Origin of the sequence: Paenibacillus qinlingensis, assembly GCF_031455095.1 — a bacterium.
Classification (GTDB): domain Bacteria; phylum Bacillota; class Bacilli; order Paenibacillales; family NBRC-103111; genus Paenibacillus_E; species Paenibacillus_E qinlingensis_A.
Genome location: NZ_JAVDSB010000030.1, coordinates 1 through 40974, shown reverse-complemented (window position 1 = coordinate 40974; position 40974 = coordinate 1). Strand labels below are relative to the sequence as shown.

General features: G+C 40.0%; 66 protein-coding genes. 61 read left to right on the top strand and 5 right to left on the bottom strand.

Annotated features, from left to right (window positions below):
• Positions 1 to 26 precede the first annotated feature (26 nt).
• Entirely contained in the window at positions 27 to 1493 is a 1467-nt protein-coding gene (locus J2736_RS33270; RefSeq protein WP_310502815.1) for a recombinase family protein, read from the bottom strand.
• A gap of 33 nt (positions 1494 to 1526) precedes the next feature.
• The gene (locus tag J2736_RS33265; RefSeq protein WP_310502814.1) at positions 1527 to 1874 is read right to left on the bottom strand and encodes a helix-turn-helix domain-containing protein; all 348 of its coding nucleotides are present in this window, start codon (positions 1872 to 1874) and stop codon (positions 1527 to 1529) included.
• A 76-nt stretch (positions 1875 to 1950) separates the two neighbouring features.
• Between J2736_RS33265 and J2736_RS33260 the strand changes: the two genes are divergently transcribed.
• The 4 genes from J2736_RS33260 to J2736_RS34360 all read left to right on the top strand — a co-directional run bounded on the left by J2736_RS33260 (position 1951) and on the right by J2736_RS34360 (position 4162).
• A complete protein-coding gene (locus J2736_RS33260; protein ID WP_310502813.1) occupies positions 1951 to 2154 on the top strand; it encodes a helix-turn-helix transcriptional regulator in 204 nt (67 codons plus the stop codon).
• A gap of 224 nt (positions 2155 to 2378) precedes the next feature.
• Positions 2379 to 3161, top strand: coding sequence for an ORF6C domain-containing protein (locus tag J2736_RS33255; RefSeq protein ID WP_310502812.1), 783 nt, complete (start codon positions 2379 to 2381; stop codon positions 3159 to 3161).
• Position 3162: 1 nt separating this feature from the next.
• Positions 3163 to 3801: a hypothetical protein gene (locus J2736_RS33250; RefSeq protein WP_310502811.1), complete on the top strand. Its 639-nt coding sequence runs from the start codon at positions 3163 to 3165 to the stop codon at positions 3799 to 3801.
• A 43-nt stretch (positions 3802 to 3844) separates the two neighbouring features.
• A complete protein-coding gene (locus tag J2736_RS34360; RefSeq protein ID WP_397342191.1) occupies positions 3845 to 4162 on the top strand; it encodes a LytTR family DNA-binding domain-containing protein in 318 nt (105 codons plus the stop codon).
• A 323-nt stretch (positions 4163 to 4485) separates the two neighbouring features.
• Here J2736_RS34360 and J2736_RS33245 read toward each other — a convergent pair whose 3' ends face one another.
• Complete coding sequence (locus J2736_RS33245; protein ID WP_310502810.1) at positions 4486 to 4920, bottom strand: helix-turn-helix domain-containing protein; 435 nt, start codon at positions 4918 to 4920, stop codon at positions 4486 to 4488.
• A 147-nt stretch (positions 4921 to 5067) separates the two neighbouring features.
• Here J2736_RS33245 and J2736_RS33240 point away from each other — a divergent pair, with 147 nt between their 5' ends.
• The 13 genes from J2736_RS33240 (at position 5068) to J2736_RS33180 (ending at position 9698) form a co-directional block, all read left to right on the top strand.
• The gene (locus J2736_RS33240) at positions 5068 to 5265 is read left to right on the top strand and encodes a helix-turn-helix transcriptional regulator (protein ID WP_310502809.1); all 198 of its coding nucleotides are present in this window, start codon (positions 5068 to 5070) and stop codon (positions 5263 to 5265) included.
• 31 nt (positions 5266 to 5296) lie between these two features.
• Entirely contained in the window at positions 5297 to 5458 is a 162-nt protein-coding gene (locus J2736_RS33235) for a hypothetical protein (RefSeq protein ID WP_310502808.1), read from the top strand.
• Positions 5459 to 5735: 277 nt separating this feature from the next.
• A complete protein-coding gene (locus J2736_RS33230; RefSeq protein ID WP_310502807.1) occupies positions 5736 to 5942 on the top strand; it encodes a hypothetical protein in 207 nt (68 codons plus the stop codon).
• Entirely contained in the window at positions 5939 to 6094 is a 156-nt protein-coding gene (locus J2736_RS33225) for a hypothetical protein (RefSeq protein ID WP_310502806.1), read from the top strand. The genes J2736_RS33230 and J2736_RS33225 overlap by 4 nt, the downstream gene beginning before the upstream one ends.
• On the top strand, positions 6091 to 6300 hold the full coding sequence (locus J2736_RS33220) for a hypothetical protein (RefSeq protein ID WP_310502805.1): 210 nt from the start codon (positions 6091 to 6093) through the stop codon (positions 6298 to 6300). Before J2736_RS33225 ends, J2736_RS33220 begins: the two co-directional genes overlap by 4 nt.
• 138 nt (positions 6301 to 6438) lie before the next feature.
• Entirely contained in the window at positions 6439 to 6618 is a 180-nt protein-coding gene (locus J2736_RS33215; RefSeq protein WP_310502804.1) for a hypothetical protein, read from the top strand.
• Between the two features lie 384 nt (positions 6619 to 7002).
• Positions 7003 to 7731, top strand: coding sequence for a hypothetical protein (locus J2736_RS33210; RefSeq protein WP_310502803.1), 729 nt, complete (start codon positions 7003 to 7005; stop codon positions 7729 to 7731).
• A 239-nt stretch (positions 7732 to 7970) separates the two neighbouring features.
• The gene (locus tag J2736_RS33205) at positions 7971 to 8141 is read left to right on the top strand and encodes a hypothetical protein (protein ID WP_310502802.1); all 171 of its coding nucleotides are present in this window, start codon (positions 7971 to 7973) and stop codon (positions 8139 to 8141) included.
• A 23-nt stretch (positions 8142 to 8164) separates the two neighbouring features.
• The gene (locus J2736_RS33200) at positions 8165 to 8320 is read left to right on the top strand and encodes a hypothetical protein (RefSeq protein WP_310502801.1); all 156 of its coding nucleotides are present in this window, start codon (positions 8165 to 8167) and stop codon (positions 8318 to 8320) included.
• A 19-nt stretch (positions 8321 to 8339) separates the two neighbouring features.
• On the top strand, positions 8340 to 8516 hold the full coding sequence (locus J2736_RS33195; RefSeq protein ID WP_310502800.1) for a hypothetical protein: 177 nt from the start codon (positions 8340 to 8342) through the stop codon (positions 8514 to 8516).
• Between the two features lie 148 nt (positions 8517 to 8664).
• Positions 8665 to 8793 (top strand): hypothetical protein, encoded by a 129-nt coding sequence (locus tag J2736_RS33190; protein WP_310502799.1) that lies wholly within the window; start codon positions 8665 to 8667, stop codon positions 8791 to 8793.
• 194 nt (positions 8794 to 8987) lie between these two features.
• Positions 8988 to 9125: a hypothetical protein gene (locus J2736_RS33185; RefSeq protein ID WP_310502798.1), complete on the top strand. Its 138-nt coding sequence runs from the start codon at positions 8988 to 8990 to the stop codon at positions 9123 to 9125.
• 111 nt (positions 9126 to 9236) lie between these two features.
• Positions 9237 to 9698, top strand: a complete 462-nt coding sequence (locus J2736_RS33180; protein ID WP_310502797.1) for a YopX family protein — start codon at positions 9237 to 9239, stop codon at positions 9696 to 9698.
• A 159-nt stretch (positions 9699 to 9857) separates the two neighbouring features.
• Here J2736_RS33180 and J2736_RS33175 read toward each other — a convergent pair whose 3' ends face one another.
• Positions 9858 to 10082, bottom strand: coding sequence for a helix-turn-helix domain-containing protein (locus J2736_RS33175; protein ID WP_310502796.1), 225 nt, complete (start codon positions 10080 to 10082; stop codon positions 9858 to 9860).
• Positions 10083 to 10216: 134 nt separating this feature from the next.
• Between J2736_RS33175 and J2736_RS33170 the strand changes: the two genes are divergently transcribed.
• The 44 genes from J2736_RS33170 (at position 10217) to J2736_RS34380 (ending at position 40481) form a co-directional block, all read left to right on the top strand.
• On the top strand, positions 10217 to 10378 hold the full coding sequence (locus tag J2736_RS33170; protein ID WP_310502795.1) for a toxin-antitoxin system HicB family antitoxin: 162 nt from the start codon (positions 10217 to 10219) through the stop codon (positions 10376 to 10378).
• Entirely contained in the window at positions 10378 to 11136 is a 759-nt protein-coding gene (locus tag J2736_RS33165; protein WP_310502794.1) for a DUF4373 domain-containing protein, read from the top strand. Before J2736_RS33170 ends, J2736_RS33165 begins: the two co-directional genes overlap by 1 nt.
• A complete protein-coding gene (locus tag J2736_RS33160) occupies positions 11133 to 12449 on the top strand; it encodes a replicative DNA helicase (protein WP_310502793.1) in 1317 nt (438 codons plus the stop codon). The genes J2736_RS33165 and J2736_RS33160 overlap by 4 nt, the downstream gene beginning before the upstream one ends.
• Before the next feature lie 128 nt (positions 12450 to 12577).
• Entirely contained in the window at positions 12578 to 12760 is a 183-nt protein-coding gene (locus J2736_RS33155; RefSeq protein ID WP_310502792.1) for a hypothetical protein, read from the top strand.
• Between the two features lie 77 nt (positions 12761 to 12837).
• Positions 12838 to 13011: a hypothetical protein gene (locus tag J2736_RS33150; protein WP_310502791.1), complete on the top strand. Its 174-nt coding sequence runs from the start codon at positions 12838 to 12840 to the stop codon at positions 13009 to 13011.
• A 229-nt stretch (positions 13012 to 13240) separates the two neighbouring features.
• Positions 13241 to 13459, top strand: a complete 219-nt coding sequence (locus J2736_RS33145; RefSeq protein WP_310502790.1) for a nucleoside triphosphate pyrophosphohydrolase family protein — start codon at positions 13241 to 13243, stop codon at positions 13457 to 13459.
• Positions 13456 to 13578, top strand: a complete 123-nt coding sequence (locus J2736_RS33140) for a hypothetical protein (RefSeq protein WP_310502789.1) — start codon at positions 13456 to 13458, stop codon at positions 13576 to 13578. Before J2736_RS33145 ends, J2736_RS33140 begins: the two co-directional genes overlap by 4 nt.
• Entirely contained in the window at positions 13575 to 13994 is a 420-nt protein-coding gene (locus tag J2736_RS33135) for a RusA family crossover junction endodeoxyribonuclease (RefSeq protein WP_310502788.1), read from the top strand. Before J2736_RS33140 ends, J2736_RS33135 begins: the two co-directional genes overlap by 4 nt.
• An 85-nt stretch (positions 13995 to 14079) precedes the next feature.
• Positions 14080 to 14274 carry a hypothetical protein gene (locus J2736_RS33130; RefSeq protein ID WP_310502787.1) on the top strand — a complete coding sequence of 65 codons (195 nt, stop codon included), beginning with the start codon at positions 14080 to 14082 and terminating at the stop codon, positions 14272 to 14274.
• Positions 14275 to 14466: 192 nt separating this feature from the next.
• Entirely contained in the window at positions 14467 to 14613 is a 147-nt protein-coding gene (locus J2736_RS33125; protein ID WP_310502786.1) for a hypothetical protein, read from the top strand.
• A 94-nt stretch (positions 14614 to 14707) separates the two neighbouring features.
• Positions 14708 to 15652 carry a hypothetical protein gene (locus J2736_RS33120; protein ID WP_310502785.1) on the top strand — a complete coding sequence of 315 codons (945 nt, stop codon included), beginning with the start codon at positions 14708 to 14710 and terminating at the stop codon, positions 15650 to 15652.
• Between the two features lie 229 nt (positions 15653 to 15881).
• Positions 15882 to 16373, top strand: coding sequence for a sigma factor-like helix-turn-helix DNA-binding protein (locus J2736_RS33115; RefSeq protein WP_310502784.1), 492 nt, complete (start codon positions 15882 to 15884; stop codon positions 16371 to 16373).
• 358 nt (positions 16374 to 16731) lie between these two features.
• Positions 16732 to 17130, top strand: coding sequence for a hypothetical protein (locus J2736_RS33110; RefSeq protein ID WP_310502783.1), 399 nt, complete (start codon positions 16732 to 16734; stop codon positions 17128 to 17130).
• Positions 17118 to 18524, top strand: a complete 1407-nt coding sequence (locus J2736_RS33105) for a phage terminase large subunit (RefSeq protein WP_310502782.1) — start codon at positions 17118 to 17120, stop codon at positions 18522 to 18524. Before J2736_RS33110 ends, J2736_RS33105 begins: the two co-directional genes overlap by 13 nt.
• 6 nt (positions 18525 to 18530) lie before the next feature.
• Positions 18531 to 18764 carry a hypothetical protein gene (locus tag J2736_RS33100; RefSeq protein WP_310502781.1) on the top strand — a complete coding sequence of 78 codons (234 nt, stop codon included), beginning with the start codon at positions 18531 to 18533 and terminating at the stop codon, positions 18762 to 18764.
• A 12-nt stretch (positions 18765 to 18776) separates the two neighbouring features.
• Positions 18777 to 19388, top strand: a complete 612-nt coding sequence (locus J2736_RS33095) for a hypothetical protein (protein WP_310502780.1) — start codon at positions 18777 to 18779, stop codon at positions 19386 to 19388.
• Positions 19385 to 19759 (top strand): hypothetical protein, encoded by a 375-nt coding sequence (locus J2736_RS33090; protein WP_310502779.1) that lies wholly within the window; start codon positions 19385 to 19387, stop codon positions 19757 to 19759. The genes J2736_RS33095 and J2736_RS33090 overlap by 4 nt, the downstream gene beginning before the upstream one ends.
• 270 nt (positions 19760 to 20029) lie before the next feature.
• On the top strand, positions 20030 to 21889 hold the full coding sequence (locus J2736_RS33085) for a portal protein (RefSeq protein ID WP_310502778.1): 1860 nt from the start codon (positions 20030 to 20032) through the stop codon (positions 21887 to 21889).
• 11 nt (positions 21890 to 21900) lie between these two features.
• Positions 21901 to 22179, top strand: coding sequence for a hypothetical protein (locus J2736_RS33080; protein ID WP_310502777.1), 279 nt, complete (start codon positions 21901 to 21903; stop codon positions 22177 to 22179).
• Positions 22180 to 22193: 14 nt separating this feature from the next.
• Positions 22194 to 22430, top strand: coding sequence for a hypothetical protein (locus J2736_RS33075; RefSeq protein WP_310502776.1), 237 nt, complete (start codon positions 22194 to 22196; stop codon positions 22428 to 22430).
• Between the two features lie 285 nt (positions 22431 to 22715).
• Positions 22716 to 23606 (top strand): hypothetical protein, encoded by an 891-nt coding sequence (locus J2736_RS33070; protein WP_310502775.1) that lies wholly within the window; start codon positions 22716 to 22718, stop codon positions 23604 to 23606.
• 6 nt (positions 23607 to 23612) lie between these two features.
• Positions 23613 to 24053, top strand: a complete 441-nt coding sequence (locus J2736_RS33065; protein WP_310502774.1) for a hypothetical protein — start codon at positions 23613 to 23615, stop codon at positions 24051 to 24053.
• 21 nt (positions 24054 to 24074) lie between these two features.
• Positions 24075 to 24524, top strand: a complete 450-nt coding sequence (locus tag J2736_RS33060) for a hypothetical protein (protein ID WP_310502773.1) — start codon at positions 24075 to 24077, stop codon at positions 24522 to 24524.
• A gap of 13 nt (positions 24525 to 24537) precedes the next feature.
• Entirely contained in the window at positions 24538 to 25434 is an 897-nt protein-coding gene (locus J2736_RS33055) for a Mu-like prophage major head subunit gpT family protein (protein WP_310502772.1), read from the top strand.
• Positions 25435 to 25457: 23 nt separating this feature from the next.
• Complete coding sequence (locus J2736_RS33050; RefSeq protein ID WP_310502771.1) at positions 25458 to 25685, top strand: hypothetical protein; 228 nt, start codon at positions 25458 to 25460, stop codon at positions 25683 to 25685.
• 56 nt (positions 25686 to 25741) lie between these two features.
• Complete coding sequence (locus J2736_RS33045; protein WP_310502770.1) at positions 25742 to 25906, top strand: hypothetical protein; 165 nt, start codon at positions 25742 to 25744, stop codon at positions 25904 to 25906.
• Between the two features lie 6 nt (positions 25907 to 25912).
• Positions 25913 to 26158 (top strand): spike base protein, RCAP_Rcc01079 family, encoded by a 246-nt coding sequence (locus J2736_RS33040; RefSeq protein ID WP_310502769.1) that lies wholly within the window; start codon positions 25913 to 25915, stop codon positions 26156 to 26158.
• A gap of 10 nt (positions 26159 to 26168) precedes the next feature.
• Positions 26169 to 26411, top strand: a complete 243-nt coding sequence (locus J2736_RS33035; protein WP_310502768.1) for a spike base protein, RCAP_Rcc01079 family — start codon at positions 26169 to 26171, stop codon at positions 26409 to 26411.
• Between the two features lie 8 nt (positions 26412 to 26419).
• Positions 26420 to 27943 carry a glycosyl hydrolase family 28-related protein gene (locus J2736_RS33030; protein WP_310502767.1) on the top strand — a complete coding sequence of 508 codons (1524 nt, stop codon included), beginning with the start codon at positions 26420 to 26422 and terminating at the stop codon, positions 27941 to 27943.
• 34 nt (positions 27944 to 27977) lie between these two features.
• Entirely contained in the window at positions 27978 to 28664 is a 687-nt protein-coding gene (locus tag J2736_RS33025; protein ID WP_310502766.1) for a phage adaptor protein, read from the top strand.
• A gap of 105 nt (positions 28665 to 28769) precedes the next feature.
• On the top strand, positions 28770 to 29423 hold the full coding sequence (locus J2736_RS33020) for an AP2 domain-containing protein (RefSeq protein WP_310502765.1): 654 nt from the start codon (positions 28770 to 28772) through the stop codon (positions 29421 to 29423).
• 181 nt (positions 29424 to 29604) lie between these two features.
• The gene (locus J2736_RS33015) at positions 29605 to 30885 is read left to right on the top strand and encodes a hypothetical protein (protein ID WP_310502764.1); all 1281 of its coding nucleotides are present in this window, start codon (positions 29605 to 29607) and stop codon (positions 30883 to 30885) included.
• A 10-nt stretch (positions 30886 to 30895) separates the two neighbouring features.
• On the top strand, positions 30896 to 31564 hold the full coding sequence (locus tag J2736_RS33010) for a hypothetical protein (RefSeq protein ID WP_310502763.1): 669 nt from the start codon (positions 30896 to 30898) through the stop codon (positions 31562 to 31564).
• A 53-nt stretch (positions 31565 to 31617) separates the two neighbouring features.
• A complete protein-coding gene (locus J2736_RS33005; protein ID WP_310502762.1) occupies positions 31618 to 32115 on the top strand; it encodes a stalk domain-containing protein in 498 nt (165 codons plus the stop codon).
• Positions 32116 to 32197: 82 nt separating this feature from the next.
• On the top strand, positions 32198 to 32332 hold the full coding sequence (locus J2736_RS33000; protein ID WP_310502761.1) for a hypothetical protein: 135 nt from the start codon (positions 32198 to 32200) through the stop codon (positions 32330 to 32332).
• Positions 32333 to 32461: 129 nt separating this feature from the next.
• Positions 32462 to 32749 (top strand): hypothetical protein, encoded by a 288-nt coding sequence (locus J2736_RS32995; RefSeq protein WP_310502760.1) that lies wholly within the window; start codon positions 32462 to 32464, stop codon positions 32747 to 32749.
• On the top strand, positions 32746 to 33522 hold the full coding sequence (locus tag J2736_RS32990) for an HNH endonuclease (RefSeq protein ID WP_310502759.1): 777 nt from the start codon (positions 32746 to 32748) through the stop codon (positions 33520 to 33522). The genes J2736_RS32995 and J2736_RS32990 overlap by 4 nt, the downstream gene beginning before the upstream one ends.
• Before the next feature lie 56 nt (positions 33523 to 33578).
• Complete coding sequence (locus J2736_RS32985; protein ID WP_310502758.1) at positions 33579 to 34919, top strand: hypothetical protein; 1341 nt, start codon at positions 33579 to 33581, stop codon at positions 34917 to 34919.
• 11 nt (positions 34920 to 34930) lie between these two features.
• Positions 34931 to 38626, top strand: a complete 3696-nt coding sequence (locus J2736_RS32980) for a hypothetical protein (protein WP_310502757.1) — start codon at positions 34931 to 34933, stop codon at positions 38624 to 38626.
• Between the two features lie 35 nt (positions 38627 to 38661).
• Positions 38662 to 38853: a hypothetical protein gene (locus tag J2736_RS32975; protein WP_310502756.1), complete on the top strand. Its 192-nt coding sequence runs from the start codon at positions 38662 to 38664 to the stop codon at positions 38851 to 38853.
• A gap of 5 nt (positions 38854 to 38858) precedes the next feature.
• Positions 38859 to 39098 carry a hypothetical protein gene (locus J2736_RS32970; RefSeq protein ID WP_310502755.1) on the top strand — a complete coding sequence of 80 codons (240 nt, stop codon included), beginning with the start codon at positions 38859 to 38861 and terminating at the stop codon, positions 39096 to 39098.
• Positions 39055 to 39816, top strand: coding sequence for a peptidoglycan recognition protein family protein (locus tag J2736_RS32965; protein ID WP_310502754.1), 762 nt, complete (start codon positions 39055 to 39057; stop codon positions 39814 to 39816). Before J2736_RS32970 ends, J2736_RS32965 begins: the two co-directional genes overlap by 44 nt.
• Positions 39817 to 39889: 73 nt before the next feature.
• Entirely contained in the window at positions 39890 to 40108 is a 219-nt protein-coding gene (locus J2736_RS32960; protein WP_310502753.1) for a helix-turn-helix transcriptional regulator, read from the top strand.
• A gap of 106 nt (positions 40109 to 40214) precedes the next feature.
• Positions 40215 to 40481, top strand: a complete 267-nt coding sequence (locus tag J2736_RS34380) for a DUF7667 family protein (RefSeq protein ID WP_463675863.1) — start codon at positions 40215 to 40217, stop codon at positions 40479 to 40481.
• Positions 40482 to 40689: 208 nt separating this feature from the next.
• Here the strand turns inward: J2736_RS34380 and J2736_RS32955 are convergent, their stop codons facing one another.
• The gene (locus J2736_RS32955; RefSeq protein WP_310502752.1) at positions 40690 to 40884 is read right to left on the bottom strand and encodes a hypothetical protein; all 195 of its coding nucleotides are present in this window, start codon (positions 40882 to 40884) and stop codon (positions 40690 to 40692) included.
• Between the last annotated feature and the right edge of the window lie 90 nt (positions 40885 to 40974).

Genomic DNA, 40974 nt, shown 5'->3' with positions numbered 1-40974 from the left:
GAAGCGGATGTTGGAAAAATACCTTATTATTCATTCAACTCATAAGCGAGTATCTTCCACACATTGTTGATCTTTCCGATTACGATCCGGTTGAACATCATCGCTAAACTCCTCTTCCTTTCAACGTTGCTCATGTTATCCCACTCATTACGGATATGAAGCAACCTATCTACGATTTCCTTACGATTTCCCTTACTGACATTCTTCTCAGGTAGCTGATCCAGTTCCTTCTGCAGCTGAGCTAATTGTGCCTGATCACCATCAATCAGCATGCTATACTCATCATAGGACATTTTATTGTCACCCATAGCTTTAGCCCATTTCATTCTACGTTCTTTACTGTCGGCCATCTTCTTCGTTATACGCTTACGTTCTTTCTCCACATCAATTTTAGTTGGTTCAATCACCTTATCCACATCTAAACTGGCATCTGATATTACGTCTATACGGGCCATCAGAAGTTTAACGAGCTTTGATTCTGTTATTTCAGAAGCTTCACAATTCATACTAGCTCGACCTTTACCATTGCAACGATATCCATGGTAGATCGTTTCCTTGTACTTGCTCATCTTGCCATTGTAAGACCTACCACATATGGCGCATTTGACGATTGTTGAGAAAGGGAAGTCATAGGGTGATGTGCTCATAAATCCGTCTCTAACGCGTTCCTTGATCTTCTGTACCTGTTCAAATGTTTCAATATCAACAATAGCTTCGTGCATGTCTCTGACGATTATACGTTTCTCTTCTGGATCATCTGCTTTCTTCCAATGAGCAGCACCAGTATAGGTTAAATTTCCTAGTACAGAATCAATCATCTTCTCAGACCATTGTACGCCAGTTTTAGATGTTATACCGCGACTGTTCAGATTCCTAGCTATTTTGTTACGTCCCCATCCTTCTATTCGCCACGCGTACATTTGACGCACTACAGTGGCTTCCTCTTCCTTCAAAATTAACTTTAGGTTGTCTCCATTCTCATAACCATACGGCGCGTTAGGATTGCTCCTAAGACCTTTAGCGGCACGTTTGGACAATCCCTTATAAATCTCTTCACGAAGGTTGTCTAGGTAAATCTCAGCGAATATTCCCGTCATGTAAATGAATATCTTACCCATTGTTGACTTGGTGTCAATTTGTTCAGAATATCCATTGATAATCAACCGTATGTCCAGCTTATTTATGAGATCGATGAGGAAGTATAAGTCACCCATATTACGCGTGAGCCTGTCCAGCTTATGAATGATAAGCGCGTCGAACTTGTGATCTTTCATATCCTTGATAAGCTTTTGTACACCAGGACGATCTAAGTTACCCCCACTTTCACCTGGATCTGTGTACAACTCATGGAATACCCAACCACGTTTTCCAATCTCCTGCATGAGTAAATCTTCTTGTGCTTCGAGGGAGAAACCTTCGATCTGGCGATCACTCGAGACCCTAGTATATACAGCTGCTCTAATTTCTTTGATTAGCTTGTGTTCTTTTGCCATAGTTCCTCCTTATAAAGAAAAGCCCCGGAGGGCCTATTTGTTTTCGTTGATTTTTAGATTTTCATTAAATAATTCAGTAGCTTCTTTATCACCTTTAAGAATAATATCAAGTATTGTTTTTTCAAGTGTATGTAGTCTACGTTCAAACTCTGATTCAGCTGTTTTTCTGGTGTCTTCAGCATCAGTGAGACCTAGTAGGTAGTCAGTATTTACTTTGAGGATTGTAGCTATTTTAGCTAGTGTCTCTAAATTAGGTTCACCTTTATTTTTTTCAAATTGATTGTAATACTGCTGTGAAACTCCAATTTCTTCAGACAACTCCTTTTGAGTCATCCCTTTTTTGTTTCTGGCTAATTTTAGACGTTCGGAAAAAATCTCCAAATAAAATACCTCCATGTATTGACTAAATAAACTATTAGCGATATTATACTGTTATAAGCGATAAGGAGGTGAGGGCATGAGAACAAAAAGTAAAGTAGCATATCTAAGAAGAGTGAGATTTTTAACTCAAAAAGAAGTAGCGGCAGAGTTAGAAATGTCGCAGCAATACTACTGTAAGCTGGAAAAGAATCCTGATGACTTTTCTTTAGGACTAGCTAAAAAATTGAAAATTATATTAGGTGTTGATCACATTGATGATCTTGTTGGTGATGTCATTTAACAACTATTTGTTTATTTTACACTTAAGGGTTTTAAAAGACAAGGAGGAAAGAAATGAGTACTCCAGGTAAAATGCAAAAAATCACCATTATGCAAACTTGGCGGGATGCATGGTGATTTTGAAACAAGGCAATGGCCTATTTAGTCATAATTATAACACAAAATGTGACTTGAATAAATCTGTTGCCTCTGATAATTACAAACAAATTTGAGGAGGATTTATAAATGGATATTAAAAACAGTGATTTGTTGATGGAGAGTAAAACATTGCGTGAATCAGTTATCGACCGCGTTGAAGTTCTAGATAAAGTTAAAAAATTAGAATTGTTACCTGATGATGTTAACTTAACAGTTGAAATGGGAGCAAGCTATTACGAAGTAGGTATTGAAGCGATTAAGAGCTTGATAAAAGATAACAGGAAAGAGCTAGAAGTAGATGGTCTAAGAACAATAAAAGGAGAGGAACTAAAGTCCTTGAAGGACCTTAGTTTAATCCCTAAAAATACACCTCACCTTATTACTTTCCCACGTAGAGCATTGTTGAGAATTGGTATGATGCTTCAAGGAAGCGTTATTGCTAAAGAAGTTAGATCTATGTTATTGAACAAGGAAGAAGAAGTTAGAACAACAACCGACTACACTTCTCTAAGTCCTCAACTTCAATTTATGATTCAAATGGAACAACGACATAACGCACTTGAAACTAGGTTATTAAATTCAGAAAATCAAAACAATGAATTAAAACAGTCAGTGACGCATTTGTCTCTTGTTGTTGATAATGAAATATTCGTTAATGACCACCAAAAAGCTGATATTCAAAATGCTGTATTCAGTCGTGTAGGTAAATTGACATCAATGGGTTATGAAACTCATTTCCAGTCTCTATTCCGGGCATTAAAGGTTCATTTCAATGTACCCAAATACGACAAGATTAAAAGAGTAGACTTCGACCGTGCTATTGAATTTATTAGTGGTTGGTTCCCAAAATTAAAAGAAGGGTCAAACTAATATGAATTATATTGAAGAACGTGCAAGAGAAATACAAAAAGATCAAGGTGGAAAGATTTTTTCATTCCCTGTTCATGAAGAAGACCCTTACTCTAAATATGCAATAGTAATAGACACTGGTGAAAATTTGATGGTATACCCTAACTCAGTGACAATTGAAGAAGCAGCAGCTTGTATTAAAAGCATGTTAGAAGCACTTAAAGATCAAGGTTTGGATCATGATTACAACCGACTTGTGCGTATGGTTTCGTATGATGCGCAGTTTAACTCCCCTAATGTCACTATGAGAAAATTAAGGAAAGATGAAAAAAATTTCATGAGTTCAGGAGTCCCACTAATGAAGGAAGGTGAGGACTTTTATAAAAGGGACGATGGAGAAGAAGGTTTATATATTAATGCTCGTGGTCTTATAAAATTCAGTTATTTAGAAATGCTGGATAAAAACAAAAATGGTGATAGATTCATGAGAAAATATTATGAATTACTATCATCAAAGAGGTACGGAAAGACAGCTTCAGCAATACAACAAGAAGTTAGAAGAATGGACAGATTATCTGGTATACGTTGGATCGAGAAAACGTATAAAGGTTACATAAAAAATGATAATGATGTTCTCGATATTATGAAGTCTATGATATAAATTTATTGGCCGTCTTTGTGGCGGCCTTCTTTATGGAGGAAACATGTACGTAATAGGACACGACAACGCAGTCTACGACATTGATGAAGCGGACATAATCTGCATAGAAGTACAAAGACCGACAGTCATCTACAGAACACTACACGGGACGTTTAGACGTCCCAGAACGGTCAAGGAGCATGTGCAGATCTATGGTCCACTGGGATTCATGCAGATCGACAAGAATAAAGTCACAAACCTGAAGATAATAGAGAAATACAGTAACGGTGAGGTCCATTATACGAACGGGTTAACGTATCCTATATCGCGCCGGAGAGTCAATGAGGTGCGTAAATACCTACTAAAAAATAGTCCTAAGTGACCGTTCATGTTACGCCATTGGTATCATATTATTCGCAAAATACGACAACATATTATTAAATTTCAGTGTATGATTAATATTAGATAAAAGCGGTTACATAGATAATCTACTTTATTATGAATGGCCATTTCTTGGCAGTTTATTGGCAGTTGAAATGCATTGAAAGCGAACATAAGTTCTGTTATATTTAGTACAAGCAGTCCGCTACGGACAAACGGAGGGATCATTCATGGAAAATGATCAGCAACAAAAAAAACCAGTCATAGACTGGCAACAGGTCTTCATATGTAATGGGTGGGACACAGAAATATTAAACGCTATCATTAATTCTGATTCTTTAGAAAACGAGTATAAGATAGAAGAGCTCTGACTTTGTCAGGGCTTATTTTTTTATCTCCACTGCTATGTATAAATTTATCCATAATTTCTTCATCCGTGTATGTATCAACGAGTTCAAAAATTGTAGTAACATCAAACGTTTCAGCTTGGCTTATATGTGTACTTCTTTCGTAAGATCCTTCTGCAAATTTTGGTTGTATGTATCCTGCCAATATCATTAATTCATCATAAGAATAGTTATAAGCTTTTGATAATGCCGATAGAGTTTCTGGTGTAGGGTTAACTGGAGAACCTGATCGTGGATCTATACCTTTCTCAACTATACTTAGATAGTTATGACTCAATCCAGCTCGTGCTGCCACCTCTCTCAAAGATTTATCACCTCGTAATCTCCTTAATAAATTTCCTAACTCACTCATTAAAATTCCAACTCCTATTCTGCTTTGTAATACGTTGTTATTACTAATGTACACCTTGTAGTACAAATGTAAAACAAAATACTTTGTAATTCATACTTGACTTATATGTAATTCGTGTGTTACATTCTTATCAAGGAGGTGTAACACATGGAGAACAAGCTAAGAGACACAAGAATCAAACGTGGGATGTCGATTTCTGAACTAGCAAGACGTTCAAATACAACTCGACAAACCATTTATGCTATTGAGAAAAGCGAAGTTAAGAACATCTCAGGTTACTTGATGTTTGCTCTCGCTGATGCACTAGAGTGCAATGAGAGAGAAATTTTTTTAAACAATATGTAACACATGAATTACTAAATAAGGAGGCTAACCAATGAGCATACGCCAATACATCAACCCCAAGCTCCAAAACGGCAAACTCATCTATCTAGAAGACGACGCAGACCGAATCACAGTAAAGCTAACAGAGACTATGTTAAACAAGTATGAAGAGTCACTGTTACGTAAGGAAGATAACAAGACGGAAGCTAGTTAGGCACTAATTCGTATCATCATACCACATTATTAATGACATTAACCAAATTTTAGCAAATAGGAGTGCTTATGATCGAACTAGCGATAGAAGAGATACTCCAGCAACTAGGAATCGACATAAGCAAATTCATACAGGAGGAACTACACATTGATCGACATCAAAGCACTACAGGACAAAATCCTGATCCTACAACATGACTTACAGGTAACACGACAGGGTTACTACAGACTTGCAAATGAGAACGCACAACTAAAACAGAAACTGGAGGATATGCACAATGAAAACCTTGTTGGAGCTTGCAGAATTGGAGATTGACGCGCTAGAACACGCGATACGGAACGAGAGTGACATGAACGACTATATATGTGACTTCCCTAAGTACACGTCTAAGGATCTATTGTACGTACTCACATCACTTGTAAAAGAGAATAAAGCGCTTAAAGCTAAGCAGCTGAGAGTAATTAAAAGGAGTGTGGCTGTATGACAAGAGAACAAGCAATCACCTACTTTAAAACTCAATCCTACGCCATTGAACTACTAGTAAAAGAGCTAGAAGGAGATAAGAAAGTAACGGTCGAGTGGATGATTGACCTAGTTGGAGTTAACGACATTCTGAAGGAAGTGGATGCCCTGTGAGTAGTTTCATCAAAGTAATGGTAGCAAGCGGAACAAAAATTAGAGTTAATATAAACCACATTATCTATTACGAACCATATCAAAAGGATGCATATAGCACAAAATATACTCGGATATACATTACAGCTAGTAGTGATGACTGTATTGAAACAGCAACTAACATTGCTGAAATTGACAAGATGATAGAGATGGCGGTTAAAAAATGACCCTATACGATGTGAACTTTATTAAGCACTTTTACCGAACTGAACCGGATGAAGAACTTCACAACAAACTAGTATTCACAGAGAGCAAATGGGAAAGAGAAGCAATCGAGTTGGAGCTAAAAAGGAGGTGTGAAGAGAATGGCAACAGTAACGAAATGTTGTAATGCAAATGTTGTACGTCATCACGGTAGGGAATATCCAGACGGTAATGTTTTCTACATCAGTACATCTTGGGATGCTTGTGAATTATGTCATGATGAGTGGCCGGAGACGATCGAGGAAGAGGAGGAAGAAATTCATGCTTACGCTGCCTACTGATGAGGAATACCGCTGGTTAGCAAGTCAATGGTACATGAATCGTAGGCAGAGAATATTGCTTATGTCTAACTCTAGAGGCAGAAAAAGAAAAAGGATCTTCCAAGGCAATGGAAGACCGACAAACGTTAACGATGATCTTATTATTTTACCACAATGCGAGGTAAATCGCTATGGAAACTAAATATAGGTTCGTAATAAAGCATAAGGAAACACAAAAATACTTTGCGGATACACCTGACTTCAGCACTAGAAAGCTGTTTGAAGCTAAGAGATTCTACGATGAATTGCACTACAATTTATGGCTTGCTACAAGCCCTTATGCAGTAGATAGAGATGATTACGAATTTATACAGATAGAGCAGACCATACAGGAGGTGACACCTCATGAGTGAAAATATGGATTTGTACGAGAAGGTCCGTAGAGTACCTGAAAATGCATTGAAACCTATCGTTGGTGGTCGTTTAAAGGGTATGTCAGATATAAACCCAATGTGGCGTATCAAGATGTTAACAGAGATGTTTGGTATATGTGGAATTGGCTGGCGAATTGAAATTGTTGACCAACGAATTGAGCGTGGATCCGGTGAAGAAATCGTATGTTTTGTAGACATTAACTTGTATATAAAGTCTGATGGTGAGTGGTCTTATCCAATACCTGGTATGGGTGGCAGCTCGTTTGTTACACAAGAACAAAGAGGTCCCTATACGAGTGACGAGTGTTTCAAAATGGCCTATACAGATGCAATAAGTGTAGCGTGTAAATCTCTTGGCTTTGCAGCTGATGTTTACTTCGAAAAAGATAGAACGAAGTACACGGATAAACAAGATACCAAAGCTCCTACAAAGCCTGTAGAGACACCAAAAGAACAAGAACAACCAAACACACCACAACCAGTTAAAATCGTCTCAGACGGAGGTCAGAACACGCATAAATTGATCTCAGAAGGTCAGGTAAAGCTAGTCGGAACGTTAAAGTCTCGTAAAAAGATTTCAGAGGAAGATTTCAGACGAATTCTAGCAGAACACAGCAACGGTAATACAGAAACGAAGAAACTTACAATGACTCAGGCTATCGCCTTGATTAACTTTTTAACTGCTTACGAAGTCGCGTAAACGTGAGACCTTCGGGTCTCCGTAATGTGAAGAAACATGATAGGAGCGTAAAAAGTATGGTACAGATTGAACACACTCGATGTGTCTGTGATCACTGCGACAAGCTGGGACCAGGGATCATTATCTCAGCAACTTTCAGAGAACATCAAAATGACAGCATACAACTTTGTTTGGAACACGCGAATTGGATAGGCAGTGTGTTAACTGAAGGTCAATCGAAATAAACGGGAGGGTTACATATGCCAACATGCGTTAAATGTGGTTACTGGGATGAAACAGATGCGGAGTTTGATAGCACTCGTACGATCTGCGAAGGATGCATGGAACAACCAAAACCTAGGGAGTTAGATCCTGTAGAACCTGACTGGGAAGAAGATGACTACGGGAATTTTAGACCGGTCTTTAAGTAACAAAATGAATAGGAGGTGTTCATATGAAATGTCCTGAGTGTGGCGGTGTAACCCATCGTCATCCCAAATATGTAGATTCATGTGGTAATCCAACAGACGCCTCATATTGGTCTTATTGCGTGGATTGTGATTGGGATGATTACGCAATTGTTTTTGAATTAACGGAAGAAACAAAATGAATAGGGAGCGTGCCTAAGGATGGATGAAAAATTGTTGAATGTTAAACTTGATAATTTTGATTTGAAAAGAATCAAAGAGGTATTTGCTTCAAGAGGTAACAATCCAGATGAAATATCAGAACTAGAAGTATGGTCCATTATTAGTGATGCGCTTATTGAATATAAAATTAGGCATGTTCCTAAGGTATCAAAATGAATAGGGTGAGTTCATGAAAAAATGGTTTTGCCGACATAACTGGCATACAGTCAAACCGCCAGATTGGAAGTATCCATTTTGGGTGGAATACTGCATCAAGTGCGAACGGATACGTAAGGCAACATATTGAATAGGAAGTGTTCATGAGATGGAATTATCCTATAACGCTTGGGTGAAGATGCAAATTGACAAGAATCCAAATTTCATGCAGAAGCCGATGTTGAAACGATGGAACATGTGGTTGGACTATTTACGGAGTATTGAAGAATCAAAATGAATAGGAAGTGTTCATGGAATGAAGAAAGTCAGAATGGACGTTTACGAGTGTGATAATTGCAAGCCGTTGTTTTGTGTTGAGTTAGGCGAACCATTCGAGTGTTGCCCTTATTGCGGACATGAATCCACAACGTATTTAAACACAATCGAAATAGATGCTAAAGAATCACAATGAATAGGGAGCGTGCATTGGAAATGGAAATCGAAGATAAAAAAGTATGTGAATACTGTAATGGTGACGGCGGTATAACAGCAGAGAATTTTGGTCATGTATTTAGCTTTGAGTGTCCTCATTGTAAAGGCACAGGCGAAGAAACCGAAGTATCAAAATGAATATTGAAGTACATGGGAGAAAAAACATGCTCAAAAAGCACATAGAATGCCTATACGCAGTGTGTTACTGGAAAGTGAGAACGGTGTGGATGAAGTTTAGGAGGATGGGGAATGCGTCAGATTAAGTTTCGAGCGTGGGATATCAATGATAAAAAATGGCATACACGAGTTCTTGTAGGCACTAATTGTGGTCATGCCATATATGACGAAGAACGGGGACAGTGGTTTGAATTTGATGAGTTTTGCGGAACTGTAGTGCAATTTACTGGCCTACAAGATCGCAACGGTAAGGATATATACGATGAAGATATTTTGAAGTTCGAATACCCCGTTGAAATCATGGACAATGGCTGTCACTCCATAGATGGTGAAACGATAATCATGCGAGTTGCCTTTATTCAGGGGTGTTGGATCGCTAAAGGTAAAGCTGTAAATTACGAATTTCTGTTGCCACTAGGTGAAATTAACTTATATGAGTTATTCGAAATAAAAGCATATGGCAAGTATCCAGTGAAAATTAGTGTAATTGGTAACACTTTTGAAAATATTGAGCTACTGGAGGCCACCCCATGATATCCAAGCAGAAGCTACTACAGTGGATTGAGGATAAGAGGCACTCTTTTACAGGTCCATATGATACGAAAGACGATGAAATGTACTGTAAAGGCGCTAAGAGAGTTTTGGCCAGATTAGAACAAGTTATTGAGCTAGGGGAGTTTGAAGAAGAGGGATCTAATCCTTCTTCTCCTTCAACTGCTTCTCATACACCAGCAGATCACCAACAGTGCAGTTGAAATAATCGCACAACTTCTCAATAGTTTCATAATCGATACGCACATTAGTACCATCGTACAACCTAGCCAAAGCCGGTGCACTAACACCGGTTTCTCTAGATAATTTGTTTAAACTTCTAATTTTCTTCTCAGCCATTAGTAAGGCCAAGTTACTTTTTATCATAATCATCACCTATTTTTATCATAACCACAATTACCAATTAGTAAATACTATCGGTACAATCATAACGGTAACGTTACAAAAATAACGATAGTGTGATATAATAAAAGCATGATATCAGATAAGGAGGTATTCACATGACAACAAAACCATTCTTGCTCCGTTTGGAACCTGATATGCATAAGGCGCTGAAAGTGTATTGCGCTGAAAAAGGTGAATCCATGCAGGACTTTATCATGAAAGCTATTCAGGATAAGGCTAAACAAAAAGTATTTACCCCAGAACGATCGGCGGTGTAATGGTGGCTAAAGATATATTCTACTTTTCCCATGATTCCAATGCTAGAAGAGATCCCAAAATCGTTGCAATGAGGGGCGTTTATGGGAGTTTAGGATACGCCTGGTATTTTATGTTCATCGAGATGATGAGAGAAGCTGATGGATACAGGTTAGAAATGAAAAGTAAATACGCTTTTAATGCGTATGCATCAGAATTTCAATGCGAACGCATTACGATCGAAGAATTTGTGCATGATTGTGTTGAAGAATTTAACTTGTTCTCATCGGATGGAACCTATTTTTGGAGCGAATCATTGATGAAAAGGATGGATAAGGTGCATGAAAAGTCTGAAAAAGCTAAAAAATCAGCTGCTGTAAGGTGGAAAAAAAGCGATCGCATTGCGAACGCATCGAAAAGTGATGCTATAAATAAAAGTAAAGTAAATGAAATAAAAGATAATTTATTATCACTTATTAATCAGAGTGAAATTAAATACGAAAAAGATGAACAGCTCGAAATCATACTATCTTTTGTAAATGTAATGGATGTTGAAGTTATTGAAGATGTTATAAACCGATCCAAAGGCAATCACATTAACTACGTAAAGAAAGCGCTTAGGAATCGAATGAATGAAGGTAACACCAAAAAGGAAAGTATTAAGCCGGCTTTCGTATCTCATTCAGAAAAAGAAGCTGTAATCCAACAACGACTAGCAGAAGAACGGAAAGAAGCAATACCACAGTCATTTAAACCAGAGTTTGAGGAAGTGAGCGCATGAACGAGGCAATCATTGATCAGGAACAATTTACAGATGTTGAAGCAGAGCAGATGACGATCGGTGCATTACTAAAGTCACCAGATACAATGGACATCGTATCGTCAATCCTCTCTGAAGCAGATTTCTCATATCCGCAGCACATCACCATATTTGGAGTTGCAAAGGAACTATACGAAACTAATAACTTTTCCATTCATACCGTTAAAACATGGTTGAAAGATCGTAGCCTATTGGAGTCGGCCGGCGGCGTGGAGTATATCAATCAGCTGAGGCTGTCAGTTCCGACTATGGCCCTTGTAGAGTATTACGCGAATAAGGTCCGGGACATAGCGATTAAAAGGCGTGGAATGCAATTATCCTATGACATTCAAGATATTACCGTTAACCAAGATTTCTCGAACATACAGGAATATGTGTCCGCGGTTGCTAGCAAGTTCAATTCACTGGACATGACGAAAAAAGGACAGCTCATTAAGATTAACGATGTCGTGGTCAAGCAGATAAAGAAGAAGGTTAGCGGCGTAGTCATCAAGTCTCCAAAACTAGGGTTGCATGACATTGACCAATGGATGAACGGAATTGGCCGTAACCGGTTGATTGTAATTGCCGGCCGTCCAGGTACAGGTAAGACAGCACTAGCACTAAAGGCAGCAAGAAGCATAGCAAAGCAAGAATTCGGACCGGTAGCATTTTTCTCAATGGAGATGGAGAAGGAAGAGTTGGTCGATCGGATTCTATCGGATGTATGTGGGATCCCATTCACACAAGTTCAAAGAGGTGAGCTTGACCTACGAGAAAAAGACATTCTTTTGAAATCAGAAGGTGTAATGACAGATGTGAGTCTGTTTATCGATGACACTCCGCGTATGGATATGGGGTATATCTCAGCACAGTGTCGGAAGATGAAACGTGAACACGGTGGACTTGGTGCGATCGTAATTGATTACCTGGGACTTATTGAACTTCACCAGAAGAAAAACGAAAGCAAGTCGGATGCAATCGGTAGAGTGACAAAAGAATCGAAAAATCTTGCTAAAGAGATTGGATGTTCTGTAATCCTACTTTCCCAAATGAACCGTGAGATTGAAAAACGTGGAGTTAAACGGCCGGTACTATCGGATCTACGGGAATCAGGAAACATTGAACAGGATGCAGATATGGTTATCTTCTTACACCGAGATGATGAAAAGTCATCAGCAGCAATGGCACATGTAGACTTAATCGTTGCGAAAGGACGGCAAACTGGACTAGCGGACTTTGAACTAGCGTTCTACGGCATGGTTCAGCGTATGACGATGATGGTGAGAGCGTGAATGAAGATGAACTCGAACAGTTTGACTACCACAACGAGCAATACCATCTAATCTTAGAAGGCGCGTACTTGATGGATCAAATAGACGAGTGGTCATATCACATGCTTAGAAGGATAGACATTGAAAATATGAATGACCAAGAGGAGGCATATAACACAATGATTGGATGCATAGAGAAAAATAATTTAATGGACCGGATAATCAAAGGTGCTGAATTGATCGAACTTGAGAAGGACCCAGCGATTAAACGAAGATACATTGACGTATACGAGTCTTTGATACATGAACTTGAACGACTTAAATCAGCTTAAAACTAATGTTTTACTAGCTCCGCAGGATAGACATATCTTAAATTGGCTGAATATTCGGAATATGGGAGGTCATTAATGTGGTTCATTTTTATAACATGGCTATCAATGAAAACATTGAACTTGATGAACGGTATGTGGCTGTAAGGAAAATGCAGCAACTTAGGAAAGTGGAAAAGTTCACGCAGGAGAGACTTAAGAAGAAACGTGACTACCAAAAAGAGTATAAGCGGAGAACACAAATCGAAGCGTGAGGTGAGTCCATATGACAAGGAGTGAAATCACTAAATCATTAGAGGACCGTAGAGTAAAACTAGGTTTAACAAAGCAGGAACTAGCTTATAGGTGCCAGATTGATATTTCAAACATCAGCAAGATTACTACACATCCCAAGACAAAGGGATATCACGTAGACACGTTAATCTCGATTCTTGATGTTCTTGGTATGGAGCTAACAGTAAAGATAAAGGGTGATAACTAGTGATGATTCGGGACATGATCGCACAGGAACGTAAGAGGCAGGATAAGCTGCATCCTAACTTTCCGAAGGAATTACGTTTGGCAATTCTGGTTGAGGAAGTCGGAGAAATAAGCACAGCATTGCAGAACGGTGATATTGAAAATCTAAAGACTGAGTTGACACAAACAGCAGCTACCGCAATTCGTTGGTTGGAACACATCAAGAAGGAGGAGTCAACATGATGACTATATATCACCGTGGGAAGTTACTATCACGTGCATGGGACTACGAGGATCTACGTGAGAAGTTAGAAAAGTATCGTTGTTGGTTCACTCCACTGGAAGTGAGGTACGATCGATGATCGAATTCATAGTGTATGGTGAGCCAGTGGCCCAAGGTCGTCCAAGAGCTGGTAAGACAAAAAGTGGTGACGTGGTTATGTACGATCCTGGTAAGTCTAAGAATTATAAAAAGTATGTGAGTGCAGTAGCAAGTCAGTACAAGCCAAGAGAATTAATAGAGTCACCTGTATCACTGACTGTGAAAGTATATCGACCAATTCCTAAAAGTTTCAGCAAGGCAGATAAATATAAAGCCCTACAAGGCGTTTTAAGGCCTAAGAGTAAGCCTGACCTATCAAACTATATCAAAGGGGTAGAAGATGCCTTAGAAGGGATTCTAGTAAGGAATGACAGCCAAGTAGTGGACTATGGTGAGAGTGGAAAGTGGTATTCGGATGATCCGAGGATTGAAATAGTGTTGGAGGTAGTTGTATGAGAGATGATCTCGATGCAGCTAGAGGGATTTTCAACGGGGTGTGCATAGGGTTGATGATGTGGTTGGTCATTTGGGAGGTGGCGTTATGGATCCGATAGCTGTTGTCACATGGTTTGATGGGAAAGGTAAGGAACGCGTGAATAGGTGTATAACTCACTATGATATGGAGCAGCTGATTACGAGATTAAGAGAAGGTGAACGTGTATATTTCATCTCGATGATGAGTCTAGTACATCCATTGCCCGTTAAACGAGTTAGAAGGCGTCGTGTAGCGATTTAAATAGTTTTGACGATAATATGTTTGTTCTTAAATTTAAATGTCTGATAGAGGCGTATATAAGCTAAAGAGATGAATGAGAGGTGAAAGATATTCCGAGAATCAACATGGATAAGAAAAGGATAGAGAGAACTAAACCAAAGATGTATGAGTGGTTGAGAACACGTAAGAGAAAATTGAAAAGGTGTGATGACCATGAACCTAGCAAAGTTGGCAAAGATACAAGACTTTGACCAGCGTAAAAAGATCATGATGTTGCTGCATAAGTTTGAGCGAGAGGATGATAAAAATAGGATTGTGGATCGGTATATAAAAGAGGTAGAAAAATGGCGAAAAACGTAGGAAATTCGAGTAAAATGGAACTTATTCACTATCTTATATAGGCGAAATATGGTACAATTATAGGTAGAATATAACAAAAATTCGGAGGTTTTTTATGTCATTAACGTCGGAACAACAACAAGATTTGAAACAGGAATTGGATTTCACAAGAGAGCGTATGAGCACACTAGAAGTTGATTCAGAAGCATATAACGTACTAGCACAACGGGCCGATGAAATCATTTATTCACTGCAATCTGGTGACTTTGAAGAACGGATTAAGAAGCAGGAAGAAACGGTACAGGCGATTAAGTTGCCACATGACTTTAGTGAGTTATTCGATGATCACCGGGCAAACGATATCATCATTGAGTTGATTAAGCAGTTCCAACGTCAGGCTTATGCCGATCATAACGAGGAAATTGTGAATATCATCTCTGCACATAAGCAGGATCAAGAAGCGACAAAACAACAGATTACTGAACTGCAAGATAAAATTGCTGTGGATGCGCAGGACCTATACAATTGCCACCAAACTATCTTCCAACTGAATTTTGAGCTAGAAGATGTTAAAACTAAACGTGATGCAGCTGTAGAGGCCAAAGAAGAGGCAGAGCAATTGTTGCATGAGAAGCAGCTACACCTAGATAAATTGCAAAATGAGATTGCAAACGGTGCTAAAGAAGCTGCCAAACCAGTAGAAATTACGTTGACTGATCGTTTGTCAGAACTTGTAGAGCAAAGTAAGAGCGCGAAGATTAAATCATCGTTAGAATTAGCGTTAGAACGTACAGCTCCAGTGCGTGGAACTGTTGAAATCACTAAGCCAGTTGGTAGCCAGTTTCGCCCTGAAACCTCTCTTGATGGGGTTGTGGAAGTTCCTGACTTAGGCTTGCAGTTTCCCGTTATACCCAAAGCAGAAGTACCAACCGTATCAGTACCAGGGGATATCGGACAACCTGAGATTGAAGAGGATAGCAGAGTCACGAAGGAGTATCTTGAAGCGAGACTTGCACAGTTCGCTCAGGAAAATGGGTTGGTAGTTAAAATAGCGTCCTAATCGGGCGCTTTTCCATAGGAGAGTGCAGTATGGATCACAGACATGAGTACAGTGAGCAAGATGGTAAATGGGTGTGTGAGTGTGGAAAGTTAATTCCTGATGATCTCCTAAATGAACCAAACATACGGTTCAATGAATTGGTGGAGATAATTAGAAAAAACGGGAGCAAGAGCGGGTTCACAATTAAAACTGGAGTATTAGATTTCACTGAACATAGGGAGGGATAACCGTGGAAATAGAATGGCTAGGACATGCAGACATTGAAACGTACTACACTTCCAAATACAGTTTGCTTGAACTACTGCCTAACATTGTAGAAGAAAATCACAAAGCTCATGTAAGGGCTATGGTGAGGGATTGTGAGTATATCATTGAGTGGCTTGAAACTGGACGTAGACCGGGTAACAAACGCGGTGTGGAGCGTCTAGCAGCGTATCAACGGGAGATACCAAGTGAGCTGATGGAACGATATGCGAATCCACCTAAGCCAGTGGAGTTTCATGATGATAACAAGTATTACCATCTCGAGTACGTGCTGACACTTCTTACTGAGCGTGAACGTGAGTGTTACGAAATGCGTATCGGTGGAATGTGGAATGAACATGATATTGCGAGGAACCTTGGTATCACTAGAGGTGCCGTGCAGACTTTCATTCGGAGAGCTGAAGCAAAAGTTAAGAAGCATAAGAATAAGCCAATACCATTGAGCCTAGTGATCTAGGTTCTTTTTTTATGTCAATATATGCATACATTACTCTATATATTGTGTAAAACATGCAAATCGTATTCATTTCGCCACTATAAGTGTAAGGTAATATGAGTACTAAGTAGGATTGCGTATGAATTGTTTGTTTTGCAATATCGAGACAGAAGAGAAGATTGAGAAGGATAATATAGTCATTATTGCACATAGTGAATGTTTGAAAGATCGTAAGAAACAGTTAAGGACTAGGGATTATGTGAAGTGCTTGCTGTATGAGAATGAACTACGTAGGTTAGGGTAATGTGAATTTGGTATCCCTCCTCTTGAGGCCTGGCTAATAGCTGGGCTTCTTTTTAATTATAAGGTGGTGAATGACATGGGAAGAGGTCCGACAATCTCTGATGAATTGAAAGAGCAGATAAAAACTGCTTTAGCTTCGAACACTAATGTGCGCGAAATAGCTAGACAATTCAAGGTTGCGCCGTCTTCTGTCATGAAGATTCGTGATGAAAAGCCAGATGAATTCGAACAGTTACGAACAGATAAAAGACAGGAAATGATCGACAAAATTTGGGAAACATTACAGGATGCAGCTGAGCTAGGACACTCAATGATACGAGATGCTAAGTTAGGTAAACGTGAGATACCACTAAATCAGATATCCACGTACTACGGTACTCTATACGATAAACGTGCTCTTATGCTTGGTGAATCCACGGCTAACACAACTACGACAGTTAAGTTAGAAGGTGATCTTGATCTATGGTCCAACTAACACTGAAAGGTCATCCGAACGATAGGCAGAAGGAATTCTTCTTATCTACCACACGCCACATTGGATATGGTGGAGCTCGTGGTGGTGGTAAGTCATGGGCCATGCGTAGGAAGTTCGTATTGCTTGCATTGAAGTATCCAGGACTTAGGCTGCTTTTGCTACGTCGTACACTGCCAGAACTACGTGAGAACCACGTATTGCCTCTCCTAAGCGAGCTAAAGGGATTGGCTAAGTATAAGGATGATGATAAGTCATTCACATTCCCTAATGGGTCGCGTATGAAGCTAGGGTATTGCGACACTGATCGTGACGTGTACCAGTATCAAGGCCAAGAGTATGATGTGATAGGACTTGAAGAGGCTACTCACTTTACTGAGTTCATGAGAGATTTCTTTGAGACTTCTAACCGTTCTACGCGTACAGACTTCAAACCTAGGATGTACTATACTTCAAATCCTGGTGGTATAGGTCATGCATGGTTCAAGAGGTTGTTTATAGATCGTGAGTACAGAGGTAAAGAGAAAACTGATAACTATACATTTATACCAGCTAAGGTATATGACAATCACGCACTTATGAATAGTAATCCTGAATATGTTGATACCCTAGAAAGCCTTCCTGATGATCAGAGAGAGGCTTTTTTACATGGGAATTGGGATGTGTTTGCTGGACAGTATTTCCGTGATTGGCGTAGAGATACACATACAGTTGAACCATTCGCAATACCAAGTCATTGGTTAAGGTTCGTAAGTATTGACTATGGTTTCAATGATCCATGTGCTATTTACTGGCACGCTGTCAATGACAGAAGGATCTACACATATAGAGAAATGTATGTTACGCAAATGAATGCTTCAGACATAGCAAAGAAGATCAAGGAACTATCAGGCAGGGAAACTATTGAGTACACAGTTGCAAGTCCCGATATGTGGCATAAACGAGGTACGGCGTACAGTAAGGACGGGGAAGTAAAAGGGGAGTCTATTGCTGAAATATTCATGGACAATGATGTGTGGTTAGAACGAGCTGACAATGATCGTTTGCTTGGATGGACACGCATGAGAGAGTACATGAAGATACAGCCAGATGGACAGCCGCTATGGGTGATATTCAACACATGTTCGAACCTTATACGTACGTTACCTCAGTTGATTCATGATGATAAACGTGTGGAAGATGTGTCAGATGGGTTAGAGGATCACGCCGCTGAATCATGCAGATACGGTTTAATGAGTCGTCCTGCAGCTGTACAAGGTATATCGGCACCACAACCACCGACGACATCAAAGTCAGTTGATTCACCTTTCTCAAAGAATGACAATGGCATATGGGTTCATGAGAGTGAAGTTGTAAGGGATGACGATGATGACTGGTTTAAAAAAGCCGGGTGGTGATGTGGTGTGGCTAGACTCGTACTCAAGTTTCAGTGTACTGATGGGTTAATGGTACTTGTACGCTCAACTGAGATATACGCCATATGGGAAGATCCTGACGATGGATTCACAGTTATCACACTAAGTAATGGACAGAACTACTTGGTTACTGCATCACTAGACACAGTAGAGAGTTCCATTAAGCGCATCACCATCAAGTACAGTCCAGAAGATCCATTAATGATTATACCGTTTGTGTAGGGTGGTGTAGGAATGGCTGGAGAGTTCTTCAAGAATGGGCAGATCAGTGTGCGAGTGAAGCTAGTTGATCCTGACTTCAGTGGACCAGTACCTATTGAGGTAGATGGAACACTTACCATTGACCAGATAACAGGTGTTGTGCATATCGAGGTAGACAATCCGATAGACATTGCGTCTATACCAAACCTGACAGTTGTAGGCATGCCAAACTTGACTATATCTGCACTACCGAATCTTAACATTGCCAGCATGCCTAGTATCACCATAGCGGACATAGTTAACCTGAACATAGATAGCTTACCAGTACTTACAGGTACGTTTACAGTGAGTACGGCAGTAACAGGGCTAACGTATACGATGAATCAAGTTAATGTGTCCAACGTGTCTGTGTCCGTATTGGCAGCTAATGCTAATCGCAAGCAACTTGTCTTGCGTAATCAACACTTGAGTGGGGATGTTTACTTCTTCTTTGGTACACCAGCCACATTGACGAATGGCATGTTGTTGCAGAATGGTGAATCATTCAAGCAACCTGATGCTGATGGATTTGTGTACAAGGGTGCTATAACAGCAATAAGTGCAAATGCTACTGCTAAACCATTGCTTTACATGGAGGGCGTATGATTAATCAGCCTCAGCAGGTCAGCAATGTGATGAGTAACTTTGCAGGTACTGTGTCAGGTAGGCCAAGGAAGATATATGCAGGTACAGCAGTGACAGATGGTGCAGGGATAGCAACCTTCTACGTGACACAAGACGGTACATCCACTGGCGTACCATTCATGAGCACGATAGAGGGTTTCTGGTCATCTACACTTAGTACTGCAGGCGTTGTAAACGTAGCAGACGTAATCAACTATGATATAGGATCGAACTTCGTTAGAGCGCGTTCTAGGCAGTTTAACGGGGCGTTAGTAATACTAGGACTATCCGTACTAGCAGTACCAACATTCGCAACAGGAGTAACAATATCATTCTTGGTATGGGGAGATTAGCATGTTAAATGCACTCATAAGTATTACATTATGTGCCGGGCTATTCGCTGCGGCTTTTTATGCTGCTCACTACGTTGTTCAGTTACGCCATATGCGTGATAACTTACAACATGATGTAGCAGAGTCGAAGATTGTCATACAGGCCATGGAAGACCGTATAGAACAGTTAGAGTTTGAACGTGATGATAGGTTGACTAAGTTCGAACATAAAGTGAGTGAACCATCATCCACTACAGGATGGAATGCATTCGAGGTTAGGAGGTGAGATGATTGGCAGATAAATCCGTTGACGTGATTGAGGAAGCTAGCGAGATAAAGGAAAGTGGACCGTATCAGACTGGTGATGAGTGGGAACTGGCCCAACGGGTACAAACACTATTCCGTGCAGCATTCGATGCTAAGAATCAGTTAGGACTCGTTGATCTGTGGAGATCATGTGATGATTATAAGCATAATAGGCAGAATCCAAAGCAGAGTGAAGAACATCCAGGTAGTGTAACGAACATTATCCATCCTAACATCGAAAGCCAGATTGCTGATTTAGTGGACAAGCCTTACTCCGTGGCAGTTAAGGGATGGGAGCCATCAGATGATATGTTTGCAGAACAGACAGCTAACTTGATGGACTTCATTATGTTTAGGAATCGTATGAAGCAGAAGTTAAACTTGGCTGAACATGACCGTTTAGAGCTTGGTACCGCGATTATTAAAGTGTGGTTTGATGATGATGAACTAGAAGGACGAGGATTGCCAAGGTTTGAGCCTGTTAGCCCGGCTAACTTCTTTCCAGATCCTAAGCTTCCGTCAGGACATCTCATACAAGAATCTGAGTTCCTTATACATGCAGTACCTAAGCCATTATCGTGGTTTCGTGAGCGATTCAAAGAGCGTGGTAAGTACGTAACAAGAGAAGTAGAGGTACCATATAATCCAGAAGCTACATTCACGGATGCCATGACGGATGAAGTGGAAACAGTAACGAGTGAAAAAGCATTACTGCTTGAGTGTTACATGAAAGATAGAGACGGGAAAATGTATTGTGTGTCTGTGGCTAATAGTATCGTACTAGAGGATAGTCGGAAGGTATTGAAGGGCAAGAAACTTCAACGCCGTAACCACTATCCTTTTGTTATGATCCCTTGTTACCCGCAGCGCGGTACAGCTTGGGGCATGGGTGATGTAGAACTACTAATGCCTACACAGGACTTGATCAATGAGTTAGACGATCAGGTACGTATGAATGCTCGTATGATGGGTAATCCGCAAGTAGTAATTGGAATGGGTGCAGGACGTGGCTTTGACTTCCGTAAATGGACGAATAAAGCAGGTCTCAGAGTTCCTATGCGTGACCAGAACGCGTTTAAGGTTGTGGAAGGTAGACAAGTATCACCTGATGTAATAAACAGGCGAGAGAAGGCATTCCAAGAGGCTGACTTGATCAGTGGTAGACCAGATGTGAACCGAGGACAGCAACCAGGAGCAGTAACAGCTGCATCTGCAATCTTGGCCTTACAACAAGCAGGTCAAAAGGGTGTTGTGCATAAGGCTGAGATGTTCAAAGAAGGTTGGTCCGATGTGCTAGAGCTACTCTTTGATGAGGTTTTAGAACATTGGGATGAGGAAATGTGGATTCGCGTAGATGGTGATAAGCCTGATTGGAAGTTTGTTAATCCTAAGCAGTTACGTGCAGTGCCTAGAATGATTCCAAATGCATTGTTTGGCATATTACCTGAGCAAGAAGCTATGGTAAATCTGCAGGATGAGACAGGAAAAGAGATTACAAGGGATGCACAGTTTGATTTGCGTCTTGATATGGGTAATGGATTCCCGAATGATAAGGCGTTCGCTTTCCAAATGTTCTTGGATATCTCGAAGATTTCCTATCCTGATGGTCCATTGATTGGTAGGGATGAAATGAGAGACTTCCTACGTAACAATGTGGGTATTCCACTGAAAGAAAATAACAGTAGGGGACAGCAAGAAATGTTGCAACAACAGATGATGATGGGTCAACCACCACCACAACCCGGTATGCAGCCTGAAATGTCTGCTCCACCACCTATGCAACCAGCAATGGTAGATCCAATGAACCAACAAGTACAAGCAATGAGTAATATGATGCCGAGTTAGAGGTGAAATGTATGGCACATCGTGAGATGACAGTCGATGAAGAACAGTTTTACACGCATGCACTAACGAATCACAAGTCAGATAGTGCTGTAGTAGCGTTTCTAAAGAACCAAGCGAAGTCAGGACAGGACTTACAACGACAAGCAGGTCATCTTCCTGTAACAGTCTGTTGCGAGGTTGTAGGCCTGTATCATAACAATGGTGTAATGTGCTGTAACTGTGGCAGATGGTCGCCTAGAGCGGCGTCCTATAAGCTGAAGGATCACATTAAGAGTGGGTTATACCGCTAAAAGGAGGTGATAACATGCCAACAAAAGGTAAAAGTGTAGGTCCTGGTGGTAGATCAACGCCGATGAAGTCATATCCTTACAAGTCTCATGGTCCAGGTGGTCCAGCTAACAGTAATGTGAGTACAACAACTAACCGTGGTTATGAGAAAGGTCGCACAGAGGGTTTGCGTACGAACTACAAACAAACTGCTAATGGTGCTAATAGCATGGCTGGTAGAAGCAATAGCCCTTTCAATTCCAGCACAACCTAACTGAGACCGAAAGGTCTCTTTTTCATTTGATGAAGAGCGTAGGAGGTGGTCTATTATGGCTGTTACCTTTACATTATTCGCAGGTGGAACTATAGACATAAGTGTTAATGATATCTACGACATTATCCGCAATGCTACTTTTTCAGTGCTTACAACACGTAGTCACGGGTCGTTCGCGATCGTTTTATCATAGATTCATCTGAACAGCAGATTGACGCGAGGGAATAGACCTTGATGGGCATGACAATTAGTGGGATGCCACCACTTACAATAGGAGGATTTACGATGACAAGAGACGAGTATCAAGCAGCAAAAGCCGCAGGACAAACGGGCATGATTCCACAAGAGACGGATGCCGCGCCTCAACAAGAACAACAAGTAATTGAGCAAGAAGAACATATCGAGTATGAACCACTTGGAAACGGTTTAGATGAACCTTATCCTCAAGAGGATGAGAAGGAAACGCCGATTGGTAATGGTTATGATGACGTTCCTGCTGAGCAAAAGACAGCGTTTCAGAAGGCTTTAGAACGTGAGCAAAAAAAGATTAGGGAGAAAGCTGAGAAAGAAGTCAGGGAATCCGTAGAACGTGAGTATTCGTCCTACAAAAAAGCCTTTGATGAGCTTGGTACAACTCCTGATCAACTGTTGGAAGCTGCTCAACGTTCTCGAGAGGAACAGCAAGCCAAAGAGATTGGATATGCCAATGGTTGGGATGAAGATCAAACCAAATGGTACTTGGAGAATCAGCGTAAAGATCGCGAACTGCAAGACTTGAAAATCTCTGTGAAGATCAATGACATGGCTGATTCACCAGAATACACGGGAATTAAAGCTATGAAACCGCAATTAACCGCGTTTATGCGTGAGAATCCACGTATGTCTGTTGAACAGGCTTATTGGGCGCTTGGTGGTAAAGCACGTATTGAACAAGCTTCGAGAGAGGCTGAACAGCGTGCGATTGCCAAACGTAGCGAGCAGAAACGTACAGTGGTAAGTGATGCGAACGTAGTTACACAACCAGGTGTACAGTTAACTAGCCAAGATGCAAGAGATGCTAAACGTCTTAATATGAGCGAAGCACAAGCTAAAAACTTACTTAAGGCCGATCAACAAGGGGCTTTCAAAAGCTTAAAAGAATTCCGAGAATGGAAATCCAAACAAAAAGCGAGGTAATTTATTATGGCAATCACGCCGCGTTATGTACGAAATTTAGATGGTAGCAACGATCCAGTAACAATCAAGGCATTAATTGGTGCCAGCCAAACAATCAATGAGGGTGACATGCTTCAGGTTGATATTGCCACTGGCCTTCTAGTTGTAGCAGTAGCTGCTTCTACAACAATCATTGGTGTAGCTGCTAAGCCAATTACAACTGGTGTATCACCGACAGCACAAGATAACATTCCAGTCAATCTCATGAATGTAAAAGGTGGTATCTTCCGTTTGCCTGTAACTGGTGGTCCTGTAACACAATTGTCTGTCATGTCATCGACATTGTATGACATCTCCAATAAAACAACGCTTAACTTTGCAGATACAACTGGCGGTATGTTCCGTATCGTAGCGTTCAACAACACACTTGGCACAGCCGATGTGACGCTTGTTACTGGCGTATCCTAAAACCTTGAAGGCGGTGGCGATATGGCAGCCCGATTTCTAACACGTATAGACGGGCGAAACGCACCAGTTCAAATACCATTTCAAGTTGGTCTAAGTCAGACTATCAATATTGGTGACATGGTGCAGATTGACCCCGTTACAAAGTATCTTATTCTCGCTACAACTGATTCTACAACATTAGTTGGCGCTGCAGCTCAGGCCATCACTACGGGACCTGTCATCGATCCAGCGGCTGTTATTCCAGTGAGAATGTTCTATGATTCATTATTCCGTATCGATTACTCAACAGCTGGCGTAAAAACTAGCTTTGATAACACTGATCGATACATCACAAAGTTCAACTTACTTAACGAAGAGCAGATTGACCCAGACAATATTGTCGATGGGCAATTTGTTGTTTTTGCTTTCGATAATATCAACTTTACTGTTGATTGCTACTGCTCAATTAATCTACTAAAACGAAGCGACTAAGGAGTGATTTTCCATGCCAATGAATACAGGTAATTTTGGGAATTTATACGAAAGACGGATTGACGAGGCTTTTTTCGAAGGTTGGGATGAAACTCCAGAACAATATTCCCGTACCTACCGCGATATTGACGCTGTAACGAATAACCGTACGAAACAAATCATTGCAGGTACTGGCGCTTGGGAGAAATCAGGCGAGAACGTGAATCCAACAGAACAACGTTTCAAACTAGGGCCATTGGTATTCACGCAGTTCGACATCTTCAAATCAGAAGTCATCATGTCCAAAGAGCAAATCAATGATGAACTATGGGATGAAGTTGTCAACATGTCAAAAGATAGCGGTCATGGTGGACGTCAAACGGTAGAGGATGTTGCAGCACTATACTTCGAGGAAATGTTCACCAATGCCCTTTCAACAGGTTATGATGGACTGTCTACTTTTAACGATGCTCACCCTAACTTTGGTGACAACGGCGGCACACAGGACAACTTAACAACTGGTGCATTGACGGATGGTAACTTGAAAACAGCAATCATCTTGTTCCGTAAACAAAAGGACGAGAACGGGAAGAAAATTTCCTCAATCCCTAACAAGCTTACTGTACCGCAATCTTTGCAATTTACCGCTGCTACAATTCTCCAATCTGCGCTACAAGCTGGCGTAGCGTTGAATGATAAAAACGTATTGCCTAACATGGAGCTGGTAGTCAACGACTATTGGGATCTGTACACTCAAACGTCTTGGATTCTTTCTGGTCCTCAGCACCAGTTGCAAATGATTTGGAGAAACCGTCCTGAGTTCAACAAGTACCCAGTGATGAACAAAAACGGTTCCCAATCTTGGTTGGGTTATGCACGCTTCCAGCCGAGAGCGGAAAATTGGAGGCAACTCGTAGGTTCCAGAGGTTAATAAATAGAGAGCAGGTGTTCATTTTGGCTGGAACATACGGCAAACCAGATTATGTACCACCTTCAGGCCCAGTTGATTTCGAAAAGCTCTACATTGGTGGAGTTGAGATCAAGGCTGGCGGTAGTGGTAAAGTGATGAACAATGTTAAAGCATTGGACATTAAGAAGGAATTAGACGTAGTTACTGTAGCTAAGACGTTGAATTCTTTGTTGTACGAGCTTAAACAAGCAGGATTAATGAGTGAAAAGTAATTAAACGAGCAGGGAGTGTAAAAGCTTCCTGCTTTTTTTATATGTGGAGGTCAATTGTGGGACATTTCGAAGGAATTACACCAGAACAACGTTGGAAAAATGATGTTTTAGAAGAGCTACAAGCGATTAGAAAGATATTAGAACGACAAGAACCCACACAAGTTGGATCAGATAAAAAAGAAGATAAGCCCCGTATGGGTAGACCGCCATTAAAGAGGTGATTAATCGTGTTAATTGTTAACCAATCCGCATTTGACGTATTCACAGCAACACCTTCTAATACGACTACATTCGCTCAACCAGCACGAGGCTTCTATATCGGAGATGGTGCAGTGCAGGACGTTGCTATTCGCACTCAGGGTGGTCAAGACGTGACTTTAGTAAGTCTAGAACCGGGTATCATACATTGGTTCGCATGCAAGCAGATTAGAGCAACAGGCACGAGCGCAACAGATATCAAGATCGTGTACTAGGAGGGTAGTCATGGAAATTATTAATCAATCTGCATTCGATGTTCTCCCTGTCACACCATCTAATACAACAGTTTTCAATGAACCTGCGCGAGGTTTTATTGTTAGTGATGCTTCGCAAGCTGATGTTGAAATACAAACGTTAGGTGGACAAAACGTTACTTTAGCTAACTTAAAAACGGGTGTGATTCACTGGTTTTCATGTAAACAGATTCGCACAGGAACAACAGCAAGCAACATATTCATTGTGAAGTAGGTGAGTTCATGCCAACAGTAAGTGAAATCGTATCAGGACAAATAGGAAATACATTGTCGGCCATCAGGAATTGGCGGGGTGCAATTTATAATGTAAAAGAATACGGAGCTAAAGGGAATGGAGTTATATCAGACCAAACCTTTATTTCCGATGCAATCGATGATGCTCTTGCAGCTGGTGGAGGAATAATTTTTTTTCCTGCGGGAACATACTTGATGTCTGGAAACATAATTTTCCCAAGTAATGTAACTGCGTGGTTCGCCAGTGGAGCAAAACTTAGTTTGAATAACTTAGTGACGGCAACATTTAACGGGTACATTGATGCAGGATATTACCAAATTTTCAGTGGACTAGGAACAACGATTTTGAGTAGTATGCGCAATGAATCAGCACATGTTGAATGGTGGGGGGCACTAGGTGATGGTGTCACCAATGATTCTCCAGCTTTTCAAAAGGCGATAAATGAGGCAAATGTTATTAAGTTTAGACCCGTTGTATACTTCATAGGAACAACCGTTATCGTTCCACAATTTAGAGATTTACAATGGTTCGGATCAGGTTTCAGAGTAACAATATTTAAAATTGCTAACAACATTATTGGTTTTAATTATCTAAGAAACAGCGCCTTCGGTGGCACAACATGGACGTTAAAAGATGTACAGATTGTCGAAAATATGCTGAGTAAGACAAGCATAGGAATTAGTTTTAAGGGTATTCTTGGATTCCATGATAACTGGATCAATATCACAGACTACACTGTAGCTGGATTTCAAATAGGTTTCGACCTTGGATTCTGTGGAAATGCCAGGTTTACGAGCGGAGTTGCTCAAGCAAATGATGTTTGTTACTTTCTGAATAGAGACACATCATTCATTTGGTTTGATAAATGTTTTAATTTAGATAATAACTATTTCATTTACGCTGATGATCCAACTCCTGATGGTCTTAGTAATGGGATTTTTATAAACAAATGCACAAGTGTTTTTGCGGCGAAAATAGATATAAGAATTGTTGGTTGGCAAACAATCTTCATAACAGATGGAGGTTACGACCTCGGAGGAACGGCAACCTTCCAAGATTCATCAATGTTTTTTGGTAAATGTACAGAAGTGACAATAACGAATATTTGGATAGCTAGTAACATTGTACTTTCTCCAAATCGTGAAGGTATTGAACTTAGCGATACACACACGGTTAGCATTAAAGGATGCTCTATTGTAAACAATGTAGCAGGTATTAAAGCATTAGGTAATGCATCATTCAGTACCGGAATGGTCATTGATGGTAATAAATTTGAAAACAACACGACGAATGACATTGTTTTTCTCGCAAACATAACAGGTTCTAAAATCGTAAACAACCATTCGAGGAGTCTCCCGAGCAGGACAGGGACAAATTTCGAGATTTATGTAAATACTCCTGGAACTGATTACAACGTGATTAAAATGAACACATTTAGAGGAACGACATTCCCAATCCCAAGTGGGGTAAACTCAATTATTAATGAAAACATATTCGGGATTGGCTTCTAAAATAATTAGTTAGCTTTGTAAAAGAGGTGATCCAATGCCAACGAGACAACAAATACTAAATGATGTGAATTTGAGGTATAGGAATACATTCACGACAGATCAAAAGAATGTATGGGCCAATGAAGAGGAACTAGAATTATTTGAAGTATTTGAAATAGATGCACCTCCATACGCATTTACAACTGTAGCTGGAGAGGAATTATATCCGATTCCGCAAGAAGTAGACATTGATAAAATAAAAGTTGTTACTTACCAGATGACAGATTCAGCATTACCGCCTCCACCTGTATTTAGAGAGGTACGTTTCAAGCGTAACGATGACAATGAGTTTGTAGGGCAAGCTGATTTATGGTACACCATTATAAGTGATGCGTTTTATTTTAATATCCCAGGTGGTTCTTTAGATGACCGGGTTATTTATATTTACCATGATAAAGACCCGCAAGAATGGAATACATCTAACTTATCTTCATCACCTGACACACCAACAAGATACCAAGAAATTCTTAAACTAGGTATATTGAAGAGAATATGTGCTGCGAGGAAAGATGCGCAAATGCAGTCCAACTATGATGCAGAGTATGAACAAAAAATTAACGAACTCATGTGGAGAATGAAAATGTCAGAACCAGAATTCATAACTCCAGTAGACTTTATGCCTTCCAGTCCGCGTTTGTACCGAGGAACAAATTGGGGGAGATGGCCTACTACTTCACCATAAATATGTTATAATATTGAGTGAGGGATAGTCCGGCCAGACGAAATCACAGAACTCTACTGTGTTTCCCTTATTTCCAATAATAGAGAACACTAAGAGGGTGTTGAAATGTCGACTTATAATTTTATCGATTTAACAGGTATGACTTTCGGAAGATTAACTGTTATTAAATTAACAGATAAAAGATCCACATGGTTATGTAAGTGTATATGTGGTGAAGAAAAATATATTTTAGGAAACAATTTGAGAAGAGGTTTAACTAAATCTTGTGGATGTCTTAGGAAAGAAAACTCTTCAGAATTACACGTTACTCATGGGAAAACAAAAATAAAAAGAAGTTCAGAATATAATACGTGGACAAATATGATACAGCGGTGTACAAATCCTAAATACACTAGTTATATTGACTATGGTGGAAGAGGTATAACGGTTTGCAAAAGGTGGGAGGATTTCGAAACCTTTTTTGAAGATATGGGAAAGAAACCAACATCTAATCACTCATTGGATAGAACTAACGTCGATGGAAATTATGAACCAAATAATTGCAAATGGGCAACTTTGGAAGAACAAGCGAGAAACAAACGTTTTATCAGAAATAAAACGGGATATAGGGGAGTTTATTACCACCGTAAAAAAAGAATATGGCAGGCGAGCATAAGAGTTGAAGGAAAAAATATTAGTCTAGGGTATTTTAAAAATCCTGAAGAAGCTTCAAAAGCTAGAATGGATGGGGAAATAAAATACTGGGGTAAGCCATCCTAATGGATGGCTTTTTTATTTGGGGGTGATTAATATTGCACAGTGGAGAGCATTGCCAAGTAATTTACAAAGAAGAGCTGTAAATGATTTTAAAGATGGAGTAGATCAATCAACCAGTTCATTTTATACTAGTGAAAATTCAATGACATCTGGATATGGTTGGGATTTTGATATATTTCCTGGTTTGGCCACAAGAAAAGGCCGTACAAACTATGGTACTAGTGGTGGTGCGATTACAAGGCTACTCGCTAACTTCGGTAACACTCACCTAGTGCGTGGAGTAGGAACTCAGCTCGAGTATAACAGCGCAGGAACTACTTGGACTAACATAGGTGGTACATGGGCCAATGCTGATTGGGATTACACGAATTTCGATATTATGGGTCCTGCACTAATACTCGTTAATGGTGTTAACCCTTCAAAGTACTGGACAGGATCCACACTCATTGATATTCCACAGATGCCAGTGTGTAAGTACGTGGCTTCAGATAACCGAAGAGTATATACGGCAAACAAGGCGGGTGACTTAGATACCGTCTTTTTTTGTGCCTTCCAAAACGCATTGGATTGGACAACTCTTGAAAATAGTGGATTTGTACAGTATTACACAGCTAATGGTGGACCTATTACGGGGTTACACGCTTTCCAGGGCCAAATATGGATATTCAAGCGTGATAGTTACGCTATATTGTTCCACACAGGTGATTCACGTGCTACACACCGTCTCGTAGAAGGATCTAATGACATCGGATGTGTGCAGTACAGGACTATTGTAGAGGTAGATGAGCTACTTATATGGCTAGGTGCAGATGATGTCTATGTAGGCGCTGGTGGAGCTGCTAAAGCTATAGGGCAACCAATAAGAGGTGTGCTTCAGAATATTAACTTTGCTGCTATTGAAAATGCATGTGCATGGACAGATGATCATCGTTATTACCTATGCGTTCCTACAGGAGCGAATACACAGCCTGACACTGAGCTTGTATATGATACGCGGTACCGTAAATGGCATATCCGTAACATTGCATTAGGTGGTCTGAGATACGCGGCTGTACTTAATAGTGGACCATTCGCAGGAGACGCGTCAGGACAAACATTTAAGCTCCAAGATGGCTACACCGATGCAGGAGCAACAATTAACTGGCAAGTCACTACACGCCCTTACTATGATGGTGTGATGGAGGCTGAAAAGGAATTGTATGAGATGCATATACAAGGATTGATCAACACGGGTACAAGCTTAACTGTCCATGTAAGTCCTGAAGCTGAACGTGATGATGCATGGTTGTTAATTGATACACAGAATACAACGGCAGCAGACAATGTCACACAGAATAGGAACTTAATTGTTCCACTTGATGTGGTGCCGTTAACGAACTTCTATAGATACCGCTTAACAGGTACAGCACTTGTAGAGATTCAGCAAGTACAAAGATATTCAAGGATTCAACCAGTTCAACATTAGGAGGATTACAATGCCTATCCCTAATATTAACCAACTTCCACCGGATCCTTCGTTTGGTGATGTGGCTAATCGCGTAAATCGACTCGTGCAAGAAATTACCCAACTCATGCTCTCGCTAGATAGTATTAACGTGACTTCGTTATCAGCTGGTACAGTAATAGTTTATGACTTAGATGGTGGACCGGGGACAATTACGTTGACTAAGGATGGAATGGTCATCAACAACGGTACAACCAATACTTTCACCGTGGATATTAACGGTAATGTCGTTATGACATCTGCTCTTGTTCGTTCATCAGCGGGATTCCCAAAAGTAGAATTGAACTCAGGTTCGAATCTACTTGGAGCATATCAGACGGCAAATGAATCGATCAGAATTAATCCGAACAGTTCCAGTGGAGATCCTGAAATTGTATTTTTCCACGGAGGATCGACTAAGGGGATTTTTAAATACCTATCACCAGATATATTACTGATTACTCCGACAGGTGCGGCAAGTATAACATTAAGCTCTGGAGTAACATTGAATTTAGGTGCAACAAATCTAGTAAATATAGATTGCGCGGCATTACGAATAAATGGACAACTAGGTCAAAGTGGAACTGTATATGTGTCGGCCACTCCCGGAGGCGTTGCAAATGTGCCAATTAACTTCACCGACGGCATACGCACCCCTTAACAAAATACTAAATGTGCCTTATACTGGTGGAAAATGGTAGAGGATGGGTATTCGTGAAAAAATTCATATTAGGTTTTTTAGTAGGAGTCTCAATTACCGCGGCTGGATCTGTTTATGCTGATGAGGGATTACAGAAGATTGAAGCTTATCTAAGACCATCATTACCAGTAACTATGAACGGTACGGCAGTGAAACTATATAATCCACCTGTTATGGTAGATGGCAGCACTTATCTAAAACTTCGTGACGTAGCCGCTGTGACAGGGATTACCGTTAACTGGAATGAAACAACTCAGACCGTTGAATTGAACAACAAAGGAGTCAATGATGTGCCTCAAACCACTACAGAACCAACTCAAATAAATGATGATTTAGTAAATAAAATAGATGATTTGAAGAGGAAGATTAGAATTGCTCAGGCTAACATTGATATTTTCAATTCTGAAATAAAGGGAAATCCATCTTTGAAATCACAGTATCAAGCAACAATTGATGAATTAACATCTAAGATATCATTGTATGAAGAACAATTAACTGAACTACAAAAGTAAGCACCTTCGGGTGCTTTTTTAGTTGACTCTCATTCCTCTTTGGTGTAATATTGGTGTATATCTTACATCAAAGGAGGAAGAAATGCGTAGAACGTCAATAACTGTTCCACCTGAAATTGATAAAATTGTGGAAGAGTACCAAAAGAAAAATGGAATTACGACATGGGTTGCAGCATTGTACGAGTTAGCACGAAAAGGAAATGAAGCAAGTAAATAAAAAACCGCTCCCATCGTAGTCTGGCAGGACTAGGGAACGGTTAAACTTTCGGGCAATGCCCTAACTAGATTATACACCAAAGATATGCATCAACGCTAGGATGTTGCCTCCAAAATCAGGAGGATAACAATGGAAACTTTAATGGGATTTTTAGAAAATAGTATTAAAAAGAGAATCGACTACTTGAACGAAACTGTAGATCGTTCACCAGAATTCGTTGATATGATAATCGAAAACGAAGAAAAGTTTCAATTATTGATAAATGTTATCCCTTATGAGTATAGAGAAGTGCTCTTAGGTATATATTCTAACTTTTGCGCTCAAATTGCTGATGCCGAGGATGTTTACTATCGTAAAGGTTTCTCCGATGGTATGCAATTACAGCAAGAGATAAATGGACTTGGAGGGAGGAAATGAAACATAAATATGAAATTAAGGGAGATATTTCAATTATCTACCTTGAATCTAAGGATGTTACTCACGAAGTTTTGATTGATACTGAGGACTTAGAAAAAGTAAAAATATATAGGTGGAATATTAATTCTAAAGGTAAAAATAATAGAACTTTATATGTTTCTGCTTACAAAAAAGAAAACAGAAAAAACGTTTTCATAACAAATTTACACAGATATATTATGGGTTTGGAAAAAGGAAATAAACTTGTAGTTGATCATATTAATCATAATGGTCTAGACAATAGAAAAGAAAACTTGCGTATTGTTACTGTTGCAGAGAATGCTCAAAATCTTATATCTGGAAAGAGAGGAAGTAGGACAGGAGTAAGAGGTTTAAGTTGGAGTAAGTCTTTGAAAATGTGGCAAGTGCGAATTCATATAAATAAAAAATTACATCACTTTGGTTATTTTCATGATTATGATGAGGCACAAAAACTGGCTGAAACTGCGTATTCCAAACTAATGCCTTATTCAAAAAATAGTAACCCTGATGTAGTAGAAGAAAATTTTCTTAATGAAATTATTAAACTGAAAAGAAAAACTCCAAAAAGAAACAACAAGAGCGGTGTCAGGGGAGTTAGCTTTGTTACTGCAAAAAAAATGTGGAAAGCAGAACTTCAAATTAATAAGAAACGTTTCCAATTTGGGCTTTTCGAAAGGTTAGAGGATGCTAAAAAGGTAATTGATGCTATTAATAATGGTGAAGATCCACACAATTTTATAAAATTAAACTAATTATAATAAGTCGCCAATAGGCGGCCTTTTTTTATTGAAGGAGGGAAAAAATAATTATGAATGACGCGTACACAACTCCTATTAGAGCATCGCTAATGCAAAAAGACCCTACTTTAAAGTTTGAAGATATTACTTTCGATCCTAATAACCAGAATGTTTCTGTGAGAGGGAAGTACTTTACTACTTCTCCGCGCAACTACTCAGGCACGACCTACACTAGCCCTACACAGTTCGAGAATGATTGGCAAAAGTTCTCCCAACCTACACAACCGGTTCAACCAGTAACACAACCTACACAACAACCTAGTCAAATCAATTATAACAATCAGTTTAACGATATTTTTAAGCAACTACAGCAACAAATAACAGGGCCGCAACAACCTACAAACGTGTACAATACTCCTCAGTATCAAGCGTACGCCGCGCAATCAGCACGTAGGCAGAATGAGGGGATACGTTCAGCGCAAGAGGCGCTAGGGTCATCAGGGTTCGGTAGATCGTCAACACTAGGCGAACGTGCAGGACGTATTGCAGGTGATGAGCAACAATTCCTTGAAACGCAAGTAGTTCCTCAGATCCTAGCACAACAGGAATCGCAGAAACAGCAGCAGTTGCAGAACTTAATGGGGCTATTACAACCATTGTTCCAGCAACAACAATTTGGCGAACAGACAGCACAAAATCGTGCTCAGTTAACTGGATCATTTATCCCACCTGAAGCACAGTCTGCTATCGATCAGATTCTAGGATTGAAACGCCAGGCAGAGCAACAAGGAGTAACACAGGACCAATTGGCAGGATATCGTAGTCAAGCTGATACATTGCGTAGTCAGTTACAAAGATTGGGTATCGATCCTAACTTTATTAGTGCTGATGTAACATCAACAGATGTAAATACACCTGCAGGATTACAGACACTTGAAGCTAGACAATTGGATCGTAGAAACTTTGAATCTGACCGTCAATATGAGTTCGCTAAAGGCCAGCAAGAATGGGAAAACAATCTTAAACAAGATCAGTTCAATGAAAATAAAGCTCAGCAAGCGTGGGAGAATGCTTTTAAAGATAAAGATTTCCTCCAAAGCGTGAACGATGCTGCAGCATCAAGAGGATTGCAGTGGGCCAGCTTAGATCAGAGATCAAAAGAGTTCGTAGCAGATCAAGCTTTCCGTGAGAAGCAATTTGAGTTCGAGAAGGAACAAGCATTAAATAAAGCTCAAACACCAAATAAGAATGAATTAGAAGCTGACTACGTTTCAGGTTTTGATGGACTTACACCTGATATGCGTAAAAAAGCTTTCGCAGAAAATAAAGCAGCAATAATAAAAGATCTTGGTAAATCAGGTTATGACGCCCTGTATAAATCTTATTTCGATGAAGATGGAGATCCTAGATAGGGGTGAATTGAATGCCAATTGATTTCGGTAAATACGGTGGTACCAGTTCATCCAGTAAAAATAAAAAGGATAAGTCTAGTGTTAGTGTAGATTTTTCTAAATATCAAGGATCACCGTCCAGTACATCTGCATTCGATAGACCTGTACGTCCGACTCAGATCGAAAATACACCATCCAGAAGGCCTATAAATGGACCTGTAGAAATGGATGAATCACCTGCAATGGATATTGAAACAAGGGCAAGAAATATTCCTGTGCTTGGAACAATTCTAAAAGGATTGGATGTTGCAGGAGAGAAAATTGAACCTGTTGCTAACGTATTACGATCATTTTATCTTCCAGGTGCAGGCGTTGCTAATCTTGGTGGTCTTACTGGAGCAGCAGATAGTCTTGTTGCTAAAGCCCTACCTAAACTTTCATCTTCAACTATAGGTCGTATTGGTCAGAAAGCAGCGAGTGAAGCAATTGTAGGAGCTCCATTAGGCGCTGCACAGCAACAGGTTGTTAATCCAGAATCAAGTACTGGTGAATTGCTAAAAGGAGCAGCATTTGGTGCTGGTGGCGGTGCTCTTTTAGGTGGTTTAGGTAAAACTGGATTAGAAGCACTACGTTTCGGTAGAGATTCCGCTGAATCCTTAGCTCAAAATGCTATTAGAAACGTAGCAGAGAACAAAAGGACAGTGACATCACCGTTTGTTGATGGATCACCTACTAACCCAATAGCGCAAGGATACACAAAAAATGTGGGTAAAACTTTTACTAATGAGCCTCTGATATATGAAGAACCTCCTGTAACGCGAGCACAACCATTGGAACAACCGCGAGGTTTCGCTGAAACATTAAGGGAATCTGATAAAACACCTAGTGAATTCAAAGATAAATTAAAATCATTGTACACGCCTATCACGAATGAAGAAACTGTGTTGAAAGCAAATGATAGAATAAAGAATAATATTGAAGAAGCAACATCATTTGTCTTAGGAAAAGATCGTTTCAGTGCTGAGAAAGCCGCTACGGCACAACGTTTGATCGATCATTATAATGGTCAAGGTAACTATCAACGTGCCGTTGACATTGCTGATAAAGTGGCTGAAGAAGCTACAAATGCAGGTCAATCGATACAAGCATTATCATTGTTTAATAGGCTTACACCAGAAGGTGTGTTGATTAGAGCTCAACGTATTGCTCGGAAAACCAATGAGTCTCTACCTGTTGGTGCTCAAGAAGTTAAAGTAACTACTGAAGTAGCAAAAAATATCACGGATTTAGCTACCGTTACTCAAAAAATGACAGGCGTAAAAGATTTAGCTAATGATGTTTTTAATATTCTCGAACGCGCTAAGACTGGCGAGAAATTGAGTGAAACAGAAACATCCGTGTTGAAGAGATTTGTACAGGAATCAAAAAAGTTCATACAGGAGACGAGTAGGAAACCGAAGCCACCACGTGCTCCACAACCTATTAAAGATACTCGTGTTCGTGACAACGTAATTTCATTCTTGGAACAGAAAGAAAAAGAAGCCATAGAAAGACGTAATGGCAGACGAAATAGATTTAACTCTACTCCACTAGATGAATGGGCAGATATGGCTATCATTGGTGCAGCTAAGTTAGCTCGTGGAACAGTGAAATTTGCGGACTGGTCTGAACAAATGGTGCGTGATCTTGGTGAAGATATTAGGCCGCAACTTGCTAACTTGTATGAGAGAGCTCGTGAAGCATTTGAACAAACATCCAAGAAAGTTACTACTCAAACGATTGATAAAGCTGAAAAGTTGACTGAAAAAGTTATCAAGGATAAAAACTTATCTGAAGATGAAGCAGATTCCCTAAGAAACTTAGCTAAAAATGTATCTTCGTTGTCTGGAGATGAGAAGCGACTTGCTTCGCAGGATCTTCAAGTCATACTCAAAGGGTTAGATCAGCCTTCGGTACTTAAGAAAATAAGCAGCGCACAGACACAAGCGCAACTGTTAAATCCTAAAACACAGGTCCGTAATGCTTTAGGTAATGAATTATTTTATCGAATTGAACGACTTAATAAATTGATCGCTACGCCTATCGATGTTGCCCGGTCAAAACTAACTGGTGGAGATCGTACAGTTACGTTTAAAACGAATAACCAGGGTGATTATTGGCAGAACTGGATGCGCGGATTAAAGGCAGGTTGGAAGGGTGCTAACGTTAACGGTTTAGAGACACAGTACGACCTTTCAAGCCCTGCATTTAGAAGTAAGTATAATCCGTTGACCTACACAGAGAAAGCCTTAGGCGCGGCATTAAAGTCGTTTGATACTGCTGCATATATGCGTGCTTATAACGATACATTGGGTGAGCAAGCTACACTTCGAGCGATTAATGAAGGTAAAGGCGCAGACAAACAATTGATTGAAAAATATATTCGTGAAGCAGACGATAACATTATCAATATTGCTAACGAATACGGTAAATACGCCACATTCCAAGATAATAATGCCATTTCAAAAGGATTAACTGCACTCAAAAAAGGTTTAAACGTAGGTAAAGAATTTGGTATCGGTGATTTGGTGCTGAAGTACCCGAAGACTCCAGGTGCATTGCTTATGCGAGCGCTAGAATACTCACCTGCGGGATTCGTTAGAAGCGCAGCCATTGCAGCTCGCCCATGGTTAAAGAAGGAAGTTAACACTGCTGAGGCAACACAGGCATTAAGCCGCGCAATCATCGGTACTTTCGGATTATCTGGACTTGGCTACTTCTTGATTGATAAAGGTGTGTTAACAGGCCAAGCAAGCAAGGATAAGGACGTACGTGATTTACAAAGATCTGCTGGTCAAGGACAGTATCAAGTTAACCTGTCAGCACTTGCTAGATTAGCGAAAAGTGGATTTGATCCTGCTGCAGCTAAAACGAGAGAGGGTGACCAATTGTATACGTATGATTGGGCTCAACCTGTTTCTGTTGCTGTATCTTTGGGTGCTAACATTAAAAAGAATATGAGTGAAGGTAAACAAAAACTATCTGGACTACCTGGAACAGCATACAACAGCTTAGAAGGAGGTTTGGGAACTCTTACTGAGCAATCCGTATTATCAGGTATCAAGAACGCCGCACAAGGTTACCCAGGGCAAACAGTAACAGATAAGATCATTGATATTCTTTCAACGATTCCTTCGTCATTCGTACCAACCGCAGCTAACCAAGCAAGACAGCTTGGAGATAATGCGAAAAGAGAAACATACTCACCTAATAAACTTGACCAATCTTTGAATCAGGCACGCGCAAAAATACCTGGACTAGCAGGGAATTTGCCGCAGCAGTTTGATACACTTGGAAGACCTAAAACAACTCAACAAAAAAATAGTCCGTTCAATGTTTTGTTCAACCCTGGTACATCAAGTAAGTACGAATTGTCTCCTGAAGCAAAATTGATCGTAGATTTGATCAATGAAAGTGGAGATGAATCAATTGCTCCACGTGTACCTGGTAAAACGATTACCGTTGATGGTCAAAGTGTCAAATTAAATGGTGACCAGTTCGCAAGGTTACAAGAATTACAGGGTGAAGAAACTAGAAAAGCAATAAGCAAAAAGGTAGGCACGACAGCTACATCTAAATCTTTAATCAAGCGCGTTGGAGATATTAATACAGAAGCTGGTGTAGCAGCTCGTAAACAACTCGTGAAAGAATACCCAGAATTAAAGCCACCAAAACAAGCCACTCGGTAACGGGTGGTTTTTTACTTTTATTAGGAGTGATGAAATTGATTGAAATGGACGAAAGCGAAGGGAATTTAGATAAACCAGTGAAATGGTGGGAGCTACTCGACAACACAGAAACGTTCATACGATTCCATTACAGTGACATTATGGAGCATGGTAGTGATGAACTAAAGAATGCTGTTGAGATTATTTTAGGTGGCCACAAACCAGGGGTATATACAAAGGAGGCATGAGGAGAGTGAAAAAATTTAATAAGCAACTGATCATCCCAATACTTACACTACTCGCGTTAATCGCGAAGCAAATGTTTCACATCGACATACCAGATGCAGCCATAGACTTGGGTGCTGATTTAATAATGGGTGCGATATCCCTTGCAGGTTTCTTTATCCACCCACATGTAACAGAGACAACACAGACAGGAGGCACGACCAATGGGGCTGCGGAACCTATCTATACCATCGAAAATAACAAGTAACTTCGGAAATGTACAATATCAAGATGTAACGGATTTATTGCCTAAGAACCCTAAAAAAACATGGGCACAGTTGGCTGGAGTAAGAGATATAAATAACCTGACTACGATAGGTCTACATCATGATGCCATTCCTAAATCAAAGAAATTAGGAAAAACTGATATGCAATTAATGTCTGAGATTGCGACTACACATATCAATAATACAGCTTATGACGATGATCCTAACATTCCAATTGGAGAGGGTGGAATACCATATCATATCTTTATTCGCAACGGACGCATTTACCAATGCAATGACCTACTAGACCGCATATACGGTATATCTAATAACAATGGTTATACAGTGCATATCGTTGTTTCAGGAGATTATTTCAATTATGATACACTTACCGATGGAGATCGTAATGCTCTTTATGCTGCTATTCTTATGGTTATTGATGTATTACCTAACTTCAAGGAAATTAAATCGCATGGAGAATTGAATCCAACTAACTGCCCGGGATATGACATAAACCGTGTGCGTAGTGACATTAAAAATATCCAGATGAAGATAGAGCGAGATAAGACGTTAGAAGCTCAAATAGAACGTTGCTTCGCTGTAAAGAATCAAGCTACGTATATGTACAACCTAGCCCAGCAGAGTGACGGAGACGGTGCGTGGGCAAGATCGTGGTTAGACTCCGTACATTCCATCATGAAAAGCCAAGGATTGCTATAATACGACTAAGGTTCCTATTATTCCTCAAAGGCATAAATTATGCTTGCGTAGAAGTATTACGCGAGGTGATAACGTGCTAAAAAATCGACTAAAGGACATACGCCACGATAAACGAATGAACCAAACAGAATTCGCAGCCTACCTTAGTATCACCCAGCACCAGTACAACCGATACGAGAACAATAAGCAGGCTCCTACATTAGAAGGTGCTCTGCTAATCAGTCAACGTTTGTCTATGCCTGTAGAGCATATATTTTACCTAGACAGTAATATTAATGCTTCAGAGGCATAAAATTAACCATAACCCAAAAGGGAGATGGTATCATGAAATTCAACACAGGTAAAAACGATTGGTCGGATCCCGCAGCATGGATCGTCGTAGTCGGTGGCGTACTCTTATGTATCGGATGGTTTATGCTATGGCTGTAAAAATATCATTAGCTCTGCAGCGTATCGGTGAGCTCCACTTACTGAGTAAAAAACGTAGCTTAACATTTAATGAGATAGTTGAGCTAAATCACTGTCTGAGTGCCAATAGTGATTACTGGCTACGCATGGCCTATCTCGAGAATTGGAGTCTTCTCCACTACATGATCGATGATTTCGACGCAGTGCAAACCGTATGCCAAGAAATCGAGAGAATGAAAGAAAGCCTTCACTATTAAGTGAGGGCTTCTTTTACTTCAATCAATTCTATTGTATCTCCACAATCCATTAAAGGAAATTCACTGTCACAATGCTCTTGAATAAATGAGGACCTATTGCAGTCACATGAGAAGTTACCTTCTGTCCAAATATAATCACCGTGGAATTCTAGGTCGTTAGTAAATTCGTACTCTGTATCACTAAACTTGAACTTAACATATGTACCCATCATATCCGATCCTTATATACACTATAAAATTTCAAAGCTCGTTCAACTTCTTCTTTACTAGGTGTATGAGCTTCTTTCCAATCCAAAGCTTGTGCAGGATCTAATGACTTAACAAAATGTTTAGTACGTATTGCATGCACATCAGAATTATATTGCATAGTAAGTTCGGTTGCAGATAATATCCGTTCTTCCATCGTATCCGTCTCCTTTTATATTCCTTACTTCTATTATACAATAAAAATAAAAGGTTGTGTTATTTTGCGTAGTATACAAACATCAGCAGA

Coding starts and splice junctions, on each gene's coding strand:
- J2736_RS33055 (WP_310502772.1), top strand. CDS start 24,538: ATGCCAATGAATACAGGTAATTTTGGGAATTTATACGAAAGACGGATT.
- J2736_RS33180 (WP_310502797.1), top strand. CDS start 9,237: ATGCGTCAGATTAAGTTTCGAGCGTGGGATATCAATGATAAAAAATGG.
- J2736_RS33025 (WP_310502766.1), top strand. CDS start 27,978: ATGCCAACGAGACAACAAATACTAAATGATGTGAATTTGAGGTATAGG.
- J2736_RS33155 (WP_310502792.1), top strand. CDS start 12,578: ATGAATGACCAAGAGGAGGCATATAACACAATGATTGGATGCATAGAG.
- J2736_RS33070 (WP_310502775.1), top strand. CDS start 22,716: ATGACAAGAGACGAGTATCAAGCAGCAAAAGCCGCAGGACAAACGGGC.
- J2736_RS33195 (WP_310502800.1), top strand. CDS start 8,340: ATGGATGAAAAATTGTTGAATGTTAAACTTGATAATTTTGATTTGAAA.
- J2736_RS33250 (WP_310502811.1), top strand. CDS start 3,163: ATGAATTATATTGAAGAACGTGCAAGAGAAATACAAAAAGATCAAGGT.
- J2736_RS33105 (WP_310502782.1), top strand. CDS start 17,118: ATGGTCCAACTAACACTGAAAGGTCATCCGAACGATAGGCAGAAGGAA.
- J2736_RS32990 (WP_310502759.1), top strand. CDS start 32,746: ATGAAACATAAATATGAAATTAAGGGAGATATTTCAATTATCTACCTT.
- J2736_RS33120 (WP_310502785.1), top strand. CDS start 14,708: ATGTCATTAACGTCGGAACAACAACAAGATTTGAAACAGGAATTGGAT.
- J2736_RS33225 (WP_310502806.1), top strand. CDS start 5,939: ATGACAAGAGAACAAGCAATCACCTACTTTAAAACTCAATCCTACGCC.
- J2736_RS33035 (WP_310502768.1), top strand. CDS start 26,169: ATGGAAATTATTAATCAATCTGCATTCGATGTTCTCCCTGTCACACCA.
- J2736_RS32980 (WP_310502757.1), top strand. CDS start 34,931: ATGCCAATTGATTTCGGTAAATACGGTGGTACCAGTTCATCCAGTAAA.
- J2736_RS33145 (WP_310502790.1), top strand. CDS start 13,241: ATGATTCGGGACATGATCGCACAGGAACGTAAGAGGCAGGATAAGCTG.
- J2736_RS33160 (WP_310502793.1), top strand. CDS start 11,133: ATGAACGAGGCAATCATTGATCAGGAACAATTTACAGATGTTGAAGCA.
- J2736_RS34380 (WP_463675863.1), top strand. CDS start 40,215: ATGTATCGGATGGTTTATGCTATGGCTGTAAAAATATCATTAGCTCTG.
- J2736_RS33210 (WP_310502803.1), top strand. CDS start 7,003: ATGAGTGAAAATATGGATTTGTACGAGAAGGTCCGTAGAGTACCTGAA.
- J2736_RS33190 (WP_310502799.1), top strand. CDS start 8,665: ATGGAATTATCCTATAACGCTTGGGTGAAGATGCAAATTGACAAGAAT.
- J2736_RS33200 (WP_310502801.1), top strand. CDS start 8,165: ATGAAATGTCCTGAGTGTGGCGGTGTAACCCATCGTCATCCCAAATAT.
- J2736_RS33245 (WP_310502810.1), bottom strand. CDS start 4,920: ATGAGTGAGTTAGGAAATTTATTAAGGAGATTACGAGGTGATAAATCT.
- J2736_RS33010 (WP_310502763.1), top strand. CDS start 30,896: ATGCCTATCCCTAATATTAACCAACTTCCACCGGATCCTTCGTTTGGT.
- J2736_RS33135 (WP_310502788.1), top strand. CDS start 13,575: ATGATCGAATTCATAGTGTATGGTGAGCCAGTGGCCCAAGGTCGTCCA.
- J2736_RS33165 (WP_310502794.1), top strand. CDS start 10,378: ATGGTGGCTAAAGATATATTCTACTTTTCCCATGATTCCAATGCTAGA.
- J2736_RS33175 (WP_310502796.1), bottom strand. CDS start 10,082: ATGATAAAAAGTAACTTGGCCTTACTAATGGCTGAGAAGAAAATTAGA.
- J2736_RS34360 (WP_397342191.1), top strand. CDS start 3,845: ATGTACGTAATAGGACACGACAACGCAGTCTACGACATTGATGAAGCG.
- J2736_RS32955 (WP_310502752.1), bottom strand. CDS start 40,884: ATGGAAGAACGGATATTATCTGCAACCGAACTTACTATGCAATATAAT.
- J2736_RS33215 (WP_310502804.1), top strand. CDS start 6,439: ATGGCAACAGTAACGAAATGTTGTAATGCAAATGTTGTACGTCATCAC.
- J2736_RS32965 (WP_310502754.1), top strand. CDS start 39,055: ATGGGGCTGCGGAACCTATCTATACCATCGAAAATAACAAGTAACTTC.
- J2736_RS33270 (WP_310502815.1), bottom strand. CDS start 1,493: ATGGCAAAAGAACACAAGCTAATCAAAGAAATTAGAGCAGCTGTATAT.
- J2736_RS33065 (WP_310502774.1), top strand. CDS start 23,613: ATGGCAATCACGCCGCGTTATGTACGAAATTTAGATGGTAGCAACGAT.
- J2736_RS33110 (WP_310502783.1), top strand. CDS start 16,732: ATGGGAAGAGGTCCGACAATCTCTGATGAATTGAAAGAGCAGATAAAA.
- J2736_RS33185 (WP_310502798.1), top strand. CDS start 8,988: ATGGAAATCGAAGATAAAAAAGTATGTGAATACTGTAATGGTGACGGC.
- J2736_RS33205 (WP_310502802.1), top strand. CDS start 7,971: ATGCCAACATGCGTTAAATGTGGTTACTGGGATGAAACAGATGCGGAG.
- J2736_RS32985 (WP_310502758.1), top strand. CDS start 33,579: ATGAATGACGCGTACACAACTCCTATTAGAGCATCGCTAATGCAAAAA.
- J2736_RS33020 (WP_310502765.1), top strand. CDS start 28,770: ATGTCGACTTATAATTTTATCGATTTAACAGGTATGACTTTCGGAAGA.
- J2736_RS33230 (WP_310502807.1), top strand. CDS start 5,736: ATGAAAACCTTGTTGGAGCTTGCAGAATTGGAGATTGACGCGCTAGAA.
- J2736_RS33125 (WP_310502786.1), top strand. CDS start 14,467: ATGAACCTAGCAAAGTTGGCAAAGATACAAGACTTTGACCAGCGTAAA.
- J2736_RS33260 (WP_310502813.1), top strand. CDS start 1,951: ATGAGAACAAAAAGTAAAGTAGCATATCTAAGAAGAGTGAGATTTTTA.
- J2736_RS33095 (WP_310502780.1), top strand. CDS start 18,777: ATGGCTGGAGAGTTCTTCAAGAATGGGCAGATCAGTGTGCGAGTGAAG.
- J2736_RS33000 (WP_310502761.1), top strand. CDS start 32,198: ATGCGTAGAACGTCAATAACTGTTCCACCTGAAATTGATAAAATTGTG.
- J2736_RS33255 (WP_310502812.1), top strand. CDS start 2,379: ATGGATATTAAAAACAGTGATTTGTTGATGGAGAGTAAAACATTGCGT.
- J2736_RS33060 (WP_310502773.1), top strand. CDS start 24,075: ATGGCAGCCCGATTTCTAACACGTATAGACGGGCGAAACGCACCAGTT.
- J2736_RS33170 (WP_310502795.1), top strand. CDS start 10,217: ATGACAACAAAACCATTCTTGCTCCGTTTGGAACCTGATATGCATAAG.
- J2736_RS33235 (WP_310502808.1), top strand. CDS start 5,297: ATGAGCATACGCCAATACATCAACCCCAAGCTCCAAAACGGCAAACTC.
- J2736_RS33140 (WP_310502789.1), top strand. CDS start 13,456: ATGATGACTATATATCACCGTGGGAAGTTACTATCACGTGCATGGGAC.
- J2736_RS33130 (WP_310502787.1), top strand. CDS start 14,080: ATGGATCCGATAGCTGTTGTCACATGGTTTGATGGGAAAGGTAAGGAA.
- J2736_RS33090 (WP_310502779.1), top strand. CDS start 19,385: ATGATTAATCAGCCTCAGCAGGTCAGCAATGTGATGAGTAACTTTGCA.
- J2736_RS33075 (WP_310502776.1), top strand. CDS start 22,194: ATGCCAACAAAAGGTAAAAGTGTAGGTCCTGGTGGTAGATCAACGCCG.
- J2736_RS33030 (WP_310502767.1), top strand. CDS start 26,420: ATGCCAACAGTAAGTGAAATCGTATCAGGACAAATAGGAAATACATTG.
- J2736_RS33240 (WP_310502809.1), top strand. CDS start 5,068: ATGGAGAACAAGCTAAGAGACACAAGAATCAAACGTGGGATGTCGATT.
- J2736_RS33080 (WP_310502777.1), top strand. CDS start 21,901: ATGGCACATCGTGAGATGACAGTCGATGAAGAACAGTTTTACACGCAT.
- J2736_RS32995 (WP_310502760.1), top strand. CDS start 32,462: ATGGAAACTTTAATGGGATTTTTAGAAAATAGTATTAAAAAGAGAATC.